Raw genomic sequence first — 56,790 nt, 5'->3', positions numbered from 1 at the left:
CCAAGATGCCGACGATTGCCGCGATGGCTTACAAATACTCCATCGGCCAGCCGTTCGTGTATCCGCGCAACGATCTCGATTACGCGGCCAACTTCCTGCATATGTGCTTTGCCGTCCCGGCAGAGGAATATGAGGTCGATCCGATCATCTCGCGCGCGATGGACCGCATCTTTACCCTGCACGCCGATCACGAACAGAACGCCTCGACCTCGACGGTGCGTCTGGCGTCGTCGTCAGGTGCAAATCCGTTCGCCTGCATTGCAGCCGGGATTGCGTGTCTTTGGGGCCCCGCACATGGCGGCGCAAACCAGGCCTGCCTTGAGATGCTCAAGGAAATCGGCTCGCCCGAGAACATCCCCGACTATATCGCCCGCGCCAAGGACAAGAACGATCCGTTCCGCCTGATGGGCTTCGGGCACCGCGTCTACAAGAACTTCGATCCCCGCGCGACGGTGATGAAAAAGTCGGCGGACGAGGTTCTGGATCTTTTGGGTGTGGAAAACAACCCGATCCTGGCGACTGCGAAAGCGCTTGAAAAAGCGGCGCTCGAAGATCCGTATTTCACCGAGAAAAAGCTGTTCCCGAATGTGGATTTCTATTCGGGTATCATCCTCGAAGCGATCGGCTTTCCGACGTCGATGTTCACACCGATTTTTGCGCTGAGCCGTACGGTTGGCTGGATTTCGCAGTGGAAAGAGCAGCTTGCCGATCCGCAGATGAAAATCGGCCGGCCACGTCAGCTCTATCAGGGCAGCGGTCTGCGCGATTACGTCGATATCGAAAATCGCTGATAGATACTTTCAAAAGGCCACCTTCGGGTGGCCTTTTTCGCAGGTCTTTGACGGCTACCGCCCCTCATAGCGGGCTGGCCGCTTTTCCAGAAAGGCCATAACACCTTCCTTGAAATCACGCGTCTTGCCACACTGACCTTGCAGCTTTGCCTCAACCGCCAACTGGCCTTCGAGATCATTGTCAAAAGAGGCGCGAATGGCCTGCTTGACGCGCGCATAAGCGGCACTCGGACCCTTGGCGAGATGCGCAGCGCGGGCCTGCCAATGTTCAGCGAAACTGGCATCGGGCACGGCTTCCCAGATCATTCCCCAGTCATCCGCCTGGCGTGCGGTGATCTTGTCGGCGAACAGCGCAGCACCCATCGCCTTGGCCATCCCCATCTGGCGCGGCAGGTAATAGGTGCCGCCCGCATCCGGGATGAGGCCAATGCGGGTAAAGGCCTGCAGGAAAAACGCGCTCTCGGTCGCGATCACCACATCTGCCGCCAACGCGAGGTTCGCCCCGGCCCCGGCCGCAGCACCGTTCACCGCCGAGATGGTCGGCACCGGGCAGTCGAAAATCGCGCGCAGCATCGGCACATATTCGTCGCGCAGCGTCCGCTCCATATCGAGCGTCGCGATGTTGCCGCTGTCGCCCAAATCCTGCCCCGAGCAAAACGACGTGCCTGCCCCCGTCAGCACGACGGCGCGCGCGTGTTTGCCCCCCGCCAGCACCGCGTCTGTCAGTTCGGCACGCATCTGCGTGTTCAGCGCGTTCATCACGTCGGGACGGTTCAGCGTCACGGTGGCGATGTCGTCAGTGATGTCGAAAGTGATGGTGTCGTAATCCATGCGCGGGGCACTCCTCAATCCGGTTGCCCGCATCAAACACACAACTCTGCGCGTTGGCAAAGGTCAACGCGGCGTCATTCCGTATCGAGGATTTCCTTCAACCGCGCGTTTTCCGCTTCCGACAACGTTGCTTCGGTTGGCGCGGCCGCGGTTGAGCGGCCCCGGATGTAGAAAATGCCGACCACCAGCGCGATCAGAAACAACACCGGGCCGGACAGCCACAGGATGATGTTCCAGCCACCGGTGCGTGGGTTGAGCAGTACGAATTCACCGTAGCGTTCCACGAGGTAATTCATCACCTCTACATCGCTGTCGCCCGCGACCAGCCGTTCGCGCACCACAAGGCGCAGCTCACGCGCCAGAGCAGCGTTGGATTCGTCGATGCTTTCGTTCTGGCAGACCACGCAGCGCAGGTCTTTGGACAGCTCGCGCGCGCGGTTTTCCAGCACCGGATCTGCCAGCACTTCATCGGGTTGGACCGCCATCACCGGCATGCCAGACGTGGCCAACAACAGCGCGACCAAACCCGCGTTCAGTAAACGCAACATCGTCATTCCGCAGGAACTCCCCGGGGTTCACGCGCGCGTCTGGCACCCGCAGCGACCCGGTAGCGGCGATCTGACAGGGACAGGAACCCACCCAGCGCCATCAGGATCGCGCCTCCCCAGATCCAGTTGGCCAGCGGCTTGATATAAGTCCGCATGACCCAGCCACCGTTGTCCTGCGCATCGCCGATCACGACATAGATGTCGCGCAGGAAGCGGTAGTCGATTGCCGCCTCGGTCGTCGGCATCTGCGCCACCGGATATGTCCGTTTCTCCGGGTTGAGCACCGCGATCTGCGCGCCGTCCTTGCGAACCACGACATCACCGGTCGTCGAGAAATAGTTGGGACCGCGCACGTCGTTGACCGCCGCGAGTTCCAGTTCGAAACCGCCAACCTGAAACGGCTCGCCGATCATCGCAACGCGGATGTCTTCTTCCTGCCAGGCCGTCAAACCGGCGATTCCGACCATCGTGATGCCAAGCCCGGCATGCGCCGTTGCCTTGCCCCAATCCGCGCGCGGCAACCGCCACAGCCGCGCCAGATCACGGCTTTTGCCGGTGCGGTTCAAAAGGTCCAGAAGCGCCCCCGAGACGATCCAGGCACCAAGGAAAACACCCACCGGACCCAACAGGCTCTTGCCTGTCTGCATGGTCCAGAACAGCCCCATGAGCAGCACGGCGAGAATGAACCCCGGCACCAGTTGCTTGAGAGTGCGGCCCACTTTGGCGCGCTTCCAGCTCAGCATGGAGCCGATGGGCAGCAGCAAGCCAAGAACCAGCATGAACGGCGTAAACGCCATGTTGAAGAACGGCGCGCCGACGCTCAGCTTGGTGTCAAAGAACATTTCGGCCATGACGGGCCAGAGCGTGCCGACAAACACCACAAAGCAGCTGACCGCGAGCAACACGTTGTTTGCCACGATGGCGCTTTCACGGCTGGCAACGCCAAACACACCCTTGGCCTCCATCGCGCTGGCGCGCGCTGCGTACAACGTCAGCGCACCACCGGTGAAAAACACCATGATCATGAGGATAAAGACGCCGCGCTCGGGATCGGTGGCAAAGGCGTGCACCGATGTCAAAAGCCCCGACCGCACGATGAACGTGCCGATGAGCGAAAACCCGAAGGCGAGGATCGCCAGAAGGATTGTCCAGCTCTTCAACGCTTCGCGCTTTTCGACCACGATGGCCGAGTGGAGCAGCGCCGCCGCCAGCAACCACGGCATGAACGAGGCGTTCTCGACCGGATCCCAGAACCAGAAACCACCCCAGCCGAGTTCGTAATAGGCCCACCAGGATCCCAGCGCGATGCCGATGGTCAGAAACGTCCATGCCGCCAGCGTCCAGGGGCGCACCCAGCGGCCCCAGGCGGCGTCCACGCGCCCTTCGATCAGTGCGGCCACGGCAAAGCTGAAGCAGATGCTGAGGCCGACATAGCCCAGATACAGGAACGGCGGGTGGAAGGCCAAGCCGGGGTCCTGCAGCAACGGGTTGAGGTCTTGTCCGTCGAACGGCGCCACCGCAAGGCGCAAAAACGGGTTCGATGTGAACAGGATGAAAGCGAAGAACGCCACCGCGATGGCCGATTGCACCGCCAGCACCCGCGCCCGCAGCGTCGGCGGCAAACCCTGGCCGAACCACGCCGCCATGGCACCGAACAGCGTCAGAATCAGCACCCAGAGCAGCATCGAGCCCTCATGGTTGCCCCAGACGCCACTGATCTTATACAGCATCGGCTTCGCGGAATGGCTGTTCAGCCAGACAAGGCGGACCGAGAAATCCGAGACGACAAACGCGTAGGTCAGCGCCGCAAAGGCAAAGCCCGTCAGCAGGAACTGCACGGTCGCCGCCGGTTCGGCCAGGGCCATCCAGCCCGGCCAGCGTTTGTGGGCGCCCACCATTGGTACGATGGATTGCACGATCGCGACAAGAAACGCGAGGATGAGGGCGAAGTGACCAAGCTCTGTAATCATGGGCCACGTTATAGAGATCCGCGCCGTCGCCACCAATAGCTATCGGCGCAGAGATCGGTTCACATTGTCGCAATCAGCGCCGGATCAACCCGCCTTTCGCTGCGCTGCCCAGTCTTCCAGCGCCGCATTGCCATCGGTCTGGATGTCGCGCTTGCGCACCGGTTCGCGTTCGAGCGCGTCGACCTGTCGCGTCACCTCGGGCATCGTCGTGGCGATGCGCGTTGCCAGATCGCGCTGGAAATCCTGCCCCTTGGCCTGATGCCGCGCGCCGAAATAAAAGCTGACGATGGCCCCGAGCAGCCACCAAAGCGGCTCGGGCACCAGCGCAAGCCCCGTCATTCGCGCGCCGAACCAGACCGGATCGACCATGGCCGCCACGAACAGCCCCAATGTACCCAACGCCAGCGCCGGACGCGGCAACCGGTTGAGAGCGTCCATGAAGCGGTCGAACCAGCCACGTTGGGGCGCGTGAAATTCATGTGCGAATTGTTGCAGTGCGGCCGCCTGTCGGGAATGTTCGCGTTGCGCCTGTGCCTCGGCATTGGGGCGAAACACCTCGGCGGTGTCGCGCAGCACGTTGCGCCCCGATCCAAACATCACGGAAAACAATTGCTCGATCAGTCCCATGCCGCCACCCTTCGTTGAAATGCCTGTCCGTCCAGATGATACCGCGCGGCCATGAAGGCCTCGGCGCGTGTGATCCAGCCGCCTTTGCCACCTGCCCGCGTGCGGGCGTATTTACGACTTGCGGGTCGCCGGTCAGCCAGATCGAAATAGTAATTCCGCCGCTCGATCCCGTAGGCGTCGACCAGATGCGCCGGTGCTATCGCATAGGCTCGCGCTGTAGCGGCGATAGTTCGGGGGCCGATGACGCCGTCCACCGCAACGTCAAACCCCATCTTGTCCAACAGCCGTTGCAGCAGTTTCACGGCGTTGCCGCCTGCGTTCACATACATGTCGAACACGCTGGGTTGCAGCGCTTCGGGCAAGTCGGCAATCCGCGGTCCGGTGAAGTAATGTTCAAGAAAGATCGTTACCGCCTGATCTTCACTCAATCGGCGCACATCGGCCGAGGTGATCCTGCCATCCCCTGTCAGATCAAGCCCCAGACGCCGCATCGTGTGGATCGTGACGCCGTGATTGGTGGCGCCGCCCGGGTCGTCAGGGTCATCGATATACCCGCCTTCGCGCCGCACGATCTCTTGCGCAATCGCTCGTATTCTTTGTCCGCCCATACTCGCCCCCGGTTTCCTGGTCGGGCAAAACCTGTGCAATAAGGGTTAACGATTGGAAAAAGCGCCGTGCGTCGGGAACGCCGGCAAAAGGCTTTGACATTTCTGCGGCGGATCGCCACTCACACGCCATGACCGATTTGCCCTACCTCACTCCGCTCAGCGCCGAGCAGCAGCGCGCCGCTGGCCTCTCCGAAGTCTGGCCACTGGCCCATGCCGACCGCGTGCGCTTTTCCGAGCTTGATCCGCTCAACCACGTCAACAACGTGGCGTATCTGGTGTGGTTCGAAATCGCGCGCGTCGCGTATTTCAAGCATATCGACCTGTCGCGCTATGACGACGCCAGCCAGGAACCACGCATCGTTGTCCGTCGTGGCGAATTGGACTGGCTCAAGGAAATGCACGCGGACGAAGAATATGTGGTCACCTCCAAGACCATCGACTACCGCAACACCAGTTTCACCATGTTGCAAGAGGTCTGGAGCGGCGGCACAAGGCGCGCGGCGTTTCAGGGCGTGATCGTGCTGCTCAAGCCCGACGGCAGCGGGCGCATGCCGATCCCCGATGAGATCCGCGCCCACTTTCACGATGTCGATGGTGTGCCCGAGCGGTAGGAACCGTTCCGACCCCGCGTTCAGGAATACCGGTGCACGTAGTCAAGAAGCGCCCGCGTGCTGGCATCCTTGTCATCCGCCGAGGCATCGCCGCTGACCAACGGTCCCAGCGATGTCGCCAGTTCCTTGCCCAACTCGACGCCCCATTGATCGAACGAGTTGATCCCCAGGATCACCCCTTCGACAAACACCCGATGCTCGTAAAGCGCGATGATCTCGCCCAGCATCTCAGGCGTCATCTTCGGCATCATCAACGTGGTCGAGGGGCGGTTGCCCGGAAACACCCGATGCCGCGCCTGCCGCTCCAGTTCATCGCCGTTCAGACCTTTGGCCGCCATCAACGCGCGCGCCTCGTCCAAGGATCGTCCGCGCATCAGCGCTTCGGATTGCGCCAGACAATTGGCGATCAGCAGATCGTGGTGGTGCCGCAACTCCGGCTCGTGGCCCTCGGCGGCAACCATAAATTCGCACGGAATCACCCGCGTGCCCTGATGGATCAGCTGATAGAACGCGTGCTGCCCATTGGTGCCGGGCTCGCCCCAGACCACAGAGCCGGAATTGACCGGAAGATCGCTGCCGTCCATCGCCACCGACTTGCCGTTGCTCTCCATCTCAAGCTGCTGGAGATAGGCAGGCAGGCGCGACAGGCGATTGTCATAAGGCAACACCGCGCGCGTCGCATGATTCAGCCCCTGATTGTGCCAGATGCCCACCAGCGCCAGCAGGACCGGCATGTTCTCGTGCAACTCCGCCGAACGGAAATGCCGGTCCATCGACTGAGCGCCGCGCAGGAACGCGCGGAAGGCGTCAGGCCCAATGGCGAGCATCAGCGACAAGCCAATCGGACCCCAGATCGAATAGCGCCCCCCAACCCAGTCCTCGAAACCGAACACGCGGTCGCGCGGAATACCCCAATCGGCGGCAGCCTCGGCATTGGAGGACAGCGCGATGAAGCGACCGTCCGGCTCGACACCGTTATCCTGCAACCAAGCGCGCGCGGTTCGGGCGTTGGTCATGGTTTCGATTGTCGTGAACGTCTTTGAGGCCACGATAAACAAGGTCGTCGCGGGATCGCAGCCGCGCAACGTGTCGGAAATATCCGCGGCATCCACGTTCGAGACAAAGTGACAGCGCGGCCCGTCGCGATAGGGCGACAGCGCCAGATAGGCCATTGCGGGCCCAAGGTCCGATCCGCCGATGCCGATATTGACAACGTCGGTCACGTCAGACGCGCGAACATCCTGCGCCAGCGTCTCCATCCGCGATAGGGTCTCCAGAACTCCGGGCATCACGTCCTGCCCGTCAACTTCGATCGCTTCGCCATCGAGATTGCGCAACGCCGTGTGCAACACCGCGCGCCCTTCGGTTTCGTTGATCACCCGCCCAAAGACCATCGCGTCGCGACGCGCTTCAACCTCCGCGGCCTTTGCCAAATCCAGCAGAACGTCCAACGTCGCCGCGTCGATCTGCGTTTTGGAATAGTCGAACAACAGATCCAGCGCCGTGACGCTGAACGTCTCCGCCCGGCTTTCATCCGCCTCAAACAGGTCGAGGATCACCCGGTCCCGGCCCGCCTCTGCCGCCGCCTTCAGCGCATTCCACATCCCGCTCACTCCGCCCAATGCACGATGGCTTCGTCAAGAACCGCGTTGATCGGGGCTTCCTCGTTGGACAGCCCCTCGGCCTTTTCCAACGCCGCCCGCTTTTCGGGCCCAAAAATCAGCACGTGCTTGCGCATGGCCTCGTTCAGCACTCGCGCGCTCAACGTGATGCGCGGCTCGGGCGCACCCGGTGCGCGCATCGCAAGCAACGTCGGCGCATCCGAAGCCAAGGCGCGCGTCAGTTGATCGGCACCGGGAAATATCGACGCCGTGTGCATATCCTCGCCCATCCCCAACAGCACGACAGCCAAAGGCAAATTGTCCTTGATCTGCGCCTGCAACTCGGCCAATGCGTCTTCAGGCTCGGAGGCGGGTTTGTAGAGCGGCAACAGGCGCGCTTCGGCAGCACGGTCCACCAGCAACCGCTCGCGGATCAGCCGGGTGTTGGAGCGCGGGCTGTCTTCGGGCACCCACCGCTCATCGGTCAACACGACGTCAACCCGGCTCCAGTCCAGATTGGCGGCGCACAAATCGTCAAACACCGGTCCCGGTGATGTGCCACCCGGCACCGCCAGCACCACCCGATCCGCGTTCTTGAGACTCATCCGCAAATCGCCGGACAGCTTGTTCGCCAGATCCATCGCCAGCATTTCTCGATCCGGGTAGGATTGAAAATCGTAACTCATACCTTGATCTCCCGCCATTTGCGTCCATCACGATGCATCAGCATCAAGGCGTCTTCCGGCCCCGAACTGCCTGCATCGTATTCCTTGGGCACATCATTGCGGTCCTGCCACCCGGCAATCAAGGGGTCAGTCCACGCCCAGGCCGCTTCAACCTCGTCGCCGCGCATGAACAGCGTCTGGTTGCCGCGGATCACGTCCATGATTAGCCGCTCGTAGGCGTCGGGCGCTTCCTCGGCTTCCGGGCCCAGCGCCTCGGCAAAGCTCATGTCAAGCGGCACATCCAAAAGCCGCATGCCCCCCGGCCCCGGCTCCTTGATCGTCACATCAAGCGTCATGCCTTCGTTGGGCTGCAACCGGATCGCCAGCACGTTGCGGTGACGCCCCGCATCGACGCCAAAGATCGAATGCGGCGCATCCTTGAACACCACCGCAATCTCGGACGTGCGCGCCTTGAGCCGCTTTCCGGTGCGCAGATAAAACGGCGTCCCCGCCCAGCGCCAGTTCGAGATGTGGCACTTGAGCGCGATGAAACTCTCGGTGCGGGATTTCGGATCGTCCACATCGTCGCGATACCCCGGCTCGTTCTTGGTGGGCGCATATTGACCGCGCACGATATGGTGCGGCTCGACCGGTTCCAGCGCGCGGATGACCTTGAGCTTTTCATCGCGCACCGCGTCGGGATCGAATTTCGCCGGAGGCTCCATCGCGATCAGGCACAAAAGCTGCATCAGATGGTTCTGCATCATATCACGCATCGCACCGGACTTGTCGTAATAGCCACCGCGCCCGCCAACGCCAACGGTTTCGGCAACCGTGATCTGGATGTGGTCAACGTACTGCGCGTTCCACAGCGGCTCGAACAACATGTTGCCAAAGCGCACCGCCATCAGGTTCTGCACCGTCTCCTTACCGAGGTAATGGTCGATCCGGTAAATCTGCGTCTCATCGAAATGCTCGGCCAGCGTCGCGTTCAGTGCCTTGGCACTTTCGAGGTCATGACCAAACGGCTTTTCAACAACGATCCTGCTTTGCGGCGTCGCCAGACCGAAACGGTGCAAGCGTTCAGCCAGATCGCCAAACAGCGAAGGCCCAACCGAGAAATAAAAGGCGCGCACCCGATCCTGTTGTATCCTGTCGTTCAACTCGGCCCAGCCACCATCGCCCTTGGCATCGGTCTTGACGTAGTGAACCGTCTTCAGAAAAGCGTCCAAAGTTCCACTGTCACAGGCACGACCGCCGCCGAACTCGGCAATCGCATCGCCGACCATCTTGCGATAGGCCGCGTCATCAAGATCGGATCGTGCCGCGCCGATGATCTGCGAGGACTCCGGCATCTGACCGGCACAGAACCGTCGAAACAAGCCCGGCAGGATCTTGCGGCGGGCCAGATCGCCGGTCCCGCCAAAGATGACAAGATCAAACGGGTCGACGGGAATTACGCGGGAGACCATGGCGCGGACCTTTCGATTCTGGTGCTTTTGCGTACTTGTTAGCGCTAACGACGATTTTGTAAACGCATTTCGCAACAGTTCATTTCAAATTATCACGCAAATACCATGCCGCAACCAGGCGCGCAGGGAAACGGCAAAGCGCCGCCCGCTTCAATCATGGCGCTTGAACCTGTGCGGCCCTCATGCCACCACGCAGCCAGCCAAGGAGACAGACATGACAGCGCGCAAGATCATTATCGACACCGATCCCGGCCAGGATGATGCCGTCGCGATCCTGCTCGCACTGGCCTCGCCCGAGGAAATCGAGGTGCTTGGTCTTACCGCCGTCGCCGGCAATGTTCCCCTGGCGCTGACGCAAAAAAACGCGCGGATCGTGTGCGAACTGGCCGGGCGGCCGGAAACGCGGGTATTCGCCGGATGCGATGCCCCCCTGGCGCGAAAGCTGGTCACGGCAGAGCATGTGCACGGCAAAACCGGCCTTGACGGTCCGACCCTGCCTGATCCCACCATGCAGTTGCAGGACGGGCACGCGGTCGATTTCATCATCGACACCCTGCGCGCCGAGCCTTCGGGCACGGTCACGCTCTGCCCCCTCGGTCCACTTACCAATATTGCAGTTGCATTGCAGCGCGCGCCCGATATCGCCGGGCGGATACAGGAAATCGTCCTGATGGGCGGCGCGTATTTCGAGGTCGGCAACATCACCCCCACGGCCGAGTTCAACATCTATGTCGATCCCGAAGCCGCCAAGATCGTCTTTGCCTGCGGCGCACCGATCACCGTGATGCCGCTTGACGTGACCCATAAGGCGTTGGTGACCAAGCCACGCAACGACGCATTTCGGGCGCTCGATACCCCTGTGGGGCTGGCCGTGGCCGAGATGACCGATTTCTTCGAACGGTTCGACAAGGAGAAATACGGCAGCGACGGCGCTCCGTTGCATGATCCCTGTGTGACCGCCTACCTGATTGATCCCAACCTCTTTACCGGCCGTCACATCAACGTCGAGATCGAAACCCGATCCGAGCTGACGCTTGGCATGACCGTCGCCGACTGGTGGGGCGTGACCGACCGCGCGCCCAATGCGACCTTCATGGGCGACCTGGATTCCGACGGGTTCTTCACACTTCTGACCGACCGGATTGCCCGGCTATGAGATCGCTGCATCTCGCCAATGCCGAGGATCTGGCCAAGCTCCTGCCGCTGGTCGCGGCATTCCACGAGCACGAAGGGTTTGAAACCACCGCAGATCATCAACGCGACGCGATCCTTCCTCTTCTTGAGGGATCGCCACATGGCGCGATATGGCTCATCGGCCCGCGCCGCGCGCCGGTCGGGTATGTCGTGGTGTCGTTCGGCTGGTCGGTCGAGTTCGGCGGCATGGATGCAATGGTTGACGAACTCTACATCCGCAGCGCCGTCCGCAAGCGCGGCATGGGCGGCGAAGCGCTCGACGGTCTTGCCAAGGCGCTGCGCGAGGGCGGCATTCGCGCGCTCCATCTTGAAGCGCGGCGCGACGATGACACCCTGAACCGCTTTTACGCCCGCGCCCGGTTCAAGGCCCGCGATGACTTTACGCTGATGTCGCGGGTGCTGTGAGCGCTAGAGGATGGTCGCCACAAGAATGACCATCAGGATGGAATACACCATGACGCCGCCACCGATCAGCCAGACCGGATAGTTTCGCGCCATTCCCGCCTTGGCCAGTTCTCTGGCTTGGTAGATCAGATCGGGCCATGTGTAGCTCACGAAATCGCCCTGGGTGAAGATCATCTTGATCCTGCCATCACCGTCAACGACCGGCAGTCGGCGGAATCGTTCGTTCGACATGATGCGCAGCCAATCCACAACATCATCGGTGTCGCGCGCCATGCGCGGATTTTCCGTCATGATCTCGGAAAGCTTGGTGGTTTTTGCGTCGCGGCCCTGGGCGACCAGCTTTCTCATCACGTCGCGCTCTGTGGCGATGCCGATGACTTTCTCATCTTTGTCGACCACAACAACAGAGCCGAAGTTCTTCGCACTCATCGCCTGCACCGCGTCATCCACCGTCGCGTCGGGTGGCATACATAACGGTTTCGGTTTTGAGGAAAATTCAGGACGGTCCTTGAGTTGCATACCGTAAGGGTTGGAAGCAGCCATCGTAACTCTCCTTTTCAATGTCCCTTTGATCCTAGGACGCATCTGACAAAGGCAAGGCACAATCGGCGACTGGCGATTTCACCCCGAGCGCCCTATCTAACACCCATGACCTTGCACATTCCCTTCGACAACACCTACGTCACCCTGCCCGATGCGTTCTTCGCGCGGGTCGCTCCGACGCCGGTAAAGGCGCCCAGCCTGATTGCGATCAACCTGCCGCTTGCCAGCGAGTTGGGGATCGAGGGGCTGGACGATCCCGATCTGGCGGCTGTCTTTGCAGGCAATGCCATTCCGGATGGCGCAGCTCCGCTGGCGCAGCTTTATGCCGGACACCAGTTCGGTCAGTACAGCCCCCAGCTTGGCGATGGCCGGGCCGTACTGTTGGGCGAGACCATCGGTACGGATGGCGTCCGCCGTGACATCCAACTCAAAGGTGCGGGGCGTACGCCGTTCTCGCGTATGGGCGACGGGCGCGCCTGGCTTGGGCCGGTGCTGCGGGAATACGTCCTCAGCGAGGCCATGCACACCCTCGGCGTGCCCACCACCCGCGCGCTGGCCGCCGTTCGCACCGGCGAACAGGTCATTCGCGACCGGCCTTTGCCGGGTGCGGTGTTGACCCGCGTGGCGCAAAGCCATCTGCGTGTCGGCACGTTTCAGGCCTTCGCCGCCCGAGGTGACACGCGCGGCCTGCAAACGCTGTTTGAATACGCGGTGGCACGGCATTATCCGGACGCGACCGACCCCGCTCTGTTTCTTGATGCCGTGATGCGCAAACAGGCGGCATTGGTCGCGCATTGGCTCGCGCTCGGCTTTATCCACGGCGTCATGAACACCGACAATTGCGCGATTTCCGGCGAAACCATCGACTATGGCCCCTGCGCCTTCATGGACGCCTATCACCCCGAGACCGTGTATTCATCCATCGACCGCTATGGCCGCTACAGCTATGCCGCGCAGGCCGACATCATCGTCTGGAACATGGCACAACTGGCAACCGCGCTCTTGCCGCTGATGCCCGACCCCGAAGCGGCGGTCGAACCGTTCACCGCGCAGATCCATGCCATGCCGGAGATGATCCGCGCGCAGTGGCTGAGCCGTTTTGGCGCGAAGATCGGCCTGACCGACCCAAAGCCGGAAGACGCGACGCTGATCACCGAGCTCCTTGGCTTGATGCAAGAGAGTGAGGCGGATTTCACCAACACGTTCCGCGGCCTGCCGGACGGCACTGCGAGCGACCACATCACCGACACCGCAAAGTTCGACGCATGGGCGCAAACGTGGCAGTCGCGCCTTGAGACCGAGGCAGACCCCGAGCGCGTGATGCACTCGGCCAATCCGGCACTCATACCGCGCAATCACCGCATCGAGGCAATGATCGACGCCGCCACCCGCGGCGATGACAGCGCCTTTCACCATCTTCTTGCGGCATATGCGCATCCCTATGACGACGATCCCGCCTACGCCGATCTGCGCCAACCGCCGCAACCCGACGAAGTCGTCGCAGCCACATACTGCGGCACCTGATCGCGGGCGCGGCAGCCGCCGAAAAAACAGCCCTGTCGCCAGACACCTTCGAATCTGTCATCGTGGACGTGAAACATATCACGGAGATGATCTATGAGCCTCATGGGAACACTGGCCAAGGTGGCCATCGGATACGCAACCGCGCGCGGCGTGGATCATTTCTCGGGTGGCAAGGGCCTTGGCGGCATGATGGGCGGCGCCCAGATCAAGGGCGACAACCCGATGTCCAACATGCAGGCCCAGATGGGTCAATTGATGGGAAATCGCGGCGAAAACCCGTTGGCGACCATCATGGAGAAACTGCAATCGGGTGGCCTCGATCTGTCATCCCTCATGGGCGCGGGAAGCGCGAAAACTGCGGGTGACAAGGGTGGTCTGCTGTCCTCGATGGACAGCAACTCGGGCGGTCCGGGACTCGCCGGAATCCTCGCGGCGGCAGGCGGAATGGCGTCAATGGGCGGCAAGAACATGGGTGGTCTGATGGATCAGTTCGCCAAGTCCGGCGTTGCAACGCCCGAGGCAGAGGAAGCGGCCGCCCTGATGTTGCGGGCGATGATCCAGGCGGCAAAATCCGATGGCGGCATCGACGCAGCCGAGCGCGCCAAGATCCTCGAAACCGTGGGCGACGATGCCGATGCAGAAGACATTGCCTTCGTGCAGGAACAACTCGAAGCGCCCGTCGATGTCGATGCACTGGCCAAGGATACACCGGCGCATCTGCGCGCGCAGGTCTATTCATCCTCGCTGATGACGATCCGTCTCGATTCCCAAGCCGAAGCGCAATATCTCGACGCATTGGCGCGCGGGATGGAGCTTGATCAGCCGACCGTCAACACGTTGCACATGCAGATGGGCGTGACGCCGCTTTACAGCTGACGCCACTGAATGAAAGGTCTGCTGCTGGCATTTGCCGGCGTGATGATCCTCACGCCGGATGCCCTTCTCATACGCCTGTCCGAGATGACCGCAGCACCCATGGTCGCGTGGCGCGGGCTGTCGATGGGCATTTTGTTCCTGATCGCCGCGCTGTTCACCGGGCAGGCACGCCAGATGCCGCGTCTTGCCTCGGGGACGGGCGTCGCGCTGATCCTTGCGCAATCCGCAAACGCTGCACTGTTTGCCACCGCGATCTACCTTGCTCCGGTCGCCGCCGTGCTGATTGCGGTGGCAACGGTGCCGATCTGCGCGGCTTTGTGGTCATGGGTTCTCTATCGCGAACCCACCAACCCGGCGACCTGGATCGCCATTGCCTGCGTCGGGACCGGCATTCTCATCGCCGTGTCGGGCAAAGGTGATATCGCGCTGAACCCCAACGCCGTGTTGGGTGTGGTTGCTGGGCTTGGCGTCGCATTCAGCCTGTCACTCAGCTTTACCCTGTTGCGCCACAATCCGCAGATGCCGCTCCTGGGCGCTGTCGGGTTTGGTGCTCTTTTGGCCGGCATCGGCGCATTGCTGCTCTCCGGACCGAATGCGCTGGTCGAGGGCAATCTCTGGGCGATCGCCACCGCCAGCCTGTTTGTCGTCCCGGTGTCGTTTTACCTCATGTCAGAAGCCTCGCGGCATACAGCATCGGTGAACGTCAGCCTGTTTCTGTTGCTCGAAACGGTGCTTGGCCCCGTCTGGGTCTGGCTGGTGATCGACGAGGCGCCGACAAGCCGGATGTTGACCGGCGGCGCGATCGTCATCGGCAGTTTGATGATCTACCTTTGGCACCTGCGCCGCGTGGCGTAATTTTTCGACCCTCCCTTATGGTCATGACGCCCACTTTTGGCTAAACCCCGCCACACGACGACAAGAGGCCCCGGCGATGTCCGACACCATCATCTCGCGCTGCGAAGCCAACGGCTTGCGCCTGACCGAGCAACGCCGGACCATTGCGCAGGTGCTGCAAAACTCGGCCGATCACCCCCATGTCGAAGAGCTATACGCCCGCGCCTCGGGGCTTGATCCCAACATCTCGCTCGCCACGGTGTACCGGACGGTCAAGCTTTTCGAGGAAGCCGGGATTTTGGAGAAGGTCGATTTCGGCGATGGGCGCGCGCGGTACGAAGATGCGGAACGCGACCATCACGATCATCTGATTGATCTGCAAACCGGTAAAGTGATCGAATTCGTCGATCCAGAGATCGAGGCATTGCAGGAAAAGATCGCCGCCAAGCTTGGTTACAAACTCAAGGGCCACCGGCTCGAACTCTACGGCGTGAAGATCAGGAAATAGGCTGGCACGGTCTCTCTGGCCTTGCATCGGTCTCGCCCTCGGCGAGGAGATCGACCACTCAACCCTTTGATCCGGTGCGCTCGTCGTCAACTCCGGCTTTTACGGGACTGCAAATGCCGTGTTAGCGCTATCATTGCTAGTTTACTTTACGCCCTTCCCTGCTATACCGCCCATAACCCTCTCAAACTCAGGACGCCCGACATGAGCACCATCATCGACATCTACGCCCGCGAAATCCTCGACAGCCGGGGCAACCCCACCGTCGAAGTTGATGTCATGCTCGAAGACGGCACCATCGGGCGCGCCGCCGTTCCGTCGGGTGCATCCACCGGAGCCTACGAAGCCGTCGAAAAGCGCGATGGCGACAAAAGCCGGTACATGGGCAAGGGCGTTCTGGAGGCGGTCGCATCCGTCAACGGCGAGATCGCGGAGGAAATTGTCGGAATGGACGCGACCGAACAGGTCGGCATCGACATGGCGATGATCGAACTGGACGGCACCGACAACAAGAGCCGCCTTGGCGCCAACGCGATCCTCGGCGTCAGCCTCGCGGCCGCAAAGGCCGCTGCGGATTTCTCGGCCCAGCCTCTGTATCGCTATGTCGGCGGCACATCGGCGCGGATACTGCCGGTGCCGATGATGAACATCATCAATGGCGGCGAACATGCCGACAATCCGATCGACATTCAGGAATTCATGATCATGCCGGTCGCGGCCGACAACATCCGCGATGCGGTGCGCATGGGGTCCGAGGTTTTTCACACGCTGAAGAAAGAGCTGTCCAACGCCGGTCTGTCGACCGGTATCGGTGACGAGGGCGGATTTGCGCCAAACCTGTCGTCAACCCGCGACGCGCTCGATTTCATTCTGAAATCCATCGAGAAAGCCGGATACACCCCCGGCGACGACATCTACCTCGCCCTCGATTGTGCCGCGACCGAATACTACAAGGACGGCAAATACGTATTCTCCGGTGAAGGCAAGACACTCAGCTCGGATGAAAATGTCGCTTATCTTCAGGCGCTGGTGAACGATTACCCGATCCTGTCGATCGAAGATGGCATGTCCGAAGATGACTGGGATGGCTGGGCCACCCTCACCAACGTTCTAGGCGACACTGTGCAACTGGTTGGCGACGATCTTTTCGTCACGAACCCCGCGCGTCTGGCAGACGGCATCGCACAGGGCTGCGCCAATTCCATGCTGGTCAAGGTCAACCAGATCGGCACCCTGACCGAAACCCTGACAGCGGTCGAGATGGCCCACCGCGCCGGCTATACCAACGTGATGAGCCATCGTTCGGGCGAGACGGAAGACGCGACCATCGCCGATCTGGCCGTGGCCACCAATTGTGGACAGATCAAAACCGGCTCGCTGGCCCGCTCGGACCGGTTGGCAAAGTACAACCAGTTGATCCGGATCGAGGAAATGCTTGCAGAGACCGCGCAATACGCCGGACGGTCGATCCTGAAAGCGTAAGAGCCGGATAGGTCCGAAAGGCCGGGCGCTCCGCGCCCGGTTTTTGATTATTTTTGATGAGAAGAATTCTGGACGGGCGGCGGTCGTTCCCGCCAGTCGTCAGCTTCCGGCGTTCGGTTCCTGGTAAACGCCCTGCTCTTTCAGCGCATCCACCACTTCGGTCGGCATATATTCCTCGTCGTGCTTGGCCAGGATTTCCGTCGCCTCGAACACGCCGTTCACCAAACGTCCGGTCCCGACCATGCCCTGATTTTCGGAAAACAGGTCGGGCAAGACCCCGCTATAGGTCACAGGAACCGCCGCGCCGCCATCTGTGACGATGAAGGACACAGTCGACCCCTGACCGCGCACAATCGAGCCATCCTCGACCAAACCGCCGATACGGAACGTTTCGTTCGGTGCTGGCGGTTCCGCCGCGACCTCGCTGGGCGAGCGGAAAAAGTTGATTCCGTCGCGCATTCCGTAGCCGATCAGAGCCGTCGACAACACCAAAGCGACCGTCGCCAAGGCGATGACCTGTATCCGTCTTTGCTTTTTAAGCGATTTCAGCGACATGGCACCCTCACTTTGCAATAGATAGCGAATATAAACACAGTTCGCCGCAATGAACACTGCGCCAGATCAAATGCCGCAGGGCATTTCAGGCGGTTTTCGTGGATTCGTCCCGTCTCTCCGATGTCGCAAGATCAATCCTACGGAAAACAGGGCGCGAGCATCAGACCGGTGCTTTCATCAAGTCCCAGCATCAAGTTGGCGTTTTGCAGAGCCTGCCCCGACGATCCCTTGGTCAGATTATCCAATGCCGCGATGACAATGGCCCGTCCCTCAATGCGGTCGCCGGTCACGCCGATATGGCAAAAATTCGAGCCGCGCACATGATGGGTCGACGGCGTCTCGCCGAACGGCAGGACCTCGATAAACGTCTCGTCCGCATAGGCGTCAGCCAACGAGCGATAGATCTCGCGCGCGTCGCCGCTCACATAGCACGTCGCCAGGATGCCGCGGTTTGCCGGGATCAGATGCGGTGTGAACTGCACCCGAACCGGTTCGCCGGCCAGCTCTGAAAATTCCTGATCGAATTCGCCAAGATGGCGGTGCGTGCCGCCGACAGAATAGGCGTTCGCTCCTTCGGACAATTCGGCGTGCAAGAGGTTCTCCTTCAAGGACCGCCCCGCACCGGAGACCGCGCATTTGAGATCGAGTATGATGTCGCTCAATCCGATGACCCGATCGGTGATCAGAGGGCGCAGCACATATTGCCCCGTTGCCGCATTGCACCCTGTGCCAGCCACCAGCCGCGCCTTCGCAATCGCATCACGGTAGAACTCCGTCAGGCCGTAAACGGCCTCGGCCTGCATGTCGGGTGCTGCGTGGGTGTTGCCGTACCATTGCTCATAGGCCGCCGGATCGCGAAGTCGGAAATCTGCCGAAAGATCGACGATCTTCAATGTCTTGGGCAAGCGCCCGATCACGTCCTGACTGGTCTTGTGTGGCAGCGCGCAGAAGCAAAGATCAATGTTGGTAAAGTCGATTTCTTCCCATGTGACCAACTGCGGCAGATCGAGATGGCGCAGATGAGGAAAGACCTCGGCAATGCTCTGACCGGCTTTGGAATTTGCGGCAAGTGCTGCGATTTCCATGTCGGGATGGGTTGCGATCAGGCGCAACAGCTCGGCTCCGGTGTATCCGCTGGCACCGATAATGGCGATTTTGAAAGGCATCACTTTGTCCCTCTGTGACTGGTTCCAGACGCGGGGCAGACCGCTCAAACCGACTGAAACGTGATCTTGCGGCGCAAGAATTGAGTGGCGTGATCGGACACGCGCCTTGGGTCGCCGGTCGTCAGGAACTTGGCCTCTTCGCCCGGCCCGAACATCGACGGATGCCGTTCAAGATAATCCGCCAAGGACGCGGCTACCAGATCGGCCTGCGAATAGACCGCAACTTCCGGGCCCAACGCGTCCTGAAAGGCATCCTGCACCAAGGGGTAATGGGTGCATCCAAGGATCGCCGCCTCCGGTTGCGGCATCTTTCGCTTGAGCGCATCGACATGGCTGCGCACCAGCGCTTCGGCAAGGATCATGTCGCCATCCTCGATCGCATCGACCAGACCGCCACAGGCCTGCGCTTCTACGTCGACACCAATCGCGCGAAACGCCAGTTCGCGCTGGAACGCGCGGCTGCGAACGGTCGCGGGCGTCGCAAACAGCGCCACATGCTGTACCGCCACCTCGCGCGGGGGGGAATTGTCGCCCCATTGCCGCTCCGTCAATGCTTCGATCAGAGGTACGAAAACACCCAACACCCGCTTGTCGCGCGGAATCCAATTCTCCTGCATGCGCCGAAGTGCGGCTGCGGATGCTGTGTTGCAGGCAAGGATGACAAGATCGCACCCTGCATCCCACAGCCGTTCCGTCGCCGCGCAGGTCAGATTGTAGACATCATCCGCATCGCGAACGCCGTAAGGGGCGTTCCGGTTATCGCCCAGATACACGAACGGCACCTCGGGAAGCCTTTTGGAGACGGCGTCCAGAACGGTCAAACCGCCCAAACCGCTGTCGAATATGCCAACCGCCATGCCGCATTCCCCTTGCGCCCGAACCTGATCGCCGCGGTGTCTGAACAGCGGCATTTCACTTTGCTCTTACGTCGCTTTGCGGGAAATATCCATCTGTCAGAGTAGGGATTTTTTGCCGCTGTTTCGGGGCGGTGCGCTTGCTTGAACAGCCAAGCCCGCGACCCTTCTGCGTATGCGGCACCACATTCAGGCTTAGGCGCATGATCCTAACATTGCGTTACGATCATTGCGCCGCCTGTTATTCCGCCGCCTGCCGCAATCCCTGGCCACCATCCCTCAAGGCTGCCAGCAATTCTTCCCGCCGCTTTGCAGCACGCGCCTCGTTGGCCTTCTTGACCGGACCGAAACCCTTGATTTGCAAAGGCAATTCCGCCAAGGCAACCAAAGCATCCATCGAATTCTGCGACGCCTTGGGCAGCCACTCGGCCATGTCGGCTTCGTATTGCGCGATCAGCGCCCGCTCCATCTTGCGTTCTTCATTGCGCCCGAACGGATCGAACGGTGTGCCGCGCAACGCCTTCAAGCGCGCCAGAATGGCAAAGCCGGTCAGCATCCGCTCACCATATTGCTTCTTCACTGGCCGCCCGTCTGCGCCCTCCTTGCTGAGAAGCGGCGGCGCAAGGTGGAAGGACATCTTGAAATCGCCGCCAAATTCGGCCTTGGCCTTGTCACGGGTCTCAAGATGCAGGCGCGCGACTTCGTATTCGTCCTTGTACGCCAGAACCTTGTGATAGCCCATCGCCACGGCCTCTTTAAGACGCGGATCGCTGACAGACTCGACCAGTTTGAGATAGCGATTTGCATAGCGCTTGCTTTGGTACTTCACCAGATGATCGAAGCGATACTCAATGCGATCGGCCAGTGTTTTCGGAAGGTCCACGACTTTCGGTTCAGCGACGCGCGCCGCATCCTCGGGGTGCAGAACCGCCCACCGACCGGTTTGGAAGGCGCGGATGTTCTTCTCGGCCGCGGCTCCGTTCAATTCGATGGCTTGCTTGATTGCATCATATGTCAGAGGCACAAGCCCGCGCTGCCAGGCCGCGCCGAGGATCATCATGTTCGAGAATATCGAATCTCCCAACACCGCCTTTGCCAAATCAGAGGCGTCGAACATGTCCAGACGCTCGCGCAGCCGCGCTTCGAGGGCAAGCCGCAAGCGGTCGGTCGGAAGGGCGAAATCGGTATTCCTCGTGAAATCCCCCGTAATGATCTCATGCGCGTTCACCACACCGCCGGTGCGACCCGTTTTCATCAGGCCCAGCGTTTTCGCGCCGGCGCTGACCACCAGATCGCCACCGATCAGCGCGTCCGCCTCGCCTGTAGCGACGCGAATGGCGCTGATGTCTGCCGGTGCATCCGCCAGACGCAAGTGGATATGCACCGCCCCACCTTTCTGCGCGAGACCAGCCATTTCCATCATACCGGCGCCCTTGCCGTCGATCTGCGCCGCCTGCGCAAGCACCGCCCCGATGGTCACGACGCCGGTTCCGCCGACGCCTGTGATGACCATATTCCACGTCCCGTTAATGGCAGGTAAATCCGGTTCGGGCATGTCCGGCAGAACGACATCCGCGGTGGCACTTTTCTGAATGACAGCGCCTTCCAGGGTCACGAAAGACGGGCAAAACCCTTTGAGGCAAGAATAATCCTTGTTGCAGGAGGATTGATCAATCGCCCGCTTGCGGCCCAACTCCGTCTCCTTCGGCACGATGGACACGCAGTTCGATTGCACGCCACAATCACCACAGCCTTCGCAGACATCGGTGTTGATAAAGACGCGCTTGTCGGGATCGGGAAACTGGCCGCGCTTGCGGCGGCGCCGCTTTTCGGCGGCGCAGGTCTGGATGTAGACAATCGCGCTCACACCCTCGATCTTTGCAAACTTCTCCTGAACGGTTTGCAAATCCTGTCTTTCATAAAATTCAAGGTCTTGCGGGAAGTCTTTAAAGTTGACGTCTTCTTTTTCGTCATACACCACCGCGACATGGGGCACCCCCATCGCGCGCAGTTCGGCAGCGATCCGCTGAGGCGTCAAACCGCCTTCGTTCTTCTGCCCGCCGGTCATTGCAACGGCGTCGTTATAGAGGATCTTGTAGGTAATCGTGGTTCCCGCAGCCAGTGCCGCACGGATCGCCTGCACGCCGGAATGATTGTACGTTCCGTCTCCCAAGTTCTGGAAAACATGCGGTCTTTTCGAAAACAGCGACTCCCCGATCCAGTTCGCGCCCTCCGCCCCCATATGGGTAAAGCCCACGGTTTCGCGGTCCATCCACTGTACCATGTAGTGACACCCGATGCCGGCATAGGCGCGGCTGCCGTCCGGCAATTTGGTGGAGGTGTTGTGTGGACAGCCCGAACAGAAATAGGGCAAGCGCGCCGCGATCTCTTCGGCGTTGTCGGCTTTCTTTGCATCGTCAATAGCTTGCAGGCCCGCCTTGATGCGATCCGTATTGCGCCCCTCCTCGATGAGGATGCCGCCCAGACGCTCCGCGATCATCACCGGATCAAGCGCCCCGCGCGTCGGGAAAAGCTCGTCGCGATGCATTCCCCCCGCGCCGCCCTTGTACCAACCATACACCCTGCGACCGCGCCGGTCGTCAAAGATGGCTTCCTTTATCTGCACCTCGATCAGCTTGCGCTTCTCCTCGACGACGACGATCAGCTCGAGCCCTTCGGCCCAGTCGTGGAACCCTTCCATGTCGAGCGGCCATGTCTGGCCAACCTTGTAGGTGGTGATGCCCAACCGCTCGGCTTCGTCAGCGTCGATGCCCAGCAGATTCAGCGCGTGCACCAGATCTAGCCAGTTCTTGCCGGCCGCGACAAAGCCGATCTTGGCTCCGGGCTTGCCCAGAACGCGCTTGTCCATCTGGTTTGCGTGCGAGAACGCCTCGGCGGCGAAGCGCTTGTAGTCGATCATCCGCGCTTCCTGCGCGTGCGGCGTGTCACCGAGGCGAATGTTCAACCCGCCCTCGGGCATCTGGAAATCAGGGGTCACGAACGACATGCGGTCCGGGCGACCATCGACGACCGCTGTCGCCTCGACCGTGTCCTTCATCGTCTTCAGACCGACCCAAAGCCCCGAAAAGCGCGACAGGGCAAAGCCGTACAGCCCGTAATCCAGAACCTCCTGCACGCCCGCCGGGGACACAACGGGCATATAGGCATCCACCATCGCCCATTCGGACTGGTGCAAGACGGTCGAGGATTCGCCGGTGTGATCGTCGCCCATCGCCATCAAGACGCCGCCATGTTGGGACGAACCCGCCATGTTGGCATGACGCATTGCGTCGCCAGATCGGTCCACCCCCGGCCCCTTGCCATACCAGAGCCCGAAAACGCCGTCATAGCGCCCCTCGCCGCGCATCTCGGCCTGTTGCGCGCCCCAAAGCGCGGTTACGGCGAGATCCTCGTTCAGCCCTTCCTTGAACGTCACATCGGCCGCAGACAGATGGCGCGACGCCTTGTTCATCTGAAGATCGACCGCACCCAAGGGCGAACCGCGATAGCCCGTGACATAACCGGCGGTGTTCAACCCGGCCGCCACGTCGCGCGCCTTTTGCATCAGCATGAGCCGCACCAGCGCCTGCGTGCCGTTCAGCAACACCGGCGATTTGCTCAGATCAAAACGATCGTTCAGTGTGATGTCAGCTTTGGTCATCCGACGCCTCCCCGCGCTAAATGTGTGTTCAGTTTAGCATAAATTTAGGTCATAATTGCTGACCTTACCACAAATTTTTTCGTGATAAGACAAGGTTCGGCAAAGTTGTCGTTCATAAATGCAGATATGTCCTGTAAGGGGATCGCATTGATTGAAAGCGAATATCATGGACTGGGATAAACTCAGAATATTTCACGCGGTCGCCGACGCAGGCAGCCTGACCCACGCAGGCGACGCGCTGCATTTGTCGCAATCTGCCGTGTCGCGCCAGGTGCGCGCGCTCGAGGATTCGCTGAACACGGTGCTGTTCCACCGTCACGCGCGCGGACTGATTCTCACCGAGCAGGGCGAATTGCTTTTCGATGCCACCCGCTCCATGAGCAAGCGCATCGACGCGGCAACCGCGCGCATCCGCGACAGCGAAGAAGAAGTGTTCGGCGAACTGCGCGTGACCACCACCATCGGTTTCGGATCGCTCTGGCTCGCGCCGCGCCTGCCGAAACTCTACGAGAAATTTCCCGATCTCAACATCGACCTGATGCTGGAAGAGCGCGTGCTCGATCTTCCAATGCGCGAAGCGGACGTGGCCGTGCGCATGAAGGAACCAAGCCAGGCCGATCTCATCCGCAAGAAGCTGATGGCGATCCGGATGCGCCTTTATGCGTCGCCCGAGTACCTGTCGCAAAACGGCGCGCCGCAGTCGATGGAAGAAATAAGCGGGCATCGGTTGATCTGTCAAAACCCGCGCGATGCACAGGTCAGCGCGGGCATGATGCTGGTTCAGCAACTTCTTGCGCATGACATCCAGTCCATGCTCACCGTCAATAACTACTTCGGCGTCCTGCAAAGCGTGCTTTCCGGCCTCGGGATCGGCGTGTTGCCGGATTATATCATCGAGGATTTCCCAAGCATCCAACGGGTTCTCCCGGATGTGGAATCCGTCGAAGTCCCTGTTTTCCTTGCCTATCCCGAGGAGCTGCGGCAATCCAAACGCATCGCCGCATTCCGCGACTTCGTTCAGGAAGAGATCTTTGCGCATCGCCAGACCCGCAAGGCACTAGAGGCCAGCGCGCGTGGCGATGTGTGACCCATGCGCCTCACGCATAGCGGGAATGACATATGTCCTGCGTTGTAGGACTTGCCATTTTTAGCGCGAATGACATATTTGGGTCATGTGAGACGGGACGCGGTTTTGCGTTTCATCTTCATACCTCCCTGTTGGACTTCGGCCGAGCTTATGCTCGGCCTTTTTTTTAGCGCACAGGCACTGGTGTTGACCCCATGACCAAGAGGCAAAAGCAAAGGCGCATTCGCTGGGATCTTCTTGCACGTCCATTCTGGATGACGCTTGGCGCGCTCGCCTTGCTGCTGGGAATAATCGGGGCGTTCTTGCCGGTCATGCCGACCACCCCGCTGCTTTTGCTTGCCGCTTTTTCCTTCGGCCGCAGCTCGCCGCGCCTGCGTGCGTGGATCGTCGATCATCCGCGCTTCGGCCCGCCGGTGGTCGCCTGGGAAACCCGTCGTGCCATTGCCCGTCGCCACAAGATCCTGGCGGCGTCGATGATGGGTGTCACGTTTCTCGTCAGTGTCGTTCTTGGTCTGCCGGGGTATGTCCTTGCGATCCAGGGTGTCTGCCTTGGCGGCGCATCGCTGTTCGTCCTCACACGTCCCGACGCATAACATCAATCCACCCGCGCTCCATTGTCCTGAGACGGGTCATGGCCTAAAGACAGCGCAACGTGCCGTCACCGACAGGATGCCCCATGCAAGACCCCGCCATCACCGACGATCTGATTGCCGCTCATGGCATCAATTCGGATGAATACGCCGAAATTCTGCGGATCATGAACAGAGAGCCGACCTATACAGAACTCGGCATCTTCTCGGCCATGTGGAACGAGCATTGTTCTTACAAATCCTCCAAAATCCACCTCAAGACCCTGCCCACCACCGGCCCGCAGGTGATCTGTGGACCCGGAGAGAACGCGGGTGTCGTGGATATCGGTGACGGTCAGGCCGTGGTGTTCAAGATGGAGAGCCACAACCACCCCTCCTATATCGAGCCCTACCAAGGGGCAGCGACCGGTGTCGGCGGCATCCTGCGCGACGTGTTCACCATGGGCGCGCGCCCCATCGCGGCGATGAACGCGCTGTCGTTCGGCGAAAAGGACCACCCCAAGACGCGCCAGCTTGTGCATGGTGTGGTCGAGGGGATTGGCGGCTACGGCAACTGTTTCGGCGTGCCCACCGTGGGCGGTGAGGTGCGCTTCCATCCCGCTTATAACGGCAACTGTCTTGTGAACGCGTTCGCCGCTGGTCTCGCCGATGCCGACAAGATTTTCTATTCCGCCGCCAGCGGTGTTGGCCGCCCGGTGGTCTATCTTGGGGCCAAGACTGGCCGCGATGGTGTTGGCGGCGCGACGATGGCGTCGGCCGAGTTCGATGACAGTATCGAGGAAAAGCGACCCACAGTGCAGGTCGGCGATCCGTTCACCGAAAAGCGTCTGATGGAAGCGACGTTGGAGTTGATGCAGACCGGCGCGGTGATCTCGATTCAGGATATGGGCGCGGCGGGTTTGACCTGTTCTGCGGTGGAGATGGGCGACAAGGGCAAGCTGGGCATCCGCCTTGATCTTGAAAACGTGCCCCAGCGCGAAACCGACATGACCGCCTACGAGATGATGCTGTCGGAATCCCAGGAGCGGATGCTCATGGTTCTCGACCCTGCGAAAGAGGCCGAAGCCCGCGCGGTGTTCGACAAATGGGATCTCGACTTCGCCATCGTCGGCGAGACCATTGACGAGGACCGCTTCCTGATCGTGCATAACGGCGAGACGAAGGCCGACATGCCACTCTCCCGCCTCGCCTCCTCGGCCCCCGAATATGACCGCCCGTGGACACCGACAGAGGCCGCGGCCCCGCTCGATGACGTTCCGGCAGTCGATCCCATCGACGCGCTCAAGGTGCTGATCGCCAGCCCGAATTACTGCGCCCGCAACTGGGTGTTTGAACAGTACGACACCATGGTGATGGCCGATACGTTCGAAGGCCCCGGCTGGGGGGCGGGTGTGATCCGCGTTCATGGCACCGAAAAGATGCTTGCCTTCACGTCGGATGTGACCCCCCGCTATGTGCGCGCCAATCCGGTCGAAGGCGGAAAACAAGCTGTTGCCGAAGCGTTCCGCAATCTTTGCGCCGTGGGGGCCAAGCCTTTGGCAACCACCGACAACCTGAATTTCGGCAATCCCGAAAAGCCCGAGATCATGGGCCAGTTCGTCGGTGCGCTCGACGGGATCGGGCAGGCCTGTACGGCACTCGACATGCCCATCGTGTCGGGCAACGTATCGCTTTACAATGAAACCGACGGTCAGGGCATTCTGCCCACCCCGACCATCGGCGCGGTGGGCCTCATCGCCGCCGGAGAAGAGCCGATCCTGGGCCGCGCCCGCGACGGCCATGTCGCCCTGCTCATTGGCGAGACGAGTGGCCATCTCGGCCAGTCTGCCCTGCTTGCCGAAGTCTTCAACCGAGAGGACGGTGACGCACCGCACGTCAACCTCGACGATGAACGTCGCAACGGCGACTTCATCCGCGACAACCGCGATCTCATCAAGGCCTGCACAGACCTCAGCGACGGAGGGCTTGCTCTGGCCGCCTTTGAAATGGCCAGCGCCTCTGGCGTCGGGGTCTTGATCGAGGAAACCGACCAATCCCGACTTTTCGGCGAAGATCAGGCCCGCTACCTTGTGGCGTGCAATTTCGACCAAGCCGAAGCATTGATGATTGCCGCAGGACAGGCCGGAGTGCCTATCGCGTCTGTCGGACGCTTTACGGGCGACACCGTCAGGCTCGGCGGTTCTGACGCGCCATTGGCGGAATTGACGGACATCCACCAAAACGCCTTTGCGGGCCACTTCGCGTCTTTTTGAGCGGCCAGCGGAAAGCCCCGCCTGATCAAACAAGCGGGGCTTTTATCCGTTCAGGTCTCAGCTGTCGCTCAACAGCCGCGTGATCCGACGTACAGCGACACGACGATTGGCGCGTTCGGCCTCGGGCGTCGCGACCCTGAGATCGGTTTCGCCATAGCCCTGAACCACCAGGTTCTCGGGCGGCACATCGTAATATTCGCTTAGCGCCAGCGCGACACTCTCCGCCCGACGATCCGACAGGGCGAGATTGTAGTTCGCGGCACCAACAGCGTCGGTGTGGCCTTCGATCAGGAAGACTTCGCGCGGATCGTTTTCGATCATCCGGCTGATCGCCTGTCCCAACTCGGCAAGTTCGCGCGCCTCTTCGGGTCGAATGACCGCCGAATTGGTCTCGAAGTTGATGAGATCGACATTGATCTCCGGCACCAACCCTCGCACCGCGTCGATGTTGCGCACCTGGCTCAGCGAGAAGCGCCGTCCTGCCTCGCCCGCCTGCTGTGCTTGAAGCGCTGCGGCCAGATCGTCGGAATTGATCTCGCGAAGGTTCATCTGGCGTTGCTCACGCGCTTGCGGCAACTGGCTGACGTCAACCCGCTCGACCTCGCGCGTGTCGTCAAAGAGCACCACTTCCTGCCCGTCCTGCAAAATGCGGGTCCGGCGCAAGACGCGTCCGTCATTCGCGCGGACAGTCTCGACCTGTGTGCCGTCCTCGCGCACGACCACGTTGCGCGTCGATCCGTCTTCATACCGGTACGTGGTCACGTTCGCTCCGGGCTGGCGCAGCAGCGAGTCGTCATTCTTGATGATCCGGTATTGACCATCGCGTTCAACCACGACCCGATCGCCGGTGTTGGTCACCACCTCGTCATCCGGCGCGAGAATCTGGCTGAGTGCGACAGCGCCAAGACCGAGGATTGCGGCTTTTTCGAAGTTGCTGAAACCTTTGTCGTCGTCATCACTGTCGTCGTCATCCTCCCGCGCCTCTCGGGCTCCGCCGTCGAGATCGGTTTCAAACTCCTCCGAAGAACTGCGGGAGGTTTCTTCCGTCACACTTTCCTCGACGACTTCGGCCTCTCCTTCCGCATCGCCTGACGCGGCCATTGACGTTTGAGCATCTGCCTCCGCCTGCGCTTCCGCTTCGGCCTGAGCGTCGGAGCTCAGCGGCTCGGGTTCTGCGTCTTGCGATTGCTCAGCATTTGATTCTTCCGCGTCGGTTTCTGCGGCATCGCTGTCGGTGTCCGACGTGGTGTCAGGCGTTTCTTCCGCCTCGGTCTCGCCTGCGTCCTCCACCTCGGTCTGCGTTTCGACTTCAGCGTCGGAGGATTCCGCACCGTCATCAGCCGGCTCGGCCTCGGTTTCCGGTTCTACCTCCGCTTCGGGTTCAGGCGCGACTTCGGTTTCCGCTTCGGTCGCGTCCTGAGCAGTCCCGTCGCTGTCAGACTCTGTCGCAGGGTCGGTCTGGCTCGCCTCCGGTTCATCCGCCACTTGCGTATCCGTTTCGGATGCCTCGGCCTCGGCCTCCGTGCCCGTCTCGGCATCTTGCGCGGCCTCCGGCTCGCTTACATCGCTTGCCTCAGCCTCGCTGGCAGCTTCGTCAGTCTCCTGCTCCTCGGCAGTGCCCGTATCCTCAGCTTCGCCATCTTCGGCCTCGACGGGTGCAGTCGTTGTCTCACCTTCGGCTTCGCTTTCGCCCTCAGCATCTTCGCCCGCTTCGGTCGTCTCGGCTCCTTCGGTCCCGTCGCCGTCTTCTTCCAACTGCTTGAGCCGCAGGATTTCCGCGTCAATCTGCTCTTGGGTCATCCCCGTCGTGTCGAACGTCACCTCTTGCGACAGCGCGGGCAGCGGGATCGCCAGGTTCGCGATCAGAACGAGAGCTGTGCTCGATTTGAGAACGTTTTTCATTACATGTCCTTCCAGAAAATTCTTGCGATCTTGGAATGGGAACGCAGAACACCGAGGACAGGTTGCACGAGGCGTCGGCGTGTTTTCGCCCAAACCTCTTGATGGGATGAGGTGCCGGAACGCAAAAAGGCGCCCCAAACACGGATGGGGCGCCGGTACTCATTACCAAAAGCGGGCTTATTCTGCCGGAACCTCGGCCACGTCACCCTTGCCGACCAAGCTGTCCGGCAGGACAAACGCTACGAGCACGAAGACCGCACCCAGCGCCATGCCCAGAACATCGCCGGACATGCCGAGCAATCCGTCATAGGACGAGCCGGGAACCGATCCGATGGTGACCTTGCCGCCGGCCAGATCGTCCAGCAAGCCGGACGCCTTCCAGGCCGGGTACGTCGCCATATAGGCTGCCGCTCCAAGCAAACCACCGGCGATGAAAAACAGCGCGTCCTTGCGCCCGGTCGCTGCGGCGCAGACGCCTGTTCCGGGGCAATATCCCGACGCGGCCCAGCCCGCACCCAGCATCAGACCGCCGATGAAGACACCGATATAGGCTGCCTTGACCGACATGTGTCCCACATCGACCAGGCCCAGCATCTGACCGCCGAACATCAGGATCGACCCGGTGCCGATGGCCAGAAGGATGGTTTTCATCAGGTGCAGCCGCCGCAGCGTCAGCATGCCGCCGATCCAGTTGGGATTGGTCGCGCCGATCCGGTCAAGCACCGCTCCGAAGGCGCCGCCAATCACGATTGCAAGAAGAATGGATGTCATGGCTCAACCCCTTTTGTACATTAGCATCGCAGTGGGAATTGCGGCGGCAAAGGCCGCAACCGTGAAGATGTAACCCGAGAGCGCGGTCTGCATCAGCCCCGACATCATGTGCCCCGATGTGCACCCGCCAGCGAGCCGTGCGCCGTAAAGCACGACGAAGCCGCCCAAGAAAGCCACCCCGTAGCGCATCCAGGGTGTGTCGCCGTAATTGGCTGTCCAGATTGCCGGAACCCGCCGTTCATCTGCACCGACGCCACCGCGGAAGATGGCCGAGGCAAACGCTCCCACTGCCATCGCCAGCACGAAGACAAAACTGTAATTCAGCGGATTGGCGGAGTTTTCCGCGTATTTCCCGTCCGACTTGGCCATGTAGGCGTTGGTCGAGGTATAACCGTCTTCGGTTTGTGTGATGAAATCAGGGTTCACGGCGTTGGCGATAACGCCATCAAGGATGACGAACTGCGTCGAGACCCCGATCGGCTTGACCAGCAGCACGGCGGCGAAAAACACCAGTCCAAGCGCCAACCCGCCGATTTTCCAGTTGAGAGTCATGGGGACACTCCATTTTGTATGACATTCTGGAATCTGAATATCATACACATTCCGTAATTGGAATACTTTATGTCGCGATTTTCGTGCGAAGTTCTAGAAGAACGTTAGGCGTCGCAGTTTCGCCGAGCATCGCTCAGAGCATTTGCATCAGCCGCGCCTTGTCTCCGGCATCGTCCCGCTTTGACAGTGCGGCGGCGAGTTCTTCCAATGACTGGATCGAATGCGCTGCGCGAAAGCTGTCCACATGTGGCAGCATCGCCCGAATGCCCGCCGCCTTCGGTACGAACCCGTCCCAGCGCAGCAACGGGTTGAGCCAGATGAGGCGACGGGACGATAGGTGAAGCCGCTCCATCTCGGCCTCCAGAACGCCAGCCTCGTCGCGATCAAGTCCGTCGGTGATAAGTAGCACGACCGCGCCCTGCCCCATCACCCGACGGGACCAATCGCGATTGAAGTCATGCAGGCAGGCTCCGATCCGCGTGCCGCCTTCCCAATCCTGCGCCTGCGCCCCGGCGGATTTCAACGCGGCGTCCACATCGCGTTTCGCAAGATGGCGGGTGATATTCGTCAGCCGCGTGCCAAAGGTGAACGCATGGACCTTGGCCCACCCTGCACCTTTTTCATTGGCAACGGCGTGCAGGAAGTGCAGCACCATGCGGGAATACTGGCTCATCGATCCCGAGATATCGCACAGCACAACAAGGTTGGGCCAGCGTGGCCGCGGTGTCTTGCGGGCAATCGAGCGGATATCGCCGCCGGTTCGCATCGACTGTCGCAGGGTTCGGCGGAAATCCATCTGCGCGCCGATGTCGGACGCCTTGCCGCGGCGCGACGGGATCGGTTTGACCGGCAGGCTCAACCGCGCCAGCATCCGTTTCGCCTGCGCCACCTCGTCTGTCGACATCTGCTCGAAATCCAGTGTCCGCAGCTTTTCCTCGGCGCTCATGGTCATTGTCGCGTCGATCTCGATTTGGGTGGTGTCTTCGCTGGCCTGCTCGTTCTCGGGAACCTCCGGCAAATGATCGTCAAGCAATGCCTGAGCCGCGCGTTTCTCGCCCGACTGGGCAAGTTTTTCCTCCTGCACGCCCCGTATCGCCGGCAACATGAACGACATCATATGTTCGAGATACCGCGGGTCGCGCCAGTAAAGGCGGAAGACCTGGGCATAGATCACCCGATGCTCGGGGCGCGTCACGAAACAGGCATGCAGCGTCCAGTAGAAATCCATCCGCTCGGTAAAGCCCGCAGCCTGAACCGCGCGAACGGCATCGATTACCCGTCCGGGGCCGATGGGCAGACCGGCACGACGCAGGGCGCGGGCGAAATGGATGATGTTATGCGCGAGGCGGGGCGTGTCCGGCAGCTCGACCGGCGCGTATTCGGGCACTAGGGTGCACACCGGGGGCTTTGCCCCCGGACCCCCAAGGTATTTTGTGCCCAAAGAAGCATTACGCCGGCGCAAGTGAGGCTTGCGCCTCGTCCAGCAGGCGTTTGGCCTCTGATCCCTGCAACTTCTGGATGTCGTCCTGATATTTCAGGATCGCGCCGAGCGTGTCCGAGATCACCTCGGGCGAGAGGTCGATCACGTCCAGCGCCAGCAGGCATTTGGCCCAGTCGATGGTTTCGGCCACGCCGGGCTTCTTGAACAGATCCTCGGTGCGCAGGCGCTGGACAAACGCCACCACCTCGCGGCTGAGCGCGTCTGCGGCTTCGGGGGCACGGGCGTGCAGGATTTCGACCTCGCGATCAAAATCGGGATAATCGACCCAATGATAGAGGCAGCGCCGCTTGAGCGCGTCATGCACCTCGCGGGTGCGATTTGAGGTCAGGATGACAATCGGCGGTTCGGGCGCTTTGATCGTGCCCAGTTCGGGGATCGTGACCTGAAAGTCCGACAGTGCTTCGAGCAGGAACGCCTCGAACGGCTCGTCGGTACGGTCCAGCTCATCGATCAACAACACGGGCGCGCCATGTTCGTCCGGGCGCATCGCTTCGAGCAAGGGGCGTTCGATCAGGAAATCGGGGCTGAACAATTCGCGCTGCAATACCTCGCGGTCGGCGTTGCCAGACGCTTCGGCGGTGCGGATGGCGATCATCTGCGCTGGAAAATTCCATTCGTAAACGGCGCTGGATGCGTCGAGCCCCTCATAGCATTGCAACCGGATCAGCTTGCGCCCCAAGCCCTTGGCCAACGCCTTGGCTATCTCGGTCTTGCCGACGCCTGCCTCGCCTTCCAGAAAGAGCGGTCGGCCCAGTTTGAGAGACAGGAACACCACCGTGGCCAGCGGACGGGCGCAGACATAGCCGGTTTGCGCCAGCATGGATTGAACGGCGTCGATGGTTTCGGGGTTCCGCATGATATCTCTCCTGTGGTCACGCCTTGCTGCCTGCAACATATGTGCGGGTCAAGGGTGCAGGGACCCGAGAATTGACGGTCCGCCAGCAATCTGACAGGTTTGGCACCCTGATCTCGCGGACCCTCGGAGCCTGCCTCGTGACTGTCACTGCCATCCTGTGCGTCCGCAACGAGGCGGCGTTTCTTCTCGACTGGCTGGCCTGGCACCGCGCCGTGGGCGTCAGCGGTTTTATCGTCGTATCGAACGAATGCGAGGACGGGACAGACGTGATGCTGGACCGGCTGGACGCATTGGGCTGGCTCCACCACATCCGCAACGCCCCACCCTACGGCAAGGGCGGGATACAGTTCAGCGGGCTGAAACTGGCCAACAGGAGCGATGCGGTCAAAAACTCCGACTGGCTGATCTCGATTGATATCGACGAATTCGTGAACGTTCATGCAGGCGACAGAACGCTGGATGCGCTGCTGCGCGCGCTGCCGAAGGCCACGGCAATCACCCTGACCTGGCGCAATTTCGCCAACAGCGGTGTGGTACGTTACGAAGACCGTCCCGTGCCGCTGCAATTCACGCGTGCGGCGCCCCGTGTTCTTGCGTGGCCGTGGCGCGCGGCGATGTTCAAGACATTGTATAAAAACGATAAAACCTATCGCAATCTCGGTGTCCACCGGCCCCGCAATCCGGTCGAGGCGCGGTTGGCTGAGGCGCGTTGGTATGATGGCGAGGGGCGCGCTTTGGGCGCTGACATGGCGACCGGGCGGGTGTTTTCGGACTATCGCCTGAACCAGCACAAGCTGGTGCAGCTCAACCATTACCCCCTCGGCGCGATGGAGAGCTTTGTGCTGAAGGCCGATCGCGGGCGGGCCGTCCATTCCGGCGATGCGCTGGGGGTGGATTATTGGGTGGAGCGCAATCTCGACACACACGAGGACCACTCGGCAGCCGCGATCTGGGAACGCGCGCAGCCGGTGCGTGACGCGCTGGGTGCCGATCCTGTGTTACGCGACCTGCACGCGTCGGCTGTCACCTGGCGCAAGGAGCGGTTTCAAACCCTGTTGCGCCAGGATCGTTACCGCGATCTTTACGGTCGATTGCTGATGACGCCGCCATCGCGACCCGTCCCGCCCGAGATCGCTGAAGAGCTTGTGAACATTGCACGTCACGCGGCTGAACGGGCTCGCGAAACATCATAGAGTTCGCAGCATTTTGGCGCAATTCTGCCTGAATTCCGCAGTAGCGTGAGCGAAAATCAATGACCTGTCAGTGGGCTGAATGTTGCGAGGATGAGTTGACGATGCAGGACCAGATCGAACCATATAGCGTGTCCCTGTCCGACTTGCGCCCGGCGCAATGGCTGCAAGAGGTCAAGGAACTGGGCGAGACATTCGGCTTTTACGAACCCTTGGGAAAACGCCACCACGCCGTCTTTATCGAGGAGGGAGACACGCTGCTGGTCAGTTTTGAGTCCCTTCCCGCCATTCAGGCGCTGTCTGACGACGCGCGCCCCGAGGGGTTTGATATCGCCCGTGACAGGGGCTGGTCCTGCCTGTCGGTCTTGGCGACGCGCGACACATGGTTTCGCGACGGAGAGGTCTATGGTTTTTTCGACCAATTGACCGATGACGGCTTTTTTGAAGATTTCGACAAGGTGATCTTTTACGGCGCTGGTCCATGCGGCTATGCGGCCTGTGCGTTTTCAGTGGCCTCTCCCGGCGCCACGGTGGTCGCATTGGAGCCACAGGCCACGCTCGATCCGCGCGTCACCGAATGGGACGACCGGTTTACGGAAATGCGCAAGCTCGATTTCACCCACCGGTACGGATTTGCGCCCGACATGCTGGAAGCCGCCGATGCGGCTTATGTGGTCTATGATCCGCAAGTGCCGCTTGACGCGATGCATTCGGCCTTGTTCGAACGGAAAGGCGTGACCCGGTTTCGCGCCCGGCATCTTGGGGGCGGAATGCAGTCGCATCTTGCCCAGATGGGTGTTCTGCAAGAGCTGGTCTATAGCTCCGCCGATGGCACGCTGGATGCAAAGCTGTTTGCACAGCTTTACCGCAAACGACGCAATCATGTGACCTATTGCAAAAAGCTGTTTGGTGCAGTCGAGGCGTCAGAGCGCCCCTACATGGCCGAGGCGGTTTGCGCCTATATCGTCGACAACTGGGGCGCTCCGCGCTACCGGCGCAAGTTGAAGTCGCTGCGAAATGAGCGCGACACCTCCGACGAATCGGACGACGAGAACTAGCGCCGGGCTGCGCTGCGTGCTACGCGCGGGCGCATGACCGACACTCTGACGCTTCGCACTCCCGACGACTGGCACCTGCATCTGCGCGATGGCGATATGCTGCGTGCCGTCGCACCCGAGACCGCGCGCCATTTCGCCCGCGCGATCATCATGCCCAACCTCGTGCCCCCGGTTGTGACAGGAGCAGATGCCGCGGCATATCGCGACCGGATCATGGCCGCTTTGCCCGAGGGCACGGGCTTCACACCGCTGATGACGCTTTATCTCACCGAGAACACCGACCCTGACGACCTGGCTCGCGCATATGGTGACGGGCTGATCACGGCGGTCAAACTCTACCCGGCGGGGGCGACCACGAATTCGGCCAGCGGGGTCGCCGATTTCGACAAGGTGCGCCCCGTGCTGGAGCGCATGGCCGAGATCGGCTGCCCGCTTTGCGTGCATGGCGAGGTCGTGGACAGTGACGTTGACATCTTTGACCGGGAGGCGGTGTTCATCGAGCGCGTGCTCGATCCGATCCGCCGCGCCACGCCCGGTCTGCGCGTGGTGATGGAGCACATCACGACTGAGCAAGGCGTTGAATATGCGCAAGCGGGCGGCGACGATCTGGGCGCGACGATCACCACGCATCATCTGGTGATCAACCGCAATCACATCCTCGCCGGAGGTATCAAGCCGCATTACTATTGCCTGCCCGTCGCCAAGCGCGAGGAGCACCGGCTTGCCCTGCGCCGCGCTGCAACTTCGGGCGATCCCACGTTCTTCCTTGGCACCGACAGCGCGCCGCATACCGACGCGAACAAGCTGCTGCCCTGCGGCTGTGCGGGGTGTTTCACCGCAACGAATACCATGTCGATCCTCGCGCATGTCTTCGAGGAAGACGGCGCTCTGGACAAGCTGGAGGCCTTTGCCAGCGTCAATGGGCCAAATTTCTACGGCCTTCCGGTAAACGAGGGCCAGATGACGCTGACCAAAGGTGACGTGGTTGTCTATCCCGACAAGATCGACACTCCGGACGGCCCGGTCACCGTGTTCGATCCGGGCTTTGCCCTGCACTGGCGCGTCGCGCGCTAACGGCCATTTTTGCGACAGGACCCGATGATGATCCCCTCTTCCTTCCCCACAGAAAAAGACATCGCCCGGCTGACGGCGCGCATGTTGTTGGAAATCAAGGCGGTGAACTTCCGTCCCGATGAGCCGTTCACATTGGCCTCCGGCCTGCCCTCGCCCACCTATATCGACTGCCGCAAACTGATCTCGCATCCGCGCATCCGCAGCACGTTGATGGATTTCCTGACCGTGACCGTGATGCGCAATGCAGGCTTCGAGGCTTTCGACAACATCGCCGGCGGAGAGACTGCTGGCATTCCCTTTGCCGCGCTGGTGGCCGAACGCATGGCCCTGCCGATGACCTATGTGCGCAAGAAGCCCAAGGGCTATGGCCGCAACGCCCGGATCGAGGGCGACATGAGCGAAGGCCAGCGCGTGCTGTTGGTCGAGGATCTGACGACCGATGGCGGATCGAAGCTGAGTTTCGTGGATGCGATTCGCGACACCGGCGCAACTTGCGCGCATACGGCGGTGATCTTCTACTATGACATTTTCCCCGAGACCGAAAAGACGCTGGGCGATCACGGCGTCACGCTGCACCACCTTTGTACGTGGTGGGATGTTCTGGCCGAAGCACGCGCGCAGGACGCGTTTGATGACGACACGCTGCGCGAGGTCGAGGCGTTCCTGAACGCGCCAAGAGCATGGCAGGACGCTCGCGCCTGAAGCCATTCGAGAATCGGAATATCTGCTTTACCGGGTGATCTGCGCGAAATGTCGCGCAGATGGACGGCTGCTTCCCGCGTGTCCCTTTCGACACAGAAATGCGTCCGCGCCACCACATGTTGACGTGCCTCATCTTCTTGGCGCAATATACGCCCATAGATCCGCGTGCCCGTCTTATCCACAGAATATACATTTTGCCCTTTGCGGCGCAGTTCGCTACCTCGGGTCCGGATCAGCAGGGGAAGCATCATGAACGAAATCACCGCATTCAATCCGACCGGCGCGGAGATTCAGAGTCCCGAGACGATGCCCCATTCCGTCGAAGCCGAGCAGCAGCTTCTGGGCGCGATTCTGACAAACAACGACGTGTTCGACCGTGTCGCGTCGATCATCGGGCCGCAGCATTTTTACGATCCCGTTCACGCGCGCATCTACGAAATCGCCTCGGCGCGTATCGCCAAGAACAACCTCGCCTCACCAGTGACGCTGAAGGCATTCATGGAGGATGACGAGGGGCTGAAAGAGCTGGGCGGTCCGGCCTATCTCGCCCGCCTCGCCGGCGCGGCCATCAGTTCTTTCGCGGTGCGCGACTATGCACAGATGATCTACGATCTTGCCGTGCGCCGCGACCTGATCACATTGGGTCGCGACATTTCGAGCAAGGCCGCGAAGGTCGATGTGGCATCGGAACCGCGCGAACAGATTGTCGAAGCCGAACAGGCGCTCTACAAACTCGCCGAGCAAGGCCGGAGCGAGAGCGGATTTCAGAGCTTTCTCAAGGCGGTAACGGACGCCGTGAATGTGGCCAACGCAGCCTATCAGCGCGAGGGCGGGTTGGCCGGCATCTCGACCGGGCTGGTCGATATGGACCGCAAACTGGGCGGTTTGCACAAGTCCGACCTTCTGATCCTGGCCGGTCGTCCTTCGATGGGCAAGACGTCGCTGGCCACAAACGTGGCATTCAACATCGCCAAGGCCTACCGCAAGGGCACCCGCCCGGACGGCACCGAGGGCACGGTCGAAGGCGGCGTCGTTGGGTTCTATTCGTTGGAAATGAGCGCCGAACAACTGGCCGCGCGCATCCTGTCGGAAGCCTCCGAAGTGCCGTCGGAACAGATCCGGCGCGGCGACATGACCGAGGCCGAGTTCCGCCGCTTCGTCGACGCCGCCAAATCGCTCGAAGCCTGCCCGCTCTACATCGACGACACGCCCGCTCTGCCGATCAGCCAGCTTGCCGCGCGCGCACGGCGCCTGAAGCGGACGCACGGGCTCGATGTGCTAATGGTCGACTACCTGCAGCTTGTCCGCCCCGCCACCGCCAAGGACAGCCGCGTCAACGAGGTGTCGGAGATCACGCAAGGGCTCAAGGCCATCGCCAAGGAACTGGATATTCCGGTCATCGCCCTGTCGCAGCTGTCGCGCCAAGTCGAAAACCGCGAAGACAAGCGCCCGCAATTGTCCGACCTGCGTGAATCCGGCTCGATCGAGCAGGATGCGGATGTGGTGATGTTCGTGTTCCGCGAGGAATACTACAAGGAACGTGAAAAGCCCGGCGATCACGAGTTGGAGAAAATGGCCGCCTGGCAAGACGAGATGGAGCGTTTGCATGGTCGTGCCGAAGTGGTCATCGGCAAGCAGCGCCACGGCCCCATCGGCACGATCGAGCTGAGCTTCGAGGGCCGGTTCACCCGCTTTGGCAATCTGATCAAACCCTGGCAGCAAGGTGCCGAGGAGATGTAGCGCAAAAGGTCAGTCGAGCGTGACCGACCCGCCGAACACCGTCTCGGTGTTCCAACCTTGATGAAGGCCGTAAATCGCACAGGCCGCCTTGATGCATCCTGCATGGGTGACGACGATGGCGTTGGGCGGCGCTGCCGTCAAAGCGGCTCTCACGCGGCGTTCGAGCATGGCCACACTCTCGCCGCCGTGATCGTTGAAATGGTCGAAATCAGCCGCCCATGCGTCGAGGCTGTCGCGGGGAATATCCGCCCAAGGCACGCCCTCCCATGCACCAAAATCCATTTCAATCCAGCCGCTTGACGGGCGAAGCTCAAGTTCTGCATGATCTGAAATTCGACGTGCCAGCCTTGTGCAGCGCTGCAATGGTGACGTCAGCACGACCGTGGCGCTCGGGAGGGTTTGCAGAACCCTGTCCGCCTCGTCTTCGAAACTGTCGGCCAGGGCAAGATCGGTGCGCCCGTAGCATGTGCCTGCCGCAACCGCCGGCGTGGTGTGGCGCACCAGGGTCAAAGCCATATCGCAAGCCCGAGATACAAGCCCAATTCGCTGAACTGCTGCACCGCGCCAAGGCAGTCACCAGTGTAGCCTTGCAGCTTGCGCATGAAGATGTGGCGGAATACGCCAGCTGCCAGAACTGCGACGAGCAGTGCCATGAACGTCGCTCCGATCCCGAACCACAGCATCGCAGCCAGAACAGGCACTGCGGTTGTGAGCAGCGCAAAGCGAAAGCCGTCACGGGACACCGTGGGCGCGACAAACTTCGCGCCAACGTCGCGGGCGTAATCATGCGTTGCGATCACGCTCACCGCGGCCATCCGGCTGATCATATGCATCACCAGAACGGCCATCGCCGCGTCGGCGGCGGTAAAACTGGCAAGAACCGCGGCTTTCAGCGCCAAGACCAGCCCGAGCGTCACCGTTCCGTATGTTCCGATCCGGCTGTCGCGCATGATGTCCAAAGCGCGCTCGCGGGTCAGCCCACCTCCAAGCCCATCCGCGGCGTCGGCCAGTCCGTCTTCGTGAAACGCTCCTGTGGCAAACACCGTCGCGGCGATGGACAGCAGAACGGCGACCGGCATCGTCACCGCCTGTGACATGAGGAGCAGAACGAGCGCGCCAATCGCGCCGACGACGCCGCCGACCAACGGATAATATCGCGTCGCGCGGATGAGCAGATCGTCGGAAAACGGCAGATCGCGCGGCACCGGCAGCCGCGTCAGAAACTGAACCGCCAGCAGAAAGACCTGCCATTCGGAGACACCGCGTTCACTCATGCTTTGCCTGAAACGCCCGCAGTTTCGAAACTCGCCATATCGTTGAGCATCGCCACCGCAGATTTCAAGAGCGGCCAGGCCAGCACGGCGCCGGTGCCCTCACCCAGGCGCAAGCCGAGATCAAGCAGCGGATCGGCCTTGAGCGCCGTCAGGATCGCGCCGTGTCCGGGTTCGGTTGACCTGTGCGCAAACACCATCGCTTTGCGCGTTTCGGGCTGCATGCGAACGGCGATGAGAGCTGCGGCGCTCGCGATGAATCCATCGATCAGCACGATCCGGCGAGACTCGGCCGCAGCCAGGATCGCGCCGACGATCATGGCGATTTCAAATCCGCCATATTCGGCCAGAACCTCTGCCGGATCGCTCAGTCCACGGCATCGCGCGGCGGCTTTTGTCAGCAGGCTCCGTTTTGCCGCCAAACCCGCGTCGTCGAGCCCAGTGCCGCGCCCCGCAAGAGAGGCCACATCCAACCCGGTCAGGAAATGCGCGATCAATGTAGCGGACGAGCTGTTGCCGATGCCCATCTCGCCAAACACCACGGCATCCGCCGTTCCGTCTTGGCCCAAAATGCGCCCCTGAGACAGGGCCGCATCGCGCTGCGCATGTGTCATCGCCGGGCCGGTCAAGCTGTTGGCCGTCCCCTCTGCAATCGGGCGATCAAGGACCGCGCCCGAACCGAACGCCCCACCCAACACGCCCGCATTCACGACGCGGAGCGCGACATCGTTGACAGCGCAAAAGATATTGGCAGCCGCCCCGCCAGAGGCAAAGTTGAGCACCATTTGCCGCGTCACTTCGGACGGGTACGCCGACACGCCAGACTGCGCGATGCCGTGATCGGCAGCAAAGATCGTGAGCTGGCAGCTTTGCATTGTCGGGCTGAGCGTGCCTTGCAGACGCGCCACCTGTGCGGCCAGCGACTCGAGCCGCCCAAGTGCCCCCAGGGGTTTGGTCTTGTTGTCGATCTTGGCCCTCAGGGCGATTTCAAAGTCAGGCTGTGTCATGCCGCCTGCCTAGCTTTGCAAAAGATGTGCCACAACGCCAAAACGACCCATGCAGCGGGGAAATGAGCCGCCTTGGGTTTTCGTGCTTGACCCACCGTCCAAACAGGGCAAAGAGCCGCGCATGGCTCGGTCTGAACTTACAATCGATCTTGGTGCGGTCTGCACGAACTGGCGCGCCCTCGCGGCGATGAACACCGGCGAAACCGCCGCTGTCGTCAAGGCGGATGCCTATGGTCTGGGCGCGGCTGAGGTTTCCCGCGCATTGGCCGGCGCTGGCGCGCGGACGTTTTTCGTCGCCCTTGCCGAAGAAGGCGTGGCCTTGCGCGACGCTCTGGGTCCGGGTCCGACGATTTGCGTGTTCGGTGGCCACATGAGTGGCGACGCGGCGCTGCTGCGCGACGCCGATCTGGTTCCTATGATCAATTCCATCGACCAGATGCTGCGCCATGTCGAATCGTTGCCCGGCCGTTCCTTTGGCATCCAGCTTGATTCAGGCATGAATCGCCTTGGCATGGAGCCCGGCGAATGGGCGGCGCTGCGCGAGATCGCGCTGAGCCAGAAGCCTGTTCTCGTCATGAGCCATCTCGCCTGCGCGGACACACCCTCGCACGGGATGAATGCCTTCCAGCTTCAGACCTTTCGTCAGATGACCGACGGCATAGACGCGCCGCGATCCTTGTCGGCCACTGGCGGCATCCTGCTTGGCAGCGACTATCACTTCGAGATGACGCGGCCCGGCATCGGTCTGTATGGCGGCCTGCCTTTCGTGGACGCGCTGCCCGTCGCCGCTCTGTCGATTCCGGTGATTCAGGTGCGCGACGTCAATCCGGGCGAGTCGGTTGGTTATGGCAACGCATGGGTCGCGCGGGTTCCGGGGCGCATCGCCACGATTGCCGCCGGTTACGCCGATGGAATCCTGCGCGCGATGGGGCCGAAGGCCTCTGTCTGGGCCGGCGAAACCCGCTGCAAGATTGCCGGGCGCATCTCGATGGACCTGATCGGCGTCGATGTGAGCGCCGTCAAGGACATGCCCGACACTGTCGAGCTTTTGGGCGCACATCAATCCATCGACACCTTGGCAAACGCCGCAGGCACGATCGGCTATGAAATCCTCACCTCGCTCGGGGCGCGCTATCATCGGCGCTATGTCGGCGCGTGACCGTCGCCCGCAGGCAAGCTGACACATGACGCTATTTGACCCCTCGCCGTTGCTGCTGTCATTCATCTTCATCCAGCGGTTCGTCTTTTTCGAAGTGTTGGGGCTGCTGGCATTGCTGCGTCTGATCGTCGGTCAGGGGCCCGCGCGCATACCTGCGGCCTTGGCTCTGTGCCTATGCCTCGCTGCGATCCTGACGAGTTTCGCGCCAGCGCTGAACCTGCAATCCAGCCCGCTCTATCCAATGGCAGCGCGCCTTCTGGCCTCTGGTGGCGGCACGATCATGCCGCTTGTCGCATCGGCGGTCTTTGCCACCAGCCTGTTGATCCCGTCACGACGCTGGCGCTGGATCGACAGTGCGCACGCGGTTGGCGTGATAGCGTTTCTTGGCCTCTGGGTTGCGACTCGCCTCTGAAGGCGGTTCACGACACACCGCACACCGCCAGCGATCCGACGAGCGAAACAATCTTACAAAACACTGCCGAATGAACACATTTTTCGGTGCTGTCGGAAAAATCGTTAAAAAACAGTATGTGACTTTGCCCTATCGGCGTAAAGTTGCCGATGCTGCCAGTGGGTTACACGGTGTTTGGGGGATTTCTACGATGGCTGCGATGCGTTCTTTCGCGATTGTGACGGCTTGGCTGATGCAACGGCTGATGTTCTGGTTGCTCGCCGGGCTTGGGCTGGGGCTGCTCGGATACACCTTGGCCTGCGCATTCGGATACGCCCCGTGGCTCGAGATGACCACAACATTTGGGGGTGTCGCCTATCCGAAAGCGGGAATTCTGGTACAGGTCGGGCTGACAGCCTTGATGGTGGGTCTCTGTTTCTTTCTCCCGTCCAACGCCCGGATCATGGCATTGGAAAATTCTCATCGACGGTTTCGAATCGCCATGGAGGATGTGGCGCGCGCCTATCGTCTGGCGCACGCGTCAGACCGCGACGGGGTGTTCAACATGCGCTCGGAATTTGATTCGGTCCGTGAACGCATGGCCTTTCTGCGCGACCACCCGGATCTGGCCGAACTCGAGCCATCGGTGCTCGAAGTGGCCAGCCAGATGAGCCATATCTCGAGGGATCTCGCGCAGACCTATTCCGATCGCAGCGTCGCACGGGCGCGCGATTTCCTGATCCAGCGTCAGCAAGAGATCGAGGATTTCAACACCCGTCTGGAGCAGGCCAAGTCCACAGCCACTCAGATGAGGATTTGGGTTGATAAGGTCGAATTGGAAGAAAGCGTCGCCAAGGCGCAATTGACGCGACTGCGCGAAGAGCTTTCGGACCTCCTGCCGGAGTTGCACAGTCTCGGCGGCAGTCCGACACCCCCGCCACGCCCGATGCCAATGGCCGAACCATCCCAGCAGGGTGCAACCCTGGAATGGGATGATGCGGCGCAATATCCCGACTATGACGACAACCGTATCGTCGCCCTTCTCGCACGGCGCGCTGCCGAATAGGCGCCAATAAAAGCCGCCGCTTGCAGCCCCGCGCGCCTTGCGCCACAAGCGGCGTCATGGCGAAATCAACGGCATCCTTTGTCTGTCAGACCTGCGGCAGTAAAACGACCAAGTGGTCGGGACGGTGCGACGCGTGCGGCGAATGGAATTCGATCGTCGAAGACGTGCCACTGTCCGCTGGCCCCGCCGCCAAGACGCTGGGCGCCTCCAAGGGCCGTGCGCTTGCGCTTGGCGATCTGTCGGGCACCGAAGCACCGCCGCCACGAACGGTCTCGGGCCTTGACGAACTCGACCGCGTGTTGGGCGGCGGGCTTGTCCCGGCCTCTGCCCTTCTGGTGGGCGGCGATCCCGGCATCGGCAAATCGACCCTGCTGTTGCAGGCGGCGGCGGCCTTCGGGCGGTCGGGGTTGAATGTGGTCTACATCTCGGGCGAGGAAGCCAGTGCGCAGGTGCGCATGCGGGCGGAACGGCTCGGGCTGCGCGACGCGCCGGTGAAACTCGCCACCGAAACCAACCTGCGCGATATCCTCACGACGCTTGAAGCGGAAAAGCCCGATCTGGCGATCATCGATTCGATCCAGACCATGTGGGCCGACAACGTGACGAGCGCCCCCGGGAGCGTGGCGCAGGTGCGCGCCTGCGCACATGAGTTGACCAGCTTTGCCAAACGGCGCGGCACCTCCATCGTGATGGTCGGACACGTCACCAAGGACGGCCAGATCGCGGGCCCCCGCGTGGTCGAACACATGGTCGACACGGTGCTCTATTTCGAAGGCGAGCGCGGTCATCAGTTTCGCATCCTGCGCGCGGTGAAAAACCGCTTTGGTCCGGCCGATGAAATCGGGGTGTTCGAAATGACAGGCGCGGGCCTCGCTCAGGTGACGAACCCCTCGGCGCTGTTCCTGTCCGAGCGCGGAGATCCCACGCCCGGATCGGCAGTGTTTGCCGGAATCGAGGGAACGCGTCCGGTTCTGGTGGAATTTCAGGCGCTTGTGGCCCCCACACCACACAGCCAGCCGCGCCGGACGGTGGTGGGCTGGGATGGCGGACGGCTGGCCATGATCCTCGCGGTGCTGGAATCGCGCTGCGGCATCCCGTTCGCCGGAATGGACGTTTATCTCAACGTCGCCGGGGGCATGAAGATCAGCGAACCGGCGGCCGATCTGGCTGTCGCCGCCGCTTTGCTCAGTGCGCGCGAAGATGTGGCCCTGCCCGCCGAAACGGTGGTGTTCGGTGAAATCAGCCTGTCCGGCGCACTCCGGCCGGTGGGCCAGACCGAAAATCGGTTGAAAGAGGCGCAAAAACTTGGTTTTACCGCCGCGATTGTGCCAAAGGGGGGCAAATCAATGCCCCGAGGCGGGATCAAAGCCACCGAAATCGACGCTTTGGCGAGTTTTGTTGGTGATGTGTTCGGCGCAGGATAGCGCCATCCATAGATGAAAAGGACGAGGGATCGTTGGAAGGGTTTACCATTATTGACGCCGTTGTGGCGGTCATCATCGTTCTCTCGGCGCTGCTGGCGTATTCGCGCGGCATCGTGCGCGAAGCCATGGCGATCCTCGGCTGGATTGCCGCCGCCATTTTGGGCTTCATGTTCGGCCCGCAACTGCGCCCCTTGATGACCGAAATTCCGGTGATCGGCGAATTCATGACCGGAAGCTGTGAACTGAGCGTGATCGGCGGGTTTGCAGCCGTGTTCACCATTGCTCTGGTGATCATGTCGTTCTTTACGCCGCTGTTTTCCTCGCTAGTGCAACGCTCGGCTCTTGGCGGGATCGATCAGGGGCTCGGCTTCCTGTTTGGAGTGGCGCGCGGCGTATTGCTCGTTGCGGTCGGGTTCTTTGTCTATCAGGTCGTCATCACCGCACAGGACGTGCCGATGATCGACGACAGCCGCTCCGCCGCGATCTTCAGCCGCATGACGGGCCAGATCGAAGACCAGAACCCGGAACAGGCCTTGGGCTGGATCACCGCACAATACGAAGCGCTTGTCAGCGTGTGCGAGGCACCCGTGGACAGCGACACCTGACCCGAAAGGCCACAAGACATCATCATCGCGTGATCGCGGCGTGACACTTGGGCTTGTGGCGCATATGAGGGGGCGACCCCCGCTGCCACGGATTCGGAGTTGCGCCATGTCCGACGCGTCTATGCCTCTCGCTCATCCCTTTGACGACGACAAACTGAAGGAAGAATGCGGCATCTTCGGCGTGGTCGGGGTCACCGATGCGGCGAATTTCGTCGCCCTCGGCCTGCACGCGCTTCAGCATCGCGGCCAGGAAGCAGGCGGCATCGTGTCATACCATCCGGATCACGGCTTCAACTCGGCCCGCCGCTTCGGCTATGTGCGCGACAATTTCACCTCGCAAAAACTGATGGAAACGCTGCCGGGCGAACTGGCGATCGGCCATGTGCGCTATTCCACCGCCGGCTCCAAGGGCCAGACGCAGATGCGCGACGTGCAACCGTTCTTCGGTGAATTCTCCATGGGCGGCGCTGCGATTGCCCATAACGGCAACATCACCAATGCCGACGCGCTGCGCCGCGAACTGATCGACCGCGGCTCGATCTTCCAAAGCTCGTCCGACAGCGAGTGCATCATTCACCTGATGGCCCGCTCGCTCCAGCGCAATATCCCGGAACGCATGGAAGACGCCCTTCGCCGCGTCGAGGGCGCGTTTTCCGTCGTCGCAATGACCCGCACCAAGCTGATCGGCGTGCGCGATCCGCTCGGCGTGCGCCCGCTGGTGCTGGGCAAGATCGGCGACGGCTGGGCGCTCAGCTCCGAGACCTGCGCGCTCGACATCATCGGCGCGGAATATGTCCGCGAGATCGAACCCGGTGAGATGGTCGTCATCACTGCCGAACACGGCGTCGAATCGGTCCGCCCGTTCCGCCCCCGCAAATCGCGCTTCTGCATCTTCGAACACGTCTATTTCTCGCGCCCCGACAGCATCATCGGCGACCGCTCGGTCTATGAAACCCGACGCCAGATCGGTGTGGAACTGGCGCGCGAAACGCCGGTCGAGGCCGACCTTGTCTGCCCGGTGCCCGACAGCGGCACCCCGGCGGCGATCGGTTTCGCGCACGAGTCGGGCATCCCTTACGGCATGGGCATCATCCGCAATCAATACATGGGCCGCACCTTCATCGAGCCGACCGAGCAGATCCGCAACATGGGCGTGCGCCTCAAGCTCAACGTCAACCGCGCGCTGATCAAGGGCAAGCGGGTCGTGCTGGTCGATGATAGCGTGGTGCGTGGCACCACAAGCCGGAAGATCAAGGAAATGATCGTCGATGCAGGCGCTGCCGAAGTGCATTTCCGCATCGCATCGCCTCCCACAGCCTGGCCTTGCTTTTACGGTGTCGACACGCCGCAGCGCGAAAAGCTGCTTGCCGCCACCATGTCAGAGGACGAGATGCGCGAACATCTCGGTGTCGACAGCCTGCGCTTCATCTCGCTCGACGGGCTCTACCGCGCCGTGGGCGAAGCTTCGGGGCGCAATGCCGAGTGCCCGCAATATTGCGATGCGTGCTTTTCTGGCGAATATCCGGTCGAACCGGCAGACATGCTGGAAAAAGGCTTCCAGATGAAAGCCGCCCAATAAGACGCACCGTCTGCGAATTCTCCGGTTGAAAAATACCTCGGGGGAGGCGCAACGCGCCGGGGGCAGCGCCCCCAAATATCGCCGGACAAACAAAAACCCCCGCCAGCCTGTGCCGCGGGGGTTCGCAATAATTAAGAAAGGGCGTGCCGGTCTCAGGCGCGACGTGCCTTCACTGCGCGCCATGCACCGGTCACGATCACAGCGGCCAGCAGGGATTTGACAACGTCCCCGATCAGGAACGGCGCGATGAAATGGCTCATGTAGAAGCCGGCGTCCTGACCGACCCAGCCTGCCTCAACGCCCGTCACCGACGCCAGCCCCATGGGCCATGCGATCCCCGGCACATAGAGCAGAACCGACAAGACGATCGCCAGAACCGCAGTGGACACGACGCCTTTGGCAAGACCGCGCTCTGCCGCAAGGCCAGCCAGACCGGCCATGAGAACGAAGCCGAACAGGAAACCGGCAGTCGGGCCGACAAAGGCCAGGCCGTTCATGCCATTGGCGAACACCGGCAAGCCGAGAGCACCGTAGCCCAGATATGTCAGCAATGTTGCCGTACCAAGACGCGCGCCAAAGCTCAGGCCGACGATCAACACGGCCAGCGTTTGCAGCGTCATCGGCACCGGAAAGAAGGGTACGGAGATCTGTGTGGCCGCAGCAATAAAGGCCGCACCGCCCAGAGCCAGCAGCGCCTGTCCGAAAAGGGTGGTTTTGCCGAGTGTGGCGTGGGTGAGCGTCATAATGATCTATCCTTTGACTGTCCCGAAGTGTCACGGTTGTTAATTCTGCAATTGCAGGGCCAAGTCAAGCACAGCACCTCTTGCAGCGCCAGCGCGGACAAGGCATGTGAAGAGCCATGACAGATACATCCCGCCCCACTGCGCGCCCCGTGGCGCTGGTCACCGGCGCATCGCGCGGCCTTGGCTTTGCTCTGGCCGACGCCTTGGCTGACACTCATCATATCGTCGCCGTTGCGCGCACAGTCGGCGGGCTTGAAGAGCTTGATGACCGGATTCAGTCCAAGGGCGGCAGTGCCACGCTGGCCCCGATGGACATCACCAACGCCGACGCGATGGCGCAGCTTTGCCGTTCGGTGCATGATCGCTGGGGACAGATCGCGCTTTGGGTCCACACGGCGATCTTCGCGGGCCCGCTGACACCGGTCAATCACATGGACGCCAAGGATTGGAAGAAATCCGTGTCGATCAATCTCGACGCGATGGGCCATCTCGTGCCCTATGTAGCCCCGCTGCTGGGATTAGAGGGCCGCGCGGTATTCTTCGAAGACAACCACGGCGGGGAGAAGTTTTTCGGCCATTACGGCACAACCAAATCCGCACAGATCGCACTGGCGCGCAGTTGGCAGGCGGAAACCGTCTCGACCGGTCCGCAAGTGCGCATCCTGTCGCCCAAACCGATATCCACCACGCTGCGCGCCCGGTTCTATCCCGGCGAAGACCGCGACGCACTGGCCGACGCCGGCGACGAAGCGGCGCGGCTGCTGCCGGAAATTCTGGGCACCTGATCCAGCCGCCAAACATGGGCGCGTCGGCTCGGGGATGGGTCAATGCCAATTCGCCGTTCCAATCGAACCGGCGGAAGCTTGCCGCAAGCCGGGGCTTGGCCTATGCAGGAAAAAAACCGAGGCGGTCACATGCGCATACTCATTACCAATGATGACGGGATCAACGCCCCCGGCCTGATTGTGCTGACCGACATCGCAAAAACGCTCGCAGGATCCAGCGGAGAGGTCTGGACCGTCGCGCCCGCGTTCGAACAGTCGGGCGTCGGGCATTGCATCAGCTACACGCATCCGATGATGGTCAGCGAAATGGGTGAACGCCGGTTCGCGGCCGAGGGCAGCCCGGCCGATTGCGTGCTGGCCGGATTGCATGACGTGATGCGCGGCACGCCACCCGATCTGGTGTTGTCCGGTGTGAACCGCGGCAACAACTCCGCTGAAAACGCGCTTTACTCGGGCACGCTGGGCGGCGCGATGGAAGCGGCGCTTCAGGGCATCCCGGCGATTGCACTGTCGCAATACTACGGCCCCGACAACGCGCAGACGCCGGACCCGTTCGAGGCGGCGCGCGTGCATGGCACCAAGGTGATCGAGCGGATTCTCTCTCTCGATCCCAACGGGCAGTCGGGCTACCGGCTCTTTTACAACGTCAACTTCCCGCCGGTGCCAGCTCAGGCGGTCAAAGGAATTCAGGCAGCGCCGCAGGGCATTCGCCAAGGCACCAACTTTTCGGTCGAGCCGCATAGCTCGCCTTCGGGGCGCCGGTTCCTGTGGATCAAGGGCGGCGACCAGCGTGCCCCCACTGTGGCCGGAACCGACGCCGCACATAACCTTGACGGCTATATCAGCGTCACGCCAATGCGCGCCGATCTGACGGCCCCGGACCAGCTTGACGCGATGCGGGACGCCTTTCTCTGATGATCGACCCGGAACTCAAGATGCAGTTCCTGTACGCCTTGCGCTCGCGCGGGGTGACCAATGCGGCGGTTCTGACCGCGATGGAGCAGATCGACCGCGCGCCCTTCGTCAAAGGGTACTTTGCCGAACGGGCCTATGAAGACATGCCCCTGCCGATCGCCTGCGGCCAGACGATCAGCCAGCCCTCGGTGGTCGGCCTGATGACGCAAGCGCTCGAGGTGTCGGCGCGTGACACGGTGCTCGAAGTGGGCACCGGATCGGGCTATCAGGCGGCAATCCTGAGCCAGCTCGCGCGGCGCGTCTATACGGTGGACCGCCACCAACGCCTCGTGCGCGAGGCGCGCGCCGTGTTCGACCAGCTTGGCCTGACAAATGTGACCGCGTTTACCGCCGACGGCAGTTTCGGACTGCCCGATCAGGCACCATTCGATCGCATTCTGGTGACCGCCGCGGCCGAAGACCCGCCCGGCCCGCTTCTGGCCCAGCTCAAGGTGGGCGGCATCATGGTCTTGCCAGTGGGCCAGTCGGACGCGGTGCAACACCTGATCCGCGTGCGACGAACACCGCAGGGGCTCGAATACGACGAATTGCGACCGGTTCGGTTTGTGCCGCTGATCGAAGGGGTGGCCCGCGATGCATAAAGCGGGCATACTGACGCGCGTGACGCCCGGGGCACAACCGGCGCATTTGAGGATATCGACATGGCCATACTGACCGTTTCCAGCCACTCCGCACTCCGTCTTGGCACCGGGTTGTCGCTGCTTGCGATGCTTGGTGCCTGTTCCGAACCGCTCGATCTGGACATGCGCGGCATCATGAACGGCGGTTTCAACACCTCCGATGCGGCGCGCGCAGCCACTGCGCCGCGCCCTGACCCCGACAATCGCGGCGTGATTTCATATCCCAATTACCAGGTTGCCGTGGCCCAACGTGGCGACACGCTGGCCACACTGGCCCGCCGCGTGGGTTTGGCGCCGGATGAACTGGCACGCTACAACGGCATCCAGACCGGCGATTCCCTGCGTGCCGGCGAGGTCATCGCGCTGCCGCGCCGGGTTGCTGAACCCTCGCCCGCAACAGGCGCCGTCACCACCGGTCCGATCCGCCCGCCCTCCGAGGTCGACATCACGACGCTGGCGAGCGATGCCATCGAACGCTCGGACCCAACACCGACGACGCGCGCGCCGCAGACCGGAACCGAACCGGTCCGCCATCAGGTCAAACGCGGCGAAACCGCGTTCACGATCTCGCGGCTCTACAATGTCTCCGTCCGCTCGCTTGCCGAATGGAACGGGCTCGACAGCAATTTCACCCTGCGCGAAGGCCAATACCTGCTGATTCCCGTCGCGACGCAAGCCCCGCCCGCAACCACGACCGCGTCCGTCGCGCCCGGACGGGGATCTCCCACGCCCGAGCCGCCCTCGGCCTCCCAACCCTTGCCCGCTGAAACCCCGGCTCCGGCGGCCGCCGCTAAGCCGGCCGCAACAGCGGCGGCAAAACCTGTCGCCAATGTCGGACAGCAGACCGAAGCAAGCGAATCCAAGGCCGCGATGAGCTTTCCCGTGCAGGGCACCATCATCCGCGAATACGCGAAGGGTCGCAACGATGGCATCGATATTGGCGCGTCGGTGGGAACCACGGTCAAGGCGGCAAGCAGCGGTCAGGTCGCGGCGATCACGACCAATACCGACGGCATCAACATTCTGGTTGTGCGCCATCCCGACAACTTGTTGACGGTCTACACCCATGTCGAACAGATCTCGGTCGCCAAGGGCGACGCGGTGAGCCGAGGGCAGGCCATCGCGCGCGTCGGCGACTTTGAACCCGCGCGGGTGCATTTCGAAGTGCGCAAGGGCTTTGAAAGCGTCGACCCGATGAACTACCTGCGCTAAGACCCCAGAATTTTCGGACGAAAATTCTCAGCCCGGAGATTTTTCGTCCGAAAAATCTTGTCCCGATGCCAGCGCTTTGCCCAGCCGGGGAAGACGCGCCTTTTTCATCAGCTTGCGCAAATCCCAGTCTTGGCCCGAAAGCGTGTTCGCTTTGGCGTGAACGGCTGACACGGCGGCGGTGACAGGCTCTGGCGCGCTGGCAAACAGGCCGACCAGAAACCCATCCGGATCCGCGCGCGACAGGCCTTCTTCCGCGAGAATGTTGCGTGGAAAATCCTTGACGTTCATCGTCAGGATCACATCGGCGTGACCTGCGATGGCGGCAGCAAGAATGTGAATATCATTCGGATCGGGCAGCCACAAACGGTCATGCAAAGACGGTTTCCACGTCACACTGGCGTTCGGCCACTGCGCCGAGACCATGGCAATTTCGCCCTCAGCCTGCACCTGGCCCTGTGGACCGAGCTTGACTGCGGCGCGCGACCATTCATCCAGTATACGCTGCGACCAAAGCGGCGTGAACATCCCCTGGCGCGCAACGCCCAGCAAGACCTCGCGCATCACCGTGGGATACAAAACGCAGGTATCAAGCAGGATTTTCACAGACGGAAGAACAACGCTTTGAGATAGCCGGACTCTGCCAGTTGCGGGAGCAACGGGTGATCGGCCCCGGCCTGACCTGTGTGAATCAGCTGCGCGCGCCGTCCGGCGCGGCCGATGCCACGCAGGCACGCACCCGTAAAGGCCGACAGATCAACCGCGTGCGAACACGAGCACAGCACCAGGAAACCGCCCTTTTCCACCAGCGGTGCGGAAAGTCGCGCCACCCGTTCATAGGCCCGTAACCCTGCCTCACGCGCCTTGTGGGAGGGGGCGAAGGCGGGCGGGTCGCAAATCACCAGATCAAATAGCGATCCGGCATCGCCCAGTTCGCCCAAGGTGGCAAACGCATCGCCGCGCGTCGTGGTCAGCCTGTCGCTTGCCCCCATCTGTTGCGCGCCCCGGCGTGCCAAGTCCAAAGCCGCCTCGGAGCCATCGACGCAACGCGCCTGATCCGCTCCGCCCGCCAGGGCCGCAAGCGCGAAGCCGCCAACATGCGAGAACACATCCAGCACTCGCGCGCCCTGCGCAAGACGCGCCGCAAAGGCGTGATTGGGGCGCTGGTCATAGAACAAACCGGTCTTCTGGCCGCCGGTCACGTCCGCGAGGTAAGTGGCACCGTTCATCTCGACGGCGATCGGAGCCTCTGGCGCTGTGCCCAAAAGCACTGAATCGTCCGCGTCCAGCCCTTCCAGCACACGGCCGCGTCCGCCCGCATTCTTGAGGATCGTCGTGACGCCGGTGACCTTTGCCAAAGCGGCGGCCATGTCCGGCAGCAACAGATCGGCCCAGGCCGCATTGGGCTGGATTACCGCCACATCGCCGAACCGATCGATGATCACGCCCGGCAACCCATCTGCCTCGGCGTGGATCAACCGGTAGAACGGTGTGTCAAACAGCCGTTCGCGCAAATCCAGCGCGCGCCTGATACGGGTTTCAAACCATGCCTGATCCGGCGCGCCAACCGTCGGGTCATCGAGCACCCGGCCAAAAATCTTGGAGTTCGGGTTGACCCCGACCAAGGCAAGCGGGCTGCGATCGGCATCTTCGAGAACCGCAATCGAGCCCGGCGTCATCGCGCGGGTCCGGCGGTCGGTCACGACCTCGTTGGAATAGACCCAAGGATACCCACGGCGAATGGCCTGTGGCTTGGTCTTGGGTTTGAGGCGCAGGACGGGCAAAGGGGACAATGTCATGCCGCCCCCTTTAATCCGCTCTTGGCACAGGCGAAAGCCCGGTTCCGCTCAGAGATCGTTGATCGCCTGCAAAATCCCGAGATTGGCGTTCTGGTGGCCGCCCGCGACGGTGAGTTCCTCGACCAACACCGACCCGAGATGGGCCACGATGCGGGCCTTTTGCGTGTTGCCGCGCGCGTCCGCAACCATTGCGGCCTGCCCCGCCAGCGCTTCGAGATCGGCATCGACGGTTTGCGTCGCACCGATTTGCTGTCCCGTGGTCACGTCGATCAAACGGTACATGAATTCGATATCATGCACCCCACCCACGCTGTAACGCGCCTTTTCCGAAAGAGCGTGAAACCGCGTGACCTGAATGTCCATCCGCACCGGGCGCGTCCCGCTGATGCGAGGCGCCGCGTTGCGCAAACCCGCCTCGAAGATCTCGCGCACCTGCGCGTGCCGGTCACCGATCGGATCGCCGCGCCAGACGATATCGCCACGCGGATAGTACGTGTTACGCTCGTTCACGGTAAGGGATTTGGGCACCGACACGGTAAAACTGTCGATTGTGACGTCCTGTTGGGCGAATCCTAGCATCGCATCATCCGGCATCGCGGCACGGCTGGCGGTGTTGGGCGCGGCACAGGCACCAAGCGATGCCATCAGTGCAAGTCCCAGACCGGCTTTGAAAATTTGTCTCATGGGGCCTCCTTTTCGGAGCGTCTGCTCGTGGTCCTCGGGCATGGGCGTAACCGGACAAAGCGGCCTGTTCTGGGCAAAAACCGTACAATTTGGCGCAAGGCCAAGCAGATCTTGGACGTGGACGAGTGAGAGAGACCCTTTTGGAGATAGCTCTTTACTGTTAGCGCTAACTTAAGTACATCATGACGAAACCGACGGCTGTTTTCGCGCGGAGGCAACATGGCACAAGAACTCAACGACACTATCAAACGGGTCACCGACCGTATTCGGGAGCGCTCTGAAGCTTCGCGCGGCACATATCTCGGTCGGATGCGGCAAGCCGCCGAAGAAGGCCCGCGCCGCGCCCATCTGACCTGCGGCAATCAGGCCCACGCCTATGCCGCGGCAGGCGAGGACCAGGACAAACTGGCCTCCGAGCGTGCGCCCAACATCGGCATCATTTCAGCCTATAACGACATGCTCTCCGCGCACCAACCGTTCGAGCGCTTCCCCGACATCATCCGCACCGCCGCCCGTACCGCTGGTGGCACGGCGCAGGTTGCCGGCGGCGTTCCGGCGATGTGTGACGGCGTCACCCAAGGCCAGGTCGGAATGGAACTGTCCCTGTTTTCGCGCGATGTCATCGCCTTGGCGGCTGGCATCGGGCTCAGCCACAACGTCTTCGACAGCGCGCTCTACCTCGGTGTCTGCGACAAGATCGTGCCGGGTCTGGTGATCGCGGCGGCCACGTTTGGCTACATTCCCGGCATCTTTCTTCCCGCCGGTCCCATGCCGTCCGGTTTGCCGAATGACGAAAAAGCCAAGGTACGCCAGCAATTTGCCGCCGGTGAAGTGGACCGTGACGCATTGATGAAGGCCGAAATGGCGTCCTATCATTCGCCCGGCACCTGCACGTTCTACGGCACCGCGAATTCCAACCAGATGCTCATGGAATTCATGGGGCTTCACCTGCCCGGCGCGTCGTTCGTCAATCCCAACACACCGATGCGCGATGCGCTGACCGTCGCGGGAACCGAACGTGCGCTGGAAATCACCCGATTGGGCAATGACTACCGCCCGGTCTGTGACATTCTGGACGAGAAGGCCTTCGTGAACGGCATGGTCGGGCTGATGGCCACGGGTGGCTCCACCAACCTCGTGTTGCATCTGCCCGCGATGGCCCGTGCCGCTGGTGTGGAACTGCGGCTCGAGGATTTCGACGAAATTTCATCTGTCACACCGCTGATGGCCAAGGTCTATCCCAACGGTCTGGCCGACGTGAACCATTTTCATGCGGCTGGCGGCCTTGGATACATGATTGGCGAATTGCTTGAGGCTGGTCTGTTGCAGAACGACGTGAAGACCATCGCCGGAGACGGCCTGTCGCTTTATTCTCAGGAACCCAAGCTCGTCGGCGGCAGTGTCGTCTATCACCCCGGAGCGGGCGAATCACAGAACGACAAGATCCTGCGTCCGGCGTCTGATCCGTTCCAACCGACCGGCGGGCTCAAGCAACTGGCGGGCAATCTTGGCAAAGGGATGATGAAGACCTCTGCCGTTGCGCCGGAGCGTCATGTGATCGAAGCCAAGGCCCGGATCTTCCACGACCAGAACGACGTGAAGCTGGCGTTCAAGAATGGGGAATTTACCGAAGACACAGTGGTGGTCGTGCGGTTCCAGGGACCAAGCTCCAACGGCATGCCCGAGCTCCATTCGCTGACCCCGACGCTTGCCGTGCTACAGGACCGGGGTTTGAAGGTCGCGCTGGTGACCGACGGGCGCATGTCGGGTGCATCGGGCAAGGTGCCGTCTGCCATCCATGTCAGCCCCGAAGCCGCGCATGGCGGCCCTCTGGCCAAGGTGCGCGATGGCGACATCGTGCGGGTCGACGCGGTGTCCGGCACCATCGACTGTCTCGCCGAAGGCTTTGAGGCTCGCGAACCAGTGCCCGCGGATTTGCGTGACAACGGCCACGGCGTCGGACGCGAGCTGTTTGCGGCGTTTCGCGCCAATGTCGGGCTTGCGGAAACCGGCGCTGGCGTCGTTGTCTAAGGTTTTTTCTGAAAGAACGCTTGTAACATACTGGAAAGACACATGATCACGCCTGAAAATGCCAGCATTGAAACCGAAAAACTGTGCCGTTTGGCGCCGATCATACCGGTGCTGGTGGTCGATGATGCAAGCATCGCGCGACCGCTGGCAGAGGCGTTGGTGGCGGGCGGATTGCCGGTTCTCGAAGTGACCTTGCGCACTCCGGCAGCCTTGGACGCGATCCGCGAAATGGCGCGCGTCGAGGGTGGGGTCGTGGGTGCGGGGACGTTGCTCACACCCGAGGACGTCACTGCCGCTGTCGATGCCGGTGCGCGGTTCGGAGTGTCGCCCGGCGCGACGGACCGGTTGCTCGACGCCTGCGAAGCCGCCGATCTGCCTCTCCTGCCCGGCGCGGCAACCGCGTCCGAAGCGATGGCGCTTCTGGAGCGCGGCTATACGGTTCAGAAATTCTTTCCAGCCGAAGCCAACGGTGGCGCTCCGGCACTCAAGGCCATTGGCGCGCCGATTCCGCAAGTGCGCTTCTGCCCGACCGGCGGCGTGTCATTGAAAAATGCTGAAACGTATCTGAGCCTGTCCAACACACTCTGCGCTGGCGGCAGCTGGGTTGCGCCGGGCGAGCTGATCGCAAACCGTGACTGGGCCGGTATCGAAGCGCTGGCCCGCGAGGCGTCTCAGCTGGGGCGTTAGGCTCCGCGTTCCTAAGCCTCCAGTTCCGCGTCCCAGTAAAGGAAATCCATCCAACTGTCGTGCAGGTGGTTGGGCGGAAATTTGCGGCCCATGTTGAGCAATTCCTGCGCGCCGGGTTGGCGCGGTGGTTTGCGCAAGGACAACCCCGCGCGGCGCA

At 61.6% G+C, this 56,790-nt stretch carries 55 protein-coding genes (2 of these 55 running past the window's edge); 29 read left to right on the top strand and 26 right to left on the bottom strand.

From position 1 onward, the window contains the following. Positions 1–791: the 3' portion of a citrate synthase gene (locus ACGKZZ_RS11955; RefSeq protein WP_411223798.1), read on the top strand. Its footprint begins 505 nt before the window's first position; only the last 791 of its 1,296 coding nucleotides appear in the window; its start codon lies beyond the left edge, outside the window; the stop codon is at positions 789–791. A 54-nt stretch (positions 792–845) separates the two neighbouring features. Here the strand turns inward: ACGKZZ_RS11955 and ACGKZZ_RS11950 are convergent, their stop codons facing one another. From ACGKZZ_RS11950 to ACGKZZ_RS11930, 5 genes are all read right to left on the bottom strand, one after another. After that, on the bottom strand, positions 846–1,622 hold the full coding sequence (locus ACGKZZ_RS11950) for an enoyl-CoA hydratase-related protein (RefSeq protein ID WP_411223797.1): 777 nt from the start codon (positions 1,620–1,622) through the stop codon (positions 846–848). A gap of 74 nt (positions 1,623–1,696) precedes the next feature. Beyond that, positions 1,697–2,170, bottom strand: a complete 474-nt coding sequence (locus ACGKZZ_RS11945) for a cytochrome c-type biogenesis protein CcmH (RefSeq protein WP_411223796.1) — start codon at positions 2,168–2,170, stop codon at positions 1,697–1,699. Positions 2,171–2,172: 2 nt separating this feature from the next. Then, the gene (locus tag ACGKZZ_RS11940) at positions 2,173–4,140 is read right to left on the bottom strand and encodes a heme lyase CcmF/NrfE family subunit (RefSeq protein ID WP_411223795.1); all 1,968 of its coding nucleotides are present in this window, start codon (positions 4,138–4,140) and stop codon (positions 2,173–2,175) included. 84 nt (positions 4,141–4,224) lie between these two features. Continuing rightward, positions 4,225–4,767 carry a holin family protein gene (locus tag ACGKZZ_RS11935; RefSeq protein WP_411223794.1) on the bottom strand — a complete coding sequence of 181 codons (543 nt, stop codon included), beginning with the start codon at positions 4,765–4,767 and terminating at the stop codon, positions 4,225–4,227. Further along, entirely contained in the window at positions 4,758–5,375 is a 618-nt protein-coding gene (locus ACGKZZ_RS11930; protein ID WP_411223793.1) for a holin-associated N-acetylmuramidase, read from the bottom strand. Before ACGKZZ_RS11930 ends, ACGKZZ_RS11935 begins: the two co-directional genes overlap by 10 nt. A gap of 128 nt (positions 5,376–5,503) precedes the next feature. On the opposite strand from ACGKZZ_RS11930, the gene ACGKZZ_RS11925 reads away from it, so the two are divergent. After that, positions 5,504–5,986 (top strand): acyl-CoA thioesterase, encoded by a 483-nt coding sequence (locus ACGKZZ_RS11925; protein ID WP_411223792.1) that lies wholly within the window; start codon positions 5,504–5,506, stop codon positions 5,984–5,986. A 20-nt stretch (positions 5,987–6,006) separates the two neighbouring features. On the opposite strand, the gene pgi is transcribed toward ACGKZZ_RS11925, so the two are convergent. From pgi to zwf, 3 genes are read right to left on the bottom strand one after another with little or no spacing between them, the layout of a single operon-like run. Then, positions 6,007–7,590 carry a glucose-6-phosphate isomerase gene (gene pgi / locus ACGKZZ_RS11920; RefSeq protein ID WP_411223791.1) on the bottom strand — a complete coding sequence of 528 codons (1,584 nt, stop codon included), beginning with the start codon at positions 7,588–7,590 and terminating at the stop codon, positions 6,007–6,009. Between the two features lie 5 nt (positions 7,591–7,595). Beyond that, a complete protein-coding gene (gene pgl / locus ACGKZZ_RS11915; RefSeq protein ID WP_411223790.1) occupies positions 7,596–8,273 on the bottom strand; it encodes a 6-phosphogluconolactonase in 678 nt (225 codons plus the stop codon). Continuing rightward, entirely contained in the window at positions 8,270–9,724 is a 1,455-nt protein-coding gene (gene zwf / locus ACGKZZ_RS11910; protein WP_411223789.1) for a glucose-6-phosphate dehydrogenase, read from the bottom strand. Before zwf ends, pgl begins: the two co-directional genes overlap by 4 nt. 214 nt (positions 9,725–9,938) lie before the next feature. Between zwf and ACGKZZ_RS11905 the strand changes: the two genes are divergently transcribed. Together ACGKZZ_RS11905 and ACGKZZ_RS11900 are read left to right on the top strand one after the other, a co-directional pair. Next, entirely contained in the window at positions 9,939–10,880 is a 942-nt protein-coding gene (locus tag ACGKZZ_RS11905) for a nucleoside hydrolase (protein WP_411223788.1), read from the top strand. Continuing rightward, positions 10,877–11,323, top strand: a complete 447-nt coding sequence (locus tag ACGKZZ_RS11900; protein ID WP_411223787.1) for a GNAT family N-acetyltransferase — start codon at positions 10,877–10,879, stop codon at positions 11,321–11,323. The genes ACGKZZ_RS11905 and ACGKZZ_RS11900 overlap by 4 nt, the downstream gene beginning before the upstream one ends. 3 nt (positions 11,324–11,326) lie before the next feature. On the opposite strand, the gene ACGKZZ_RS11895 is transcribed toward ACGKZZ_RS11900, so the two are convergent. Beyond that, positions 11,327–11,866: a CBS domain-containing protein gene (locus ACGKZZ_RS11895; RefSeq protein WP_411223786.1), complete on the bottom strand. Its 540-nt coding sequence runs from the start codon at positions 11,864–11,866 to the stop codon at positions 11,327–11,329. A 105-nt stretch (positions 11,867–11,971) separates the two neighbouring features. Here ACGKZZ_RS11895 and ACGKZZ_RS11890 point away from each other — a divergent pair, with 105 nt between their 5' ends. From ACGKZZ_RS11890 to eno, 5 genes are all read left to right on the top strand, one after another. Then, the gene (locus tag ACGKZZ_RS11890; RefSeq protein WP_411223785.1) at positions 11,972–13,390 is read left to right on the top strand and encodes a protein adenylyltransferase SelO; all 1,419 of its coding nucleotides are present in this window, start codon (positions 11,972–11,974) and stop codon (positions 13,388–13,390) included. Between the two features lie 93 nt (positions 13,391–13,483). Further along, the gene (locus ACGKZZ_RS11885; protein WP_411223784.1) at positions 13,484–14,266 is read left to right on the top strand and encodes a DUF533 domain-containing protein; all 783 of its coding nucleotides are present in this window, start codon (positions 13,484–13,486) and stop codon (positions 14,264–14,266) included. Positions 14,267–14,275: 9 nt separating this feature from the next. Next, complete coding sequence (locus ACGKZZ_RS11880; RefSeq protein WP_411223783.1) at positions 14,276–15,121, top strand: DMT family transporter; 846 nt, start codon at positions 14,276–14,278, stop codon at positions 15,119–15,121. 76 nt (positions 15,122–15,197) lie between these two features. Next, positions 15,198–15,608 (top strand): Fur family transcriptional regulator, encoded by a 411-nt coding sequence (locus ACGKZZ_RS11875; protein ID WP_411223782.1) that lies wholly within the window; start codon positions 15,198–15,200, stop codon positions 15,606–15,608. 201 nt (positions 15,609–15,809) lie between these two features. Next, positions 15,810–17,087: a phosphopyruvate hydratase gene (eno, locus tag ACGKZZ_RS11870; RefSeq protein WP_411223781.1), complete on the top strand. Its 1,278-nt coding sequence runs from the start codon at positions 15,810–15,812 to the stop codon at positions 17,085–17,087. Between the two features lie 99 nt (positions 17,088–17,186). Here eno and ccmE read toward each other — a convergent pair whose 3' ends face one another. The 4 genes from ccmE to ACGKZZ_RS11850 form a co-directional block, all read right to left on the bottom strand. Beyond that, positions 17,187–17,636, bottom strand: a complete 450-nt coding sequence (gene ccmE, locus ACGKZZ_RS11865; protein ID WP_411223936.1) for a cytochrome c maturation protein CcmE — start codon at positions 17,634–17,636, stop codon at positions 17,187–17,189. Between the two features lie 143 nt (positions 17,637–17,779). Next, positions 17,780–18,808 (bottom strand): N-acetyl-gamma-glutamyl-phosphate reductase, encoded by a 1,029-nt coding sequence (gene argC / locus ACGKZZ_RS11860; RefSeq protein WP_411223780.1) that lies wholly within the window; start codon positions 18,806–18,808, stop codon positions 17,780–17,782. A gap of 44 nt (positions 18,809–18,852) precedes the next feature. After that, the gene (murI, locus tag ACGKZZ_RS11855) at positions 18,853–19,665 is read right to left on the bottom strand and encodes a glutamate racemase (protein WP_411223779.1); all 813 of its coding nucleotides are present in this window, start codon (positions 19,663–19,665) and stop codon (positions 18,853–18,855) included. A gap of 238 nt (positions 19,666–19,903) precedes the next feature. Beyond that, a complete protein-coding gene (locus ACGKZZ_RS11850; RefSeq protein WP_411223778.1) occupies positions 19,904–23,323 on the bottom strand; it encodes an indolepyruvate ferredoxin oxidoreductase family protein in 3,420 nt (1,139 codons plus the stop codon). A 166-nt stretch (positions 23,324–23,489) separates the two neighbouring features. Here ACGKZZ_RS11850 and ACGKZZ_RS11845 point away from each other — a divergent pair, with 166 nt between their 5' ends. From ACGKZZ_RS11845 to purL, 3 genes are all read left to right on the top strand, one after another. Continuing rightward, positions 23,490–24,410, top strand: coding sequence for a LysR family transcriptional regulator (locus tag ACGKZZ_RS11845; protein ID WP_411223777.1), 921 nt, complete (start codon positions 23,490–23,492; stop codon positions 24,408–24,410). A 194-nt stretch (positions 24,411–24,604) separates the two neighbouring features. Then, positions 24,605–25,003, top strand: coding sequence for a YbaN family protein (locus ACGKZZ_RS11840; RefSeq protein WP_411223776.1), 399 nt, complete (start codon positions 24,605–24,607; stop codon positions 25,001–25,003). A gap of 83 nt (positions 25,004–25,086) precedes the next feature. Then, positions 25,087–27,252 carry a phosphoribosylformylglycinamidine synthase subunit PurL gene (gene purL, locus ACGKZZ_RS11835; protein ID WP_411223775.1) on the top strand — a complete coding sequence of 722 codons (2,166 nt, stop codon included), beginning with the start codon at positions 25,087–25,089 and terminating at the stop codon, positions 27,250–27,252. Positions 27,253–27,309: 57 nt separating this feature from the next. Here purL and ACGKZZ_RS11830 read toward each other — a convergent pair whose 3' ends face one another. From ACGKZZ_RS11830 to ACGKZZ_RS11810, 5 genes are all read right to left on the bottom strand, one after another. Then, positions 27,310–29,154, bottom strand: a complete 1,845-nt coding sequence (locus ACGKZZ_RS11830) for an OmpA family protein (RefSeq protein WP_411223774.1) — start codon at positions 29,152–29,154, stop codon at positions 27,310–27,312. Positions 29,155–29,331: 177 nt separating this feature from the next. Continuing rightward, positions 29,332–29,925: a YeeE/YedE thiosulfate transporter family protein gene (locus ACGKZZ_RS11825; protein WP_411223773.1), complete on the bottom strand. Its 594-nt coding sequence runs from the start codon at positions 29,923–29,925 to the stop codon at positions 29,332–29,334. 3 nt (positions 29,926–29,928) lie between these two features. Beyond that, positions 29,929–30,477, bottom strand: coding sequence for a YeeE/YedE thiosulfate transporter family protein (locus ACGKZZ_RS11820; protein ID WP_411223772.1), 549 nt, complete (start codon positions 30,475–30,477; stop codon positions 29,929–29,931). A gap of 133 nt (positions 30,478–30,610) precedes the next feature. Continuing rightward, positions 30,611–31,864, bottom strand: coding sequence for a vWA domain-containing protein (locus ACGKZZ_RS11815; RefSeq protein WP_411223771.1), 1,254 nt, complete (start codon positions 31,862–31,864; stop codon positions 30,611–30,613). A gap of 61 nt (positions 31,865–31,925) precedes the next feature. Beyond that, on the bottom strand, positions 31,926–32,834 hold the full coding sequence (locus ACGKZZ_RS11810; RefSeq protein ID WP_411223770.1) for an AAA family ATPase: 909 nt from the start codon (positions 32,832–32,834) through the stop codon (positions 31,926–31,928). A gap of 137 nt (positions 32,835–32,971) precedes the next feature. On the opposite strand from ACGKZZ_RS11810, the gene ACGKZZ_RS11805 reads away from it, so the two are divergent. The 5 genes from ACGKZZ_RS11805 to ACGKZZ_RS11785 all read left to right on the top strand — a co-directional run bounded on the left by ACGKZZ_RS11805 (position 32,972) and on the right by ACGKZZ_RS11785 (position 38,598). After that, positions 32,972–34,027, top strand: a complete 1,056-nt coding sequence (locus ACGKZZ_RS11805; RefSeq protein ID WP_411223769.1) for a glycosyltransferase family 2 protein — start codon at positions 32,972–32,974, stop codon at positions 34,025–34,027. 59 nt (positions 34,028–34,086) lie between these two features. After that, positions 34,087–35,082 (top strand): phosphoadenosine phosphosulfate reductase, encoded by a 996-nt coding sequence (locus ACGKZZ_RS11800; protein ID WP_411223768.1) that lies wholly within the window; start codon positions 34,087–34,089, stop codon positions 35,080–35,082. A 33-nt stretch (positions 35,083–35,115) separates the two neighbouring features. After that, complete coding sequence (pyrC, locus tag ACGKZZ_RS11795; protein ID WP_411223767.1) at positions 35,116–36,156, top strand: dihydroorotase; 1,041 nt, start codon at positions 35,116–35,118, stop codon at positions 36,154–36,156. Between the two features lie 27 nt (positions 36,157–36,183). Next, complete coding sequence (locus ACGKZZ_RS11790) at positions 36,184–36,858, top strand: orotate phosphoribosyltransferase (RefSeq protein WP_411223935.1); 675 nt, start codon at positions 36,184–36,186, stop codon at positions 36,856–36,858. A 249-nt stretch (positions 36,859–37,107) separates the two neighbouring features. Then, positions 37,108–38,598: a replicative DNA helicase gene (locus tag ACGKZZ_RS11785; protein WP_411223766.1), complete on the top strand. Its 1,491-nt coding sequence runs from the start codon at positions 37,108–37,110 to the stop codon at positions 38,596–38,598. Positions 38,599–38,607: 9 nt separating this feature from the next. Here the strand turns inward: ACGKZZ_RS11785 and ACGKZZ_RS11780 are convergent, their stop codons facing one another. From ACGKZZ_RS11780 to cobT, 3 genes are read right to left on the bottom strand one after another with little or no spacing between them, the layout of a single operon-like run. Continuing rightward, positions 38,608–39,114, bottom strand: coding sequence for a histidine phosphatase family protein (locus ACGKZZ_RS11780; protein WP_411223765.1), 507 nt, complete (start codon positions 39,112–39,114; stop codon positions 38,608–38,610). Beyond that, a complete protein-coding gene (cobS, locus tag ACGKZZ_RS11775) occupies positions 39,105–39,872 on the bottom strand; it encodes an adenosylcobinamide-GDP ribazoletransferase (protein ID WP_411223764.1) in 768 nt (255 codons plus the stop codon). The genes ACGKZZ_RS11780 and cobS overlap by 10 nt, the downstream gene beginning before the upstream one ends. After that, the gene (gene cobT / locus ACGKZZ_RS11770; RefSeq protein WP_411223763.1) at positions 39,869–40,876 is read right to left on the bottom strand and encodes a nicotinate-nucleotide--dimethylbenzimidazole phosphoribosyltransferase; all 1,008 of its coding nucleotides are present in this window, start codon (positions 40,874–40,876) and stop codon (positions 39,869–39,871) included. Before cobT ends, cobS begins: the two co-directional genes overlap by 4 nt. Before the next feature lie 121 nt (positions 40,877–40,997). On the opposite strand from cobT, the gene alr reads away from it, so the two are divergent. The 6 genes from alr to purF all read left to right on the top strand — a co-directional run bounded on the left by alr (position 40,998) and on the right by purF (position 47,100). After that, positions 40,998–42,035, top strand: a complete 1,038-nt coding sequence (alr, locus tag ACGKZZ_RS11765) for an alanine racemase (RefSeq protein ID WP_411223934.1) — start codon at positions 40,998–41,000, stop codon at positions 42,033–42,035. Between the two features lie 25 nt (positions 42,036–42,060). After that, positions 42,061–42,447 (top strand): hypothetical protein, encoded by a 387-nt coding sequence (locus tag ACGKZZ_RS11760; protein ID WP_411223762.1) that lies wholly within the window; start codon positions 42,061–42,063, stop codon positions 42,445–42,447. Positions 42,448–42,637: 190 nt separating this feature from the next. Next, entirely contained in the window at positions 42,638–43,492 is an 855-nt protein-coding gene (locus ACGKZZ_RS11755) for a DNA repair protein (RefSeq protein WP_411223761.1), read from the top strand. 56 nt (positions 43,493–43,548) lie between these two features. Beyond that, positions 43,549–44,916: a DNA repair protein RadA gene (gene radA, locus ACGKZZ_RS11750; RefSeq protein WP_411223760.1), complete on the top strand. Its 1,368-nt coding sequence runs from the start codon at positions 43,549–43,551 to the stop codon at positions 44,914–44,916. A 32-nt stretch (positions 44,917–44,948) separates the two neighbouring features. Continuing rightward, complete coding sequence (locus ACGKZZ_RS11745) at positions 44,949–45,521, top strand: CvpA family protein (RefSeq protein WP_411223759.1); 573 nt, start codon at positions 44,949–44,951, stop codon at positions 45,519–45,521. A gap of 121 nt (positions 45,522–45,642) precedes the next feature. Then, on the top strand, positions 45,643–47,100 hold the full coding sequence (gene purF / locus ACGKZZ_RS11740; protein ID WP_411223933.1) for an amidophosphoribosyltransferase: 1,458 nt from the start codon (positions 45,643–45,645) through the stop codon (positions 47,098–47,100). Positions 47,101–47,252: 152 nt separating this feature from the next. Here the strand turns inward: purF and ACGKZZ_RS11735 are convergent, their stop codons facing one another. Further along, positions 47,253–47,843, bottom strand: coding sequence for a biotin transporter BioY (locus tag ACGKZZ_RS11735; RefSeq protein ID WP_411223758.1), 591 nt, complete (start codon positions 47,841–47,843; stop codon positions 47,253–47,255). A 116-nt stretch (positions 47,844–47,959) separates the two neighbouring features. Here ACGKZZ_RS11735 and ACGKZZ_RS11730 point away from each other — a divergent pair, with 116 nt between their 5' ends. The 4 genes from ACGKZZ_RS11730 (at position 47,960) to ACGKZZ_RS11715 (ending at position 51,435) form a co-directional block, all read left to right on the top strand. Next, the gene (locus tag ACGKZZ_RS11730; RefSeq protein ID WP_411223757.1) at positions 47,960–48,628 is read left to right on the top strand and encodes an SDR family NAD(P)-dependent oxidoreductase; all 669 of its coding nucleotides are present in this window, start codon (positions 47,960–47,962) and stop codon (positions 48,626–48,628) included. 129 nt (positions 48,629–48,757) lie between these two features. Further along, complete coding sequence (gene surE / locus ACGKZZ_RS11725; protein ID WP_411223756.1) at positions 48,758–49,543, top strand: 5'/3'-nucleotidase SurE; 786 nt, start codon at positions 48,758–48,760, stop codon at positions 49,541–49,543. Beyond that, complete coding sequence (locus ACGKZZ_RS11720) at positions 49,543–50,184, top strand: protein-L-isoaspartate(D-aspartate) O-methyltransferase (RefSeq protein WP_411223755.1); 642 nt, start codon at positions 49,543–49,545, stop codon at positions 50,182–50,184. Before surE ends, ACGKZZ_RS11720 begins: the two co-directional genes overlap by 1 nt. A 60-nt stretch (positions 50,185–50,244) precedes the next feature. Beyond that, positions 50,245–51,435, top strand: coding sequence for a LysM peptidoglycan-binding domain-containing protein (locus ACGKZZ_RS11715; RefSeq protein WP_411223754.1), 1,191 nt, complete (start codon positions 50,245–50,247; stop codon positions 51,433–51,435). Positions 51,436–51,462: 27 nt separating this feature from the next. Here the strand turns inward: ACGKZZ_RS11715 and ACGKZZ_RS11710 are convergent, their stop codons facing one another. Genes ACGKZZ_RS11710 through ACGKZZ_RS11700 form a run of 3 tightly spaced genes read right to left on the bottom strand, consistent with a single transcriptional unit; the run spans position 51,463 to position 53,915 of the window. Next, on the bottom strand, positions 51,463–52,038 hold the full coding sequence (locus ACGKZZ_RS11710; protein ID WP_411223753.1) for an RSP_2648 family PIN domain-containing protein: 576 nt from the start codon (positions 52,036–52,038) through the stop codon (positions 51,463–51,465). Then, entirely contained in the window at positions 52,035–53,231 is a 1,197-nt protein-coding gene (locus ACGKZZ_RS11705; protein ID WP_411223752.1) for an RSP_2647 family RNA methyltransferase, read from the bottom strand. The genes ACGKZZ_RS11710 and ACGKZZ_RS11705 overlap by 4 nt, the downstream gene beginning before the upstream one ends. A gap of 48 nt (positions 53,232–53,279) precedes the next feature. Further along, the gene (locus ACGKZZ_RS11700; protein ID WP_411223751.1) at positions 53,280–53,915 is read right to left on the bottom strand and encodes a DUF6778 family protein; all 636 of its coding nucleotides are present in this window, start codon (positions 53,913–53,915) and stop codon (positions 53,280–53,282) included. 219 nt (positions 53,916–54,134) lie between these two features. Here ACGKZZ_RS11700 and edd point away from each other — a divergent pair, with 219 nt between their 5' ends. After that, positions 54,135–55,946: a phosphogluconate dehydratase gene (gene edd / locus ACGKZZ_RS11695; protein ID WP_411223750.1), complete on the top strand. Its 1,812-nt coding sequence runs from the start codon at positions 54,135–54,137 to the stop codon at positions 55,944–55,946. A gap of 42 nt (positions 55,947–55,988) precedes the next feature. Further along, positions 55,989–56,633 (top strand): bifunctional 4-hydroxy-2-oxoglutarate aldolase/2-dehydro-3-deoxy-phosphogluconate aldolase, encoded by a 645-nt coding sequence (eda, locus tag ACGKZZ_RS11690; protein ID WP_411223749.1) that lies wholly within the window; start codon positions 55,989–55,991, stop codon positions 56,631–56,633. Positions 56,634–56,644: 11 nt separating this feature from the next. On the opposite strand, the gene ACGKZZ_RS11685 is transcribed toward eda, so the two are convergent. Further along, positions 56,645–56,790: the 3' end of an HNH endonuclease gene (locus ACGKZZ_RS11685; RefSeq protein WP_411223748.1), read on the bottom strand. The gene runs 439 nt beyond the window's last position; the window shows 146 of its 585 coding nt (coding positions 440–585); its start codon lies beyond the right edge, outside the window; its stop codon occupies positions 56,645–56,647.

Source organism: Marivita sp. S2033, assembly GCF_046592965.1.
GTDB lineage: Bacteria > Pseudomonadota > Alphaproteobacteria > Rhodobacterales > Rhodobacteraceae > Marivita.
This window is presented reverse-complemented; position numbering and strand designations above follow the sequence as displayed.

Bases quoted from the DNA above. Each gene is read 5' to 3' on its own strand.
- ACGKZZ_RS11950 (WP_411223797.1), bottom strand. From the start codon at position 1,622: ATGGATTACGACACCATCACTTTCGACATCACTGACGACATCGCCACC.
- ACGKZZ_RS11945 (WP_411223796.1), bottom strand. From the start codon at position 2,170: ATGTTGCGTTTACTGAACGCGGGTTTGGTCGCGCTGTTGTTGGCCACG.
- ACGKZZ_RS11940 (WP_411223795.1), bottom strand. From the start codon at position 4,140: ATGATTACAGAGCTTGGTCACTTCGCCCTCATCCTCGCGTTTCTTGTC.
- ACGKZZ_RS11935 (WP_411223794.1), bottom strand. From the start codon at position 4,767: ATGGGACTGATCGAGCAATTGTTTTCCGTGATGTTTGGATCGGGGCGC.
- ACGKZZ_RS11930 (WP_411223793.1), bottom strand. From the start codon at position 5,375: ATGGGCGGACAAAGAATACGAGCGATTGCGCAAGAGATCGTGCGGCGC.
- ACGKZZ_RS11925 (WP_411223792.1), top strand. From the start codon at position 5,504: ATGACCGATTTGCCCTACCTCACTCCGCTCAGCGCCGAGCAGCAGCGC.
- pgi (WP_411223791.1), bottom strand. From the start codon at position 7,590: ATGTGGAATGCGCTGAAGGCGGCGGCAGAGGCGGGCCGGGACCGGGTG.
- pgl (WP_411223790.1), bottom strand. From the start codon at position 8,273: ATGAGTTACGATTTTCAATCCTACCCGGATCGAGAAATGCTGGCGATG.
- zwf (WP_411223789.1), bottom strand. From the start codon at position 9,724: ATGGTCTCCCGCGTAATTCCCGTCGACCCGTTTGATCTTGTCATCTTT.
- ACGKZZ_RS11905 (WP_411223788.1), top strand. From the start codon at position 9,939: ATGACAGCGCGCAAGATCATTATCGACACCGATCCCGGCCAGGATGAT.
- ACGKZZ_RS11900 (WP_411223787.1), top strand. From the start codon at position 10,877: ATGAGATCGCTGCATCTCGCCAATGCCGAGGATCTGGCCAAGCTCCTG.
- ACGKZZ_RS11895 (WP_411223786.1), bottom strand. From the start codon at position 11,866: ATGGCTGCTTCCAACCCTTACGGTATGCAACTCAAGGACCGTCCTGAA.
- ACGKZZ_RS11890 (WP_411223785.1), top strand. From the start codon at position 11,972: ATGACCTTGCACATTCCCTTCGACAACACCTACGTCACCCTGCCCGAT.
- ACGKZZ_RS11885 (WP_411223784.1), top strand. From the start codon at position 13,484: ATGAGCCTCATGGGAACACTGGCCAAGGTGGCCATCGGATACGCAACC.
- ACGKZZ_RS11880 (WP_411223783.1), top strand. From the start codon at position 14,276: ATGAAAGGTCTGCTGCTGGCATTTGCCGGCGTGATGATCCTCACGCCG.
- ACGKZZ_RS11875 (WP_411223782.1), top strand. From the start codon at position 15,198: ATGTCCGACACCATCATCTCGCGCTGCGAAGCCAACGGCTTGCGCCTG.
- eno (WP_411223781.1), top strand. From the start codon at position 15,810: ATGAGCACCATCATCGACATCTACGCCCGCGAAATCCTCGACAGCCGG.
- argC (WP_411223780.1), bottom strand. From the start codon at position 18,808: ATGCCTTTCAAAATCGCCATTATCGGTGCCAGCGGATACACCGGAGCC.
- murI (WP_411223779.1), bottom strand. From the start codon at position 19,665: ATGGCGGTTGGCATATTCGACAGCGGTTTGGGCGGTTTGACCGTTCTG.
- ACGKZZ_RS11850 (WP_411223778.1), bottom strand. From the start codon at position 23,323: ATGACCAAAGCTGACATCACACTGAACGATCGTTTTGATCTGAGCAAA.
- ACGKZZ_RS11845 (WP_411223777.1), top strand. From the start codon at position 23,490: ATGGACTGGGATAAACTCAGAATATTTCACGCGGTCGCCGACGCAGGC.
- ACGKZZ_RS11840 (WP_411223776.1), top strand. From the start codon at position 24,605: ATGACCAAGAGGCAAAAGCAAAGGCGCATTCGCTGGGATCTTCTTGCA.
- purL (WP_411223775.1), top strand. From the start codon at position 25,087: ATGCAAGACCCCGCCATCACCGACGATCTGATTGCCGCTCATGGCATC.
- ACGKZZ_RS11830 (WP_411223774.1), bottom strand. From the start codon at position 29,154: ATGAAAAACGTTCTCAAATCGAGCACAGCTCTCGTTCTGATCGCGAAC.
- ACGKZZ_RS11825 (WP_411223773.1), bottom strand. From the start codon at position 29,925: ATGACATCCATTCTTCTTGCAATCGTGATTGGCGGCGCCTTCGGAGCG.
- ACGKZZ_RS11820 (WP_411223772.1), bottom strand. From the start codon at position 30,477: ATGACTCTCAACTGGAAAATCGGCGGGTTGGCGCTTGGACTGGTGTTT.
- ACGKZZ_RS11810 (WP_411223770.1), bottom strand. From the start codon at position 32,834: ATGCGGAACCCCGAAACCATCGACGCCGTTCAATCCATGCTGGCGCAA.
- ACGKZZ_RS11800 (WP_411223768.1), top strand. From the start codon at position 34,087: ATGACCTGTCAGTGGGCTGAATGTTGCGAGGATGAGTTGACGATGCAG.
- pyrC (WP_411223767.1), top strand. From the start codon at position 35,116: ATGACCGACACTCTGACGCTTCGCACTCCCGACGACTGGCACCTGCAT.
- ACGKZZ_RS11790 (WP_411223935.1), top strand. From the start codon at position 36,184: ATGATCCCCTCTTCCTTCCCCACAGAAAAAGACATCGCCCGGCTGACG.
- ACGKZZ_RS11785 (WP_411223766.1), top strand. From the start codon at position 37,108: ATGAACGAAATCACCGCATTCAATCCGACCGGCGCGGAGATTCAGAGT.
- ACGKZZ_RS11780 (WP_411223765.1), bottom strand. From the start codon at position 39,114: ATGGCTTTGACCCTGGTGCGCCACACCACGCCGGCGGTTGCGGCAGGC.
- cobS (WP_411223764.1), bottom strand. From the start codon at position 39,872: ATGAGTGAACGCGGTGTCTCCGAATGGCAGGTCTTTCTGCTGGCGGTT.
- cobT (WP_411223763.1), bottom strand. From the start codon at position 40,876: ATGACACAGCCTGACTTTGAAATCGCCCTGAGGGCCAAGATCGACAAC.
- alr (WP_411223934.1), top strand. From the start codon at position 40,998: ATGGCTCGGTCTGAACTTACAATCGATCTTGGTGCGGTCTGCACGAAC.
- ACGKZZ_RS11760 (WP_411223762.1), top strand. From the start codon at position 42,061: ATGACGCTATTTGACCCCTCGCCGTTGCTGCTGTCATTCATCTTCATC.
- ACGKZZ_RS11755 (WP_411223761.1), top strand. From the start codon at position 42,638: ATGGCTGCGATGCGTTCTTTCGCGATTGTGACGGCTTGGCTGATGCAA.
- radA (WP_411223760.1), top strand. From the start codon at position 43,549: ATGGCGAAATCAACGGCATCCTTTGTCTGTCAGACCTGCGGCAGTAAA.
- purF (WP_411223933.1), top strand. From the start codon at position 45,643: ATGCCTCTCGCTCATCCCTTTGACGACGACAAACTGAAGGAAGAATGC.
- ACGKZZ_RS11735 (WP_411223758.1), bottom strand. From the start codon at position 47,843: ATGACGCTCACCCACGCCACACTCGGCAAAACCACCCTTTTCGGACAG.
- ACGKZZ_RS11730 (WP_411223757.1), top strand. From the start codon at position 47,960: ATGACAGATACATCCCGCCCCACTGCGCGCCCCGTGGCGCTGGTCACC.
- surE (WP_411223756.1), top strand. From the start codon at position 48,758: ATGCGCATACTCATTACCAATGATGACGGGATCAACGCCCCCGGCCTG.
- ACGKZZ_RS11720 (WP_411223755.1), top strand. From the start codon at position 49,543: ATGATCGACCCGGAACTCAAGATGCAGTTCCTGTACGCCTTGCGCTCG.
- ACGKZZ_RS11715 (WP_411223754.1), top strand. From the start codon at position 50,245: ATGGCCATACTGACCGTTTCCAGCCACTCCGCACTCCGTCTTGGCACC.
- ACGKZZ_RS11705 (WP_411223752.1), bottom strand. From the start codon at position 53,231: ATGACATTGTCCCCTTTGCCCGTCCTGCGCCTCAAACCCAAGACCAAG.
- ACGKZZ_RS11700 (WP_411223751.1), bottom strand. From the start codon at position 53,915: ATGAGACAAATTTTCAAAGCCGGTCTGGGACTTGCACTGATGGCATCG.
- edd (WP_411223750.1), top strand. From the start codon at position 54,135: ATGGCACAAGAACTCAACGACACTATCAAACGGGTCACCGACCGTATT.
- eda (WP_411223749.1), top strand. From the start codon at position 55,989: ATGATCACGCCTGAAAATGCCAGCATTGAAACCGAAAAACTGTGCCGT.